The 52,612-nt window shown below is 60.1% G+C and carries 43 protein-coding genes and 1 other RNA gene; 24 read left to right on the plus strand and 20 right to left on the minus strand.

Features of this window, described 5'->3' with window-relative positions; genetic code table 11:
* Positions 1–448 precede the first annotated feature (448 nt).
* Positions 449–898 carry a NanQ anomerase/TabA/YiaL family protein gene (locus tag HMPREF3039_RS00610; protein WP_067570407.1) on the plus strand — a complete coding sequence of 150 codons (450 nt, stop codon included), beginning with the start codon at positions 449–451 and terminating at the stop codon, positions 896–898.
* A gap of 83 nt (positions 899–981) precedes the next feature.
* On the opposite strand, the gene HMPREF3039_RS00615 is transcribed toward HMPREF3039_RS00610, so the two are convergent.
* Complete coding sequence (locus tag HMPREF3039_RS00615) at positions 982–2,481, minus strand: alpha-amylase (RefSeq protein ID WP_067570405.1); 1,500 nt, start codon at positions 2,479–2,481, stop codon at positions 982–984.
* A gap of 215 nt (positions 2,482–2,696) precedes the next feature.
* Entirely contained in the window at positions 2,697–4,082 is a 1,386-nt protein-coding gene (locus tag HMPREF3039_RS00620; RefSeq protein WP_067570415.1) for an MATE family efflux transporter, read from the minus strand.
* Positions 4,083–4,316: 234 nt separating this feature from the next.
* Here HMPREF3039_RS00620 and HMPREF3039_RS00625 point away from each other — a divergent pair, with 234 nt between their 5' ends.
* Positions 4,317–4,754: a hypothetical protein gene (locus HMPREF3039_RS00625; protein WP_147549506.1), complete on the plus strand. Its 438-nt coding sequence runs from the start codon at positions 4,317–4,319 to the stop codon at positions 4,752–4,754.
* 85 nt (positions 4,755–4,839) lie between these two features.
* Positions 4,840–7,026 (plus strand): family 20 glycosylhydrolase, encoded by a 2,187-nt coding sequence (locus tag HMPREF3039_RS00630; protein ID WP_067570401.1) that lies wholly within the window; start codon positions 4,840–4,842, stop codon positions 7,024–7,026.
* Positions 7,027–7,170: 144 nt separating this feature from the next.
* Here HMPREF3039_RS00630 and HMPREF3039_RS00635 read toward each other — a convergent pair whose 3' ends face one another.
* Positions 7,171–8,130 carry an enolase C-terminal domain-like protein gene (locus HMPREF3039_RS00635; RefSeq protein ID WP_067570399.1) on the minus strand — a complete coding sequence of 320 codons (960 nt, stop codon included), beginning with the start codon at positions 8,128–8,130 and terminating at the stop codon, positions 7,171–7,173.
* A gap of 79 nt (positions 8,131–8,209) precedes the next feature.
* Between HMPREF3039_RS00635 and HMPREF3039_RS00640 the strand changes: the two genes are divergently transcribed.
* From HMPREF3039_RS00640 to HMPREF3039_RS00650, 3 genes are all read left to right on the plus strand, one after another.
* A complete protein-coding gene (locus HMPREF3039_RS00640) occupies positions 8,210–9,115 on the plus strand; it encodes an SDR family oxidoreductase (protein WP_067570397.1) in 906 nt (301 codons plus the stop codon).
* Complete coding sequence (locus HMPREF3039_RS00645; RefSeq protein ID WP_082770062.1) at positions 9,112–10,431, plus strand: class I SAM-dependent rRNA methyltransferase; 1,320 nt, start codon at positions 9,112–9,114, stop codon at positions 10,429–10,431. The genes HMPREF3039_RS00640 and HMPREF3039_RS00645 overlap by 4 nt, the downstream gene beginning before the upstream one ends.
* A 75-nt stretch (positions 10,432–10,506) precedes the next feature.
* Positions 10,507–12,975, plus strand: a complete 2,469-nt coding sequence (locus HMPREF3039_RS00650) for a phage tail protein (protein ID WP_067570396.1) — start codon at positions 10,507–10,509, stop codon at positions 12,973–12,975.
* A gap of 87 nt (positions 12,976–13,062) precedes the next feature.
* Here HMPREF3039_RS00650 and HMPREF3039_RS00655 read toward each other — a convergent pair whose 3' ends face one another.
* Both HMPREF3039_RS00655 and HMPREF3039_RS00660 read right to left on the minus strand, forming a co-directional pair.
* Entirely contained in the window at positions 13,063–13,344 is a 282-nt protein-coding gene (locus HMPREF3039_RS00655) for a KH domain-containing protein (protein ID WP_067570394.1), read from the minus strand.
* Between the two features lie 320 nt (positions 13,345–13,664).
* Positions 13,665–14,849 (minus strand): class I SAM-dependent rRNA methyltransferase, encoded by a 1,185-nt coding sequence (locus HMPREF3039_RS00660; RefSeq protein WP_067570392.1) that lies wholly within the window; start codon positions 14,847–14,849, stop codon positions 13,665–13,667.
* A gap of 349 nt (positions 14,850–15,198) precedes the next feature.
* On the opposite strand from HMPREF3039_RS00660, the gene nagB reads away from it, so the two are divergent.
* The 3 genes from nagB (at position 15,199) to HMPREF3039_RS00680 (ending at position 17,986) form a co-directional block, all read left to right on the plus strand.
* A complete protein-coding gene (nagB, locus tag HMPREF3039_RS00670) occupies positions 15,199–15,942 on the plus strand; it encodes a glucosamine-6-phosphate deaminase (RefSeq protein ID WP_130082742.1) in 744 nt (247 codons plus the stop codon).
* Positions 15,943–16,546: 604 nt separating this feature from the next.
* Positions 16,547–17,239, plus strand: a complete 693-nt coding sequence (locus tag HMPREF3039_RS00675) for a type 1 glutamine amidotransferase domain-containing protein (protein ID WP_067570386.1) — start codon at positions 16,547–16,549, stop codon at positions 17,237–17,239.
* 18 nt (positions 17,240–17,257) lie between these two features.
* A complete protein-coding gene (locus HMPREF3039_RS00680; protein ID WP_067570384.1) occupies positions 17,258–17,986 on the plus strand; it encodes a nitroreductase family protein in 729 nt (242 codons plus the stop codon).
* A gap of 124 nt (positions 17,987–18,110) precedes the next feature.
* Here HMPREF3039_RS00680 and HMPREF3039_RS00685 read toward each other — a convergent pair whose 3' ends face one another.
* Positions 18,111–18,839, minus strand: coding sequence for a TlyA family RNA methyltransferase (locus tag HMPREF3039_RS00685; RefSeq protein WP_067570382.1), 729 nt, complete (start codon positions 18,837–18,839; stop codon positions 18,111–18,113).
* Positions 18,840–18,984: 145 nt separating this feature from the next.
* Here HMPREF3039_RS00685 and HMPREF3039_RS00690 point away from each other — a divergent pair, with 145 nt between their 5' ends.
* Positions 18,985–19,605, plus strand: coding sequence for a DUF2062 domain-containing protein (locus HMPREF3039_RS00690; RefSeq protein ID WP_067570381.1), 621 nt, complete (start codon positions 18,985–18,987; stop codon positions 19,603–19,605).
* Between the two features lie 40 nt (positions 19,606–19,645).
* Here HMPREF3039_RS00690 and HMPREF3039_RS00695 read toward each other — a convergent pair whose 3' ends face one another.
* Positions 19,646–20,344, minus strand: coding sequence for a pirin family protein (locus HMPREF3039_RS00695; protein ID WP_067570379.1), 699 nt, complete (start codon positions 20,342–20,344; stop codon positions 19,646–19,648).
* Between the two features lie 242 nt (positions 20,345–20,586).
* Between HMPREF3039_RS00695 and HMPREF3039_RS00700 the strand changes: the two genes are divergently transcribed.
* Positions 20,587–23,781 carry an AsmA-like C-terminal region-containing protein gene (locus HMPREF3039_RS00700; RefSeq protein WP_082770061.1) on the plus strand — a complete coding sequence of 1,065 codons (3,195 nt, stop codon included), beginning with the start codon at positions 20,587–20,589 and terminating at the stop codon, positions 23,779–23,781.
* 322 nt (positions 23,782–24,103) lie between these two features.
* Here the strand turns inward: HMPREF3039_RS00700 and HMPREF3039_RS00705 are convergent, their stop codons facing one another.
* The 3 genes from HMPREF3039_RS00705 to HMPREF3039_RS00715 form a co-directional block, all read right to left on the minus strand.
* Positions 24,104–24,856 carry a GNAT family N-acetyltransferase gene (locus HMPREF3039_RS00705; protein WP_067570375.1) on the minus strand — a complete coding sequence of 251 codons (753 nt, stop codon included), beginning with the start codon at positions 24,854–24,856 and terminating at the stop codon, positions 24,104–24,106.
* 389 nt (positions 24,857–25,245) lie between these two features.
* Positions 25,246–26,469 (minus strand): aspartate kinase, encoded by a 1,224-nt coding sequence (locus HMPREF3039_RS00710; RefSeq protein ID WP_067570373.1) that lies wholly within the window; start codon positions 26,467–26,469, stop codon positions 25,246–25,248.
* An 18-nt stretch (positions 26,470–26,487) separates the two neighbouring features.
* Positions 26,488–27,816 carry a homoserine dehydrogenase gene (locus tag HMPREF3039_RS00715; protein ID WP_067570371.1) on the minus strand — a complete coding sequence of 443 codons (1,329 nt, stop codon included), beginning with the start codon at positions 27,814–27,816 and terminating at the stop codon, positions 26,488–26,490.
* A gap of 294 nt (positions 27,817–28,110) precedes the next feature.
* On the opposite strand from HMPREF3039_RS00715, the gene HMPREF3039_RS00720 reads away from it, so the two are divergent.
* From HMPREF3039_RS00720 to HMPREF3039_RS00735, 4 genes are all read left to right on the plus strand, one after another.
* Complete coding sequence (locus HMPREF3039_RS00720; RefSeq protein ID WP_067570369.1) at positions 28,111–28,632, plus strand: phosphoribosyltransferase; 522 nt, start codon at positions 28,111–28,113, stop codon at positions 28,630–28,632.
* 115 nt (positions 28,633–28,747) lie between these two features.
* Positions 28,748–29,179 carry a hypothetical protein gene (locus HMPREF3039_RS00725; RefSeq protein ID WP_067570367.1) on the plus strand — a complete coding sequence of 144 codons (432 nt, stop codon included), beginning with the start codon at positions 28,748–28,750 and terminating at the stop codon, positions 29,177–29,179.
* A gap of 365 nt (positions 29,180–29,544) precedes the next feature.
* Positions 29,545–29,991: a GNAT family N-acetyltransferase gene (locus HMPREF3039_RS00730; protein ID WP_197457867.1), complete on the plus strand. Its 447-nt coding sequence runs from the start codon at positions 29,545–29,547 to the stop codon at positions 29,989–29,991.
* 178 nt (positions 29,992–30,169) lie between these two features.
* Positions 30,170–31,126, plus strand: coding sequence for an acyltransferase family protein (locus HMPREF3039_RS00735; protein ID WP_067570363.1), 957 nt, complete (start codon positions 30,170–30,172; stop codon positions 31,124–31,126).
* Positions 31,127–31,169: 43 nt separating this feature from the next.
* Here the strand turns inward: HMPREF3039_RS00735 and HMPREF3039_RS00740 are convergent, their stop codons facing one another.
* On the minus strand, positions 31,170–33,212 hold the full coding sequence (locus tag HMPREF3039_RS00740; protein WP_067570361.1) for a sulfatase-like hydrolase/transferase: 2,043 nt from the start codon (positions 33,210–33,212) through the stop codon (positions 31,170–31,172).
* Positions 33,213–33,237: 25 nt separating this feature from the next.
* Positions 33,238–35,208 carry a family 20 glycosylhydrolase gene (locus tag HMPREF3039_RS00745; protein WP_067570359.1) on the minus strand — a complete coding sequence of 657 codons (1,971 nt, stop codon included), beginning with the start codon at positions 35,206–35,208 and terminating at the stop codon, positions 33,238–33,240.
* A 521-nt stretch (positions 35,209–35,729) separates the two neighbouring features.
* Here HMPREF3039_RS00745 and HMPREF3039_RS00750 point away from each other — a divergent pair.
* A complete protein-coding gene (locus tag HMPREF3039_RS00750; RefSeq protein ID WP_067570357.1) occupies positions 35,730–36,077 on the plus strand; it encodes a hypothetical protein in 348 nt (115 codons plus the stop codon).
* Between the two features lie 80 nt (positions 36,078–36,157).
* Here the strand turns inward: HMPREF3039_RS00750 and HMPREF3039_RS00755 are convergent, their stop codons facing one another.
* Complete coding sequence (locus HMPREF3039_RS00755) at positions 36,158–36,601, minus strand: DciA family protein (protein WP_231863809.1); 444 nt, start codon at positions 36,599–36,601, stop codon at positions 36,158–36,160.
* Between the two features lie 100 nt (positions 36,602–36,701).
* A complete protein-coding gene (locus HMPREF3039_RS00760; protein ID WP_067570353.1) occupies positions 36,702–36,935 on the minus strand; it encodes a ferredoxin in 234 nt (77 codons plus the stop codon).
* A gap of 151 nt (positions 36,936–37,086) precedes the next feature.
* Between HMPREF3039_RS00760 and lnt the strand changes: the two genes are divergently transcribed.
* Positions 37,087–38,982 (plus strand): apolipoprotein N-acyltransferase, encoded by a 1,896-nt coding sequence (gene lnt / locus HMPREF3039_RS00765; RefSeq protein ID WP_067570351.1) that lies wholly within the window; start codon positions 37,087–37,089, stop codon positions 38,980–38,982.
* Here the strand turns inward: lnt and HMPREF3039_RS00770 are convergent.
* Entirely contained in the window at positions 38,949–39,701 is a 753-nt protein-coding gene (locus tag HMPREF3039_RS00770) for a phosphodiester glycosidase family protein (RefSeq protein WP_067570349.1), read from the minus strand. The genes lnt and HMPREF3039_RS00770 overlap by 34 nt on opposite strands.
* 8 nt (positions 39,702–39,709) lie before the next feature.
* Positions 39,710–40,621 (minus strand): nucleotidyltransferase family protein, encoded by a 912-nt coding sequence (locus HMPREF3039_RS00775; protein ID WP_067570347.1) that lies wholly within the window; start codon positions 40,619–40,621, stop codon positions 39,710–39,712.
* Positions 40,622–40,765: 144 nt separating this feature from the next.
* Between HMPREF3039_RS00775 and HMPREF3039_RS00780 the strand changes: the two genes are divergently transcribed.
* Positions 40,766–42,082 carry a bifunctional UDP-3-O-[3-hydroxymyristoyl] N-acetylglucosamine deacetylase/3-hydroxyacyl-ACP dehydratase gene (locus HMPREF3039_RS00780; protein ID WP_067570345.1) on the plus strand — a complete coding sequence of 439 codons (1,317 nt, stop codon included), beginning with the start codon at positions 40,766–40,768 and terminating at the stop codon, positions 42,080–42,082.
* An 81-nt stretch (positions 42,083–42,163) separates the two neighbouring features.
* On the opposite strand, the gene HMPREF3039_RS00785 is transcribed toward HMPREF3039_RS00780, so the two are convergent.
* The 4 genes from HMPREF3039_RS00785 to aroA all read right to left on the minus strand — a co-directional run bounded on the left by HMPREF3039_RS00785 (position 42,164) and on the right by aroA (position 47,379).
* Positions 42,164–43,117 (minus strand): PfkB family carbohydrate kinase, encoded by a 954-nt coding sequence (locus HMPREF3039_RS00785; RefSeq protein WP_067570343.1) that lies wholly within the window; start codon positions 43,115–43,117, stop codon positions 42,164–42,166.
* A gap of 124 nt (positions 43,118–43,241) precedes the next feature.
* Entirely contained in the window at positions 43,242–44,402 is a 1,161-nt protein-coding gene (locus HMPREF3039_RS00790) for an iron-containing alcohol dehydrogenase (protein ID WP_067570411.1), read from the minus strand.
* Positions 44,403–44,503: 101 nt separating this feature from the next.
* Positions 44,504–45,787, minus strand: a complete 1,284-nt coding sequence (locus HMPREF3039_RS00795) for a hypothetical protein (RefSeq protein ID WP_067570341.1) — start codon at positions 45,785–45,787, stop codon at positions 44,504–44,506.
* Positions 45,788–46,068: 281 nt separating this feature from the next.
* Positions 46,069–47,379 (minus strand): 3-phosphoshikimate 1-carboxyvinyltransferase, encoded by a 1,311-nt coding sequence (gene aroA, locus HMPREF3039_RS00800; RefSeq protein ID WP_067570339.1) that lies wholly within the window; start codon positions 47,377–47,379, stop codon positions 46,069–46,071.
* Positions 47,380–48,044: 665 nt separating this feature from the next.
* Here aroA and rnpB point away from each other — a divergent pair.
* The 6 genes from rnpB to HMPREF3039_RS14555 form a co-directional block, all read left to right on the plus strand.
* Positions 48,045–48,458: RNase P RNA component class A (gene rnpB, locus HMPREF3039_RS00805), an RNA gene on the plus strand.
* A gap of 140 nt (positions 48,459–48,598) precedes the next feature.
* Positions 48,599–49,876, plus strand: a complete 1,278-nt coding sequence (gene murA, locus HMPREF3039_RS00810; RefSeq protein ID WP_067570337.1) for a UDP-N-acetylglucosamine 1-carboxyvinyltransferase — start codon at positions 48,599–48,601, stop codon at positions 49,874–49,876.
* An 82-nt stretch (positions 49,877–49,958) separates the two neighbouring features.
* Entirely contained in the window at positions 49,959–50,228 is a 270-nt protein-coding gene (locus HMPREF3039_RS00815; protein WP_067570335.1) for an HU family DNA-binding protein, read from the plus strand.
* 131 nt (positions 50,229–50,359) lie between these two features.
* The gene (aroC, locus tag HMPREF3039_RS00820) at positions 50,360–51,445 is read left to right on the plus strand and encodes a chorismate synthase (protein ID WP_067570333.1); all 1,086 of its coding nucleotides are present in this window, start codon (positions 50,360–50,362) and stop codon (positions 51,443–51,445) included.
* A gap of 31 nt (positions 51,446–51,476) precedes the next feature.
* Positions 51,477–52,373 (plus strand): hypothetical protein, encoded by an 897-nt coding sequence (locus tag HMPREF3039_RS00825; protein ID WP_067570331.1) that lies wholly within the window; start codon positions 51,477–51,479, stop codon positions 52,371–52,373.
* 98 nt (positions 52,374–52,471) lie between these two features.
* A partial coding sequence (locus HMPREF3039_RS14555) for a tetratricopeptide repeat protein (protein ID WP_156473583.1) occupies positions 52,472–52,612 on the plus strand: 141 nt, incomplete at its 3' end.

Here is a 52,612-nt window from a genome sequence, read left to right on the forward strand (position 1 = left end):
CCGGCATCAGCTCAATGGTAGCCGCGGAAACGGAAGCTGCCAGGGAGGCTATGCCCAGGCAAATGGTACAGAGGAGCTTTTTCATGCGAATGTTGGATAGAAGAATTATTCGCATCCTGTCGGATTACGAATCCGGCGTCAAGAAAATATTTTTAGACTTTGTCCCTTACTACCAGCGCTGTTTCCGGGAAAAATTAAGGAGACGTGACTTAACGATACCCAGGTCTTTTACAATCGTGCCTCTCCCTGCGCGAGTTATCCTTTCATTCCCTTTTTGCGATATTGGCACGGATTCGTAATCCGATGTGCATTCTTTTATCTTTCCAAGTTATTGACTGTTTGTTTCAAATGATCTTTGAAATCCGTAAATTAAATGAATTAACCAAAGGATTTGACGGAGCTTGCAGTTACATTAGAATGGCGTTTCCTTTATATAGAATTCCCTGCCATGATTATTGCCTCCGTTGCCGATGCCGCCCGTTATGAAAAACTGAATCCCCTGTTCACGCAGGCTTTCGACTTCGTTCGCGCGGCAGATCCGGCCGTGCTGGAGCCGGGGCCCCATGTCCTTGTGGAAGACGCCCTGGTCGTGATGGTGAACGAGACGGCGATGAAAGCTCCGGAAAAGGCCAGAATGGAGGTCCACAACAAATTCATCGACATCCACGTCCCCCTTTCACGGGACGAACGCTTTACCTGGAAGGAACGCGCCGCGCTGGAAAAACCGTCCGAACCCTTCCAGGAGGAGAAGGATGCGCAGCATTACGACGACGCGGAAGAAACCTCCTTCACCGTCAGGCCCGGCCAGTTCGCCGTGTTTTTCCCGGAAGACGCCCATGCCGGGTGCATTGGGGAAGGCGTCATCCGCAAGCTGGTGATTAAAGTAAAAACGGCCTGACCGCGTTCCGGAAAATTCCGGAAGGGCCAGACCGCCGATAAAAAGTCCCGTCAGGCGGTGCTCATCCGCCTGCGGCAAATGGATCAGCTTTCTTCCTCGGCATCGTCCTTCCGGGCGTCCTGCTTGGGGTCCTGGGGGGCGTTCTCCGGAATCCAGACAGCCACGTTGCCGCCGTGGACGATGAACTGGCCGTTGCCTTCGTCGTCGATGGTGACGATTTCCTCCACGTTTCCGGTGGCTTCCTTCCAGGTTTCTCCCGCGTGCTGCTTGCCCACGTTCATGACCTTGTCCCCGTTTTCCCCGTTGGAGATGAGCACGGCCACGCCGGACTTCGGGTGCTGTTCGTCCCCCACGCGGGTGAAGCCGATGGTGTTCGGATGGTCGAAGTAGTAATTCTGCTCACCGTAGGCGTGGTTTTTGCGGATTTCCAGCAGGTTGTCGATGATACCGCGGTGCACGGGCGGATTGCCGCTGACACCGTAGTAATCCCCGTAAAAGATGCAGGGGTAGCCGTCCTTCATGAGCAGGATCAGCGCGTAGGCGGAAGGCTTGAACCAGTCCTTGACGGCTGATTGCAGGGAACTGCCCCACTGGGAGTCGTGGTTGTCCACAAAGGTGACGGCCAGGGTGGGGTGGTTCTGGACCAGCGTTCCGTCCAGAATCTTGGTCAGGTCGTAATCCCGGCCGTGTTCGGAAGCCTGGTACATATTGTAATGCAGGGGCACGTCGAAAAGGTCCACCTTGTAGCGTTCCTCCTTCAGGTATTCGTCCAGGGAATCCAGGTCCTGCTTCCAGTATTCCCCCACGGCGTAGAAATCCTCGCCGCGCTCCTTGCGGACGGCGGCCAGGAACTTCTTGATAAACTCGTCGTTGATGTGCTTGATGGCGTCCAGCCTCATGCCGTCCAGGTCAAGTTCGCGGGAGACCCATACGCCCCATTTTTCCATCTCCTTCACCACTTCCGGGTGGTCGAAGTCCAGATTGGCGAACATGAGGTAGTCGTAATTGCCGTTTTCACCGTCCACGCCGCTGCTCCAGTCCTTGCCGTCCCCCATGATCTTGAACACGGTGGTTTTGCCCGTCTTGTTGTCGTAATCCGTGCCGGTAAAGTGGTACCAGTGCCATTTGAAGTCGGAATACTTGTCTCCGCGGCCGGGGAAGTTGAATCCGGTCCAGCCTTCGATTTCGTAGGCGTCCGTGGTTTCCTCCTCGCGGTTGTTCTCGTCCACTTCCTTGGCCATGAATTTTTCCGTGTAATCGGCCCCGGCCTTGTGGTTCATCACGGCGTCCAGGTAAACGTCCACATGGTGGTCGTGGAGGGCCTTGATGGCGTCCTGGAGCTCCTGCTTGGTGCCGTACTTGGTGCGCACGGTGTTTTTCTGGTCGAATTCCCCCAGATCAAACAGGTCGTAGGTGCCGTACCCCACGTCGTTCTGTTCCTTGCCCTTGTAGGCCGGCGGAATCCAGACGGCCGTCACCCCTATTTCCTCCAGGTGGGGGGCGTCTTCCTTCAGTTTGTTCCAGAACTGTCCGTCATTGGGCAGGTTCCACTCAAAGTATTGCATCATGATTCCGTTTTTCATCGTGTCTGTGGGTTTGGTCAGAATAATTTTTCCGCATTTGTTTTTTCCGCCGCGGCGGAACGGGGACGGTTGCGCGGACGCCGTGAAAAGCTCCGGGCTTTCCGCCTCATTCCATAGGGGGCTGTCATCAGCATAGAGTCCGTAAAACGCGGCGCGTTAGGCATACTGCCAGTATCATGTCCTTGAAAAAGGACGCAACAAGGCCGCCGGAAATGTTAGACCTGTCCGGCCGGCTGCGCCAGGTATTCCCGGTTTTTCCCGCAGTAATACTTCAGGAACCTGCGGATGAACCACAGGGTGACGATGGAGGAAAGAACGTCCGCCAGCGGCATGGACGCCCACACGCCCGTCTGCCCCCAGAACTCCGGTAAAATCAGCAGGAACGGCAGCAGGAACAGCAGCTGGCGGGTGAGGGAGAGGAAGATGGCCAGCCTCGCCTTGCCGATGGCCTGGAAAAAGTTCCCGATGACGATCTGGCTGCCGATGAGCGGAAAGGCCAGAATGACGATCTTCAGACCGCCCGCGGCCAGGCTGATCAATTGTGCGTCATCCGTAAACAGGGCCGCAATGCCGTGGGAAAAGAACATGCAGGCCAGGAAGCCCGCCGTGGTGAACGCCGTGCCCGTAATCACCCCGTACTTCAGGGTAAGCAGCACCCGGTCCGGCTTCATGGCTCCGTGATTGTAGCCGATGATGGGCTGCATGCCCTGCGTAAGGCCGATGACGAGCATCGCGAACAGGATGAGAATCCGGTTGATAATGCCGAAGGCGCCTATGGCCAGGTCCCCGCCGTGGTCCGCAAGCTGCCTGTTGATGGCAATGGCCACCGCGCTGCCGCACACGTTCACCAGGCACGGAGCCAGTCCGATGGACAGGATGCCGGTGACGATGGCTTTTTTCAGGTTCCAGATGCCGCTGCGGAAATGGACGGCGCTGGATCTGTCTGAAAAATGGATGAGCACGCGCGCCATGCCGGCAATCTGGGCGATCAGCGTGGCGAGCGCCGCCCCGGTGATGCCCCACTTGAGCCAGAAAATGAAGATGGGCGCCAGAACGATGTTGATGCCTACGGAAAGCAGGGTGGAGCCCATGGCCTTCTTCGGGTAGCCCGTGGCCCGCATCACGTGGTTGAGGTTGAAAAAGACGTACGTGACGGGCAGCCCCAGCAGGGTGACCAGCATGAAATCATACCCGTAGGCCAGAGTCTGCCCGCTGGCTCCGAAGGCGGCCAGAATCTCCTTGAGGAAAATCAGTGTGGGAACGGCGAGCACCACGGAGGCGATCAGGCTCATGACCAGGACGTTCCCCAGCGTGTGCTCCGTCCCCTCCGGGTCCTTCTTGCCCAGCCTGATGGAGCTGATGGCCGCCCCGCCTATGCCCACCAGCGTTCCCAGGGCGAAGGTCAGGTTCATGATGGGGAAGGTGACCGCCAGGCCGGAAAGGGCGAGCGGCCCCACGCCGTGGCCGATGAACACGCTGTCAATGATGTTGTACAGGGAGTACACCACCATGCCTGCAATGGAGGGCAGGGAATACTGGACCAGAAGACGCCAGACGGATGCGTTTTCCAATTCCGAGATGTTGCGTGACTGGGTTGTCATGAATCCGGCTCTTTTTTCAACGGAGTGCAAACTATAGGAGTGCGGAAAAGGGATGTCAAGCGGCCCCCCTGTCCGGCAGGGAAAGGCACGGTTTCCTTTCCGGACGCCGCAGGAAAGGCCCGCTTTCCGCGCCGCGCGGCCATTCTCCCTTTTTTCCCGGAAATTGGCGCCTTTTTGATTGACTGGGGAAGCGTTTGGGAGTTGATTCCTTTCCGCAATTTCCCGAAGCACGCCATGTCTTTTCCCCTTCATATTTTCCTGCGCGCCGCCGCCGGCTGTTCCCTTTCCCTCTGTGCGTCCTGCCTCCCCATGTTCGGAGCGCACCAGATGCTGGCGGGCAGCCATCTGGCGGAGGGGCTGCTGTCGTCCTCGCCTCTGGAACTGGTCTGGAGGGGGGAAATCCGGTCCTTCCCGTCCGCCGGCCTGGAGACCCCGCGCGGGTTCGCGGTGTCTCCTGCGGACTCCTATTCCCTCCTGATGGAGGCCCGGCCCGGCGTTGGCGGGGAATGGGCCTGCTACCATGACCGGAAGTCCTATTACTGGGCGTTCGCGTCCGGAAAAAGCGGGGATGAAGCCGCGCTTTATGCCGTGCGCCGCGGCGTGGCCGTTGACGGAGTAACCGGGGAAGTGGAGGACACCCTGCCTGCGGCGGCCGCGCCCGGCGCGGAATAAAAGCTCTGGTCTTTTTGCAAAACCGGGCCGGAATGACGCCGGTGTTTGACAGAAAGGTTTTTCCCGGATATGTATCATGCGTCGTATGAAATCCTTTATATTGCCAATTATCTGCCTGTGTCTGGCGGCCGGCGGCGTCCGGGGGCAGGACACGGCTCCCGCCTTCCCCGCCAACGGCCCCAATTACCGGATGTTCCCAGTGGACCGTCCGCCGCTGGTCCCCATGCCCCAGCAGGTAAAGTGGAGTGGCAGGGCGGTTCCCGTCCAGTCCGTGCGCATCCAGGCCCCGGCGCCGTCCCGCACGTCCTATCCGGAACAGATGAAGTTCATCCTTTCCGAGCTGAAATCCTTCCTGGCCGGGCACGGGGTGCAGGTTTCCCAGGACGGGGCGTTTGCCGTCAAATTCGCGCAGGGAGACGTGAAGGCGGATACGGAAAATCCCAAATTGAAAGAGGAAGCCTATTCCCTGCGGGTGACCCCCGGCGGGGCGCTGATCACGGCCAGGGACACCAAGGGGTTTTATTACGGCCTGAAAACCCTGGAACAGCTTCTCCTCCGCCGGGAGGGCAAAACGACGGTCGCCGCCTGCGACATTGTGGACTGGCCGGATTTTGAAGTCCGCGGGTTCATGAACGACGTGGGCCGCAATTACATGCCGCTGCCCCTGATTGCCCAGGAACTGGACTCCATGGGCCAGCTCAAGCTGAACGTGTACCACTTCCATTTCACGGAGAATCCCGGCTGGCGCCTGGAGTCCAAAATTCATCCGGAACTGAACGACCCCAAAAATTTCACGCGCATGCCGGGCAAGTTCTACACGCAGAAGGAATTCAAGCAGCTGGTGGAATACTGCCGCCTGCGCAACATCCTGCTGATCCCGGAAATGGATATGCCGGGGCACAGCGCGGCCTTCCGCAAGGCTCTTGGCGTCAAGATGAGCGATGAAAAGGCCACCAAGGCCCTGGTGGCCCTGATCAAGGAGCTGTGTTCCCTGGTCCCCAGGGAAAAGATGCCGATTATCCACATAGGGACGGACGAGGTGCGTGGCGGGGACGAGAAGGTGGACAACGAGATTCTGAAAACCTACTTCGATACCGTGGAAGCCTGCGGCCGCACGCCCATGAGGTGGCAGCCGGGATTGTCCCCCAAAGGGTACAACGGGGCCATCCAGCAATTGTGGTCCGGACGGCAGAACAGGCATGCGTGGCCCTCGGACGGCGCCAAATATGTGGATTCCCTGGAAACCTACCTGAACCATCTGGACCCCTTTGAAACGGCCATGACCATGTACTTCCGCCGGGCGTGCCCCTTCCGGAACGGGGAGGGCCTGGGCATGATCCTGTGCTCCTTCCCGGACCTGGAAATCACGGACCCGCGCAACCAGGTGCTCCAGACCCCGGTGTACTCCGGAATGGCCTTCGTTTCCGAACCCCTGTGGAACAACCCGCATGAAAAGGTGGAGGGGAACCCCAACCAGGACGAGTACATGAAGTACTTCTCCAACCTTCCCGTGCAGGGGGACCCCCTCCTGAAAGGCTTTGCGGACTATGAAAACCGCGTGCTCGCCATCCGGGACCGCTTCTTCGTGAACAAGGAGTTCAACTATGTGCGCCAGGCGAACATTCCCTGGAAGCTGCTGGGCCCCATCCCCCACGGCGGAAAGACGGAAACGGAATTCGGCCCGGAGGAGGACGCCAGGACCGGAAAAATGAAGGATTCCTATGAAATTGACGGCGCCGCCTACACATGGTCCAAGGACGACTACACCGGGGCCACCGTCATTTTCAAGCATTACTGCGACTTCCCGACGCTGTTCAACGGGGCGAAGATGGGGGCCTTCCCGCACAAGAACCATACCTATTACGCGCAGACCTACATTTATTCTCCCAAGGCCCAGACGGTCCCCTTCTGGGTGAGCGGCCATACCTGGGCCACGTCCGACTGGCGCAACGGCCCCGCCAGCGTGCCGGGCAAGTGGTTCCACGCGAATCCCCAATTCTTCGTCAACGGGAAGGAAATTGAGCCTCCCAAGTGGGCCAAACCGCGCAACGGCGGCACGATGGTGGATGAAAACTACCATTTCCGTGAGCCGTCCATGATTCCCCTCAAGAAAGGCTGGAACCACGTCCTGGTGAAGAGCCCGAACAACAACAGCACGCGCCGCTGGATGTTCACCTTCGTCCCGGTGCAGGTGAATCCCAAAACGCCCGGCTGCAACGTGAAGGAATTCCCCGGCCTGAAATTTTCCACGGACCCCGGCCGGAAACCGTGAAATTCTGAGACAAAAGCGGAAAAAAAGGCATGGAACCGTTGCGGCTCCATGCCTTTTTGCATGCGGCGTCCGCCGGGAGAAGGCGGAAGGAAAAGAAGAATAAAGGAAAAATGGAGGAAGGGTAAAAGACGGAGCTAACGTCGTTCAGAGCTTCTTCCAGGGCAGCGCTTCCAGCATGCCGTCAAAGCCCAGCCCCGTTCCGGCGGGAACGGTCACCTGCGGGTTCATGCCTCCCATCTGGTCGATGAAGGGGTCCGGTTCAAACAGGAGATGGGTGCACAGGCCGCAGAGCGGAATCTCCGTGGGAAGCGCGTCGCGGTAATACTCCGCCGCCTGATAGACGGCCCACAACTGCCCCACGGGGTGGTCCATGACGGTGGTGAAGACGGGGGGATCATGCAGGTCCCCGGGCGTGGCCTCCCGCGCCGGCTTGACGATGCGCGTGACGGGAAGGTCCGCCGTGACGGCGGGCTGGTGCTCCGTGTCTGTCCCCATGTCCAGGGCCAGCGGCATGCCCGCATCCACCAGGCGTTCCCAGCCGGGAACGGAAAAGGGGCAGGGGTCTTCAATGAAATCTATCCGGCTCTTGAGGTGGTGCGGCAGGGACTTCCAGAACTGGAGCGCCTCGTTCCCGTCCAGGGAGCCGTTGAAATCCAGGCGCCAGCGCCAGGAAGGAGCCATGGAGGCCAGCATGGTCAGCCGTTCCAGGGCCGCCGCCGGATTGGAGCTTGCCTTGATTTTTCCCGCCTTGAAGCCCTTCGTTTCCATGATTCTGATGGTGGCCGGACTGACGCAGCTGGGAAGGGTGGCATGGCTGGCCGGAATGTGGAGGCCGGAGAACAGGCTGACGCCGGCGGCGCGCGCCTCCCCGTCCACCCGCGCGCATTCCAGGGCCCGCTTGCCCAGGGGCAGCGGACTGCCTTTCCTGAGCGCGTCCAGTTCCTCCTGCAGGGAATGGTCCCCCAGCTCCGGCCAGGGCTGGATGCAGCCGTAGCCGCCTTCCTCCGTCCTGATGAGAGCCCCTTTCCTGCATACTTCTGCGGCCCTGGCATTGAGAGGGCCGCAAGCCGTTAAAGAATATTCATAGTAAAACACAATATTCATTGAATCAGCTTTTGGTTTTTTGTCACGATGAAAAGAGGTTTTCACTGGATTTTACAGGGACAGCAGGTAGGCTGTGCGCATGTCCAGAACATTGGTATTCGGGGCCGGAGGCCGCGTGGGCAGCCGCCTGGCGGAACACCTGCGGGATGCAGGAGCGGAAGTGGTTGCCTGCGGGCGCAATACCTGCGATTTGGAGGACTTGCCCGCGCTGAAAAAATTTCTTCTTTCTTCCGGAGCCACGCACGTCATCAACTGCGCGGCGGTAAGCGGGCTGGAAGCCTGCCTGGACGACCCGGTAACCGCGCACCGGGTGAATGCCATGGCGCCGGAGCTGATGGCGCGCCTGTGCCGCCTGGAGGGCATGCGCTTCATCCACCTGAGCACGGACTACGTTCTGGACGGCCGCCGCCCCGGCCTGAAGACGGAGGCGGACAAATGCCGCCCCGTGAACGTGTACGGGGAATCCAAGCTGGAGGCGGAGCTCCGCGTGCGGGAGGAAATGCCGGAAGCCCTGGTGGCCCGCGTTTCCTGGGTGTTCGGCAATCCCGCCCGCCCCTCCTTCCCGGAGATGATGCTCCGGCGCGCGCTGAACGGGCAGGCGCTGGCCGCCGTGGCGGACAAGTGGTCTCTCCCCGCGTGGATTGAGGATTTGTGCGAATGGCTCCGCTTCCTGGCCTATGAGAGCGACGCGGCGGGAATCCTGCACCTGTGCCAGTCCGGGGAGCCGGTTTCCTGGCACGGGTACGCGCAGGCGGCCCTGGAAAGCGCGGTGAAGCACGGGCTTCTGCATGAGCTGCCGCCCGTGGCGGAACAAAAGCTCGACGAACAGGCGGGTTTCAGGGATGCTCGGCCCAGGCATACCGCCATGTCCTCCGGAAGGCTGGCTTCCCTGCTGGGCCGCCCCGTAAGGCCGTACCGGGAAGCCGTTGAGCTGGCCGTGGCCCGCTATGCCGCAGATCCAACATTACTTTCCCGCATCTCATGAACGATTCCCATTCTCCCCGCAGTTCCTACCATCCGCGCGACTCCCGTTCCAAACCTTCCTGGAGGGACCGCCGCCCCCCGGCGGGCCGCCCGCGCTCCGCGCCCAAAAAGAACCTGTTTGTCAACAAGTCCCCGGAGGGCAGCGAAAACTGGCTTTCCCCGTGGGTGGAGCTGAAATACTTCACGTACAATCCCGCCGTGTTCCCCCGCATGCTCGGCTCCGTCAGCGGAGAAATAGCGCCGGGGAGCCTGGTGCACGTGTACGACAAAAACGGGGAATTGTTCGGCTCCGGCTTCTGGAACGAGACGAGCCGCACCCCCCTGCGCATGGTGTACCACGGCCGCGACGCCTTCGGGGAACGGGAACTGGACGCCGCTCTGGAACGGGCTGTGAAACTGCGCCGCGATATCCTGCGCCTGGATGAAACGACGAACGCCTACCGCGTGCTGCACGGTGATTCCGACGGCGTGGGCGGCCTGGTCGTGGACCGCTACGCGGACGTCCTGAGCCTGGAAGTGAGCACGCTGGCCGTCTGGCAGCGGCTGGAGCGCTGGCTCCCCCTGCTGCACCGCCTGTGCGGCACCAGAAGGCACGTGATCCAGGTGGACGAGGGAATCGCCCGCATGGAGGGCATCCGCCCGGAAGACGCGCCGGAATCCTCCGCTCCCGTCAAGCTGGTGAAGATTGTGGAAAACGGCATCACGTATGAAGTGGACTTCGCCCAGGGGCACAAGACGGGCTTCTTCTGCGACCAGCGGGACAACCGCCTCAAATTCGCCTCCCTCGTGAAGGGGGGGACGGTGCTGGACCTGTGCTGCTACAGCGGCGGCTTCTCCATTGCCGCCAAAATGCTTGGCGGCGCCGCGGAGGTAACGGCCGTGGACCTGGATGAAAAAGCCGTGGCCATGGCCAGACGGAACGCGAACATCAACCAGCAGCGCATCGAATTCGTGCATGCGGACGCCTTCGTGTACGCGCGCCAGATGGTGCGCAACGGCCGCCTGTTTGACGCCGTTCTTCTGGACCCGCCCAAATTCATCATTGGCCGAGACGGCTTTGAGGAAGGAATCAAGAAATACCATGACCTGAACATGCTGGGGCTCCAGTGCGTCAGGCCGGGCGGCCTCTTCGTCACCTGCTCCTGCTCCGGGCTGCTTTCCCCTTACGAATTTGAGCAGACCGTCATCAAGGCGGCCCAGCGGCAGGGGCGCAAGCTCCAGATCATGGGCATGACCGGCCCCGGCTGGGACCATCCCTACCTGAGCACCTACCCGGAAGGGCGCTACCTGAAAGTCCTCTGGGCCGTCGCCCTGTAGCGGCCGGGCCGGGAAGGGCAGCACCTTTCCGGCGTCTTGACTGCGCCTCTTTCTCCCTGTTTCCGTGGGGGGAATATGGCAAAGCAAGTATTACAACGGCTCAGTTTCACGGCGGGAGAATTAAGCCCGTGGCTTTCCGGCCGCGCGGACCTGGACCCCGTGGCGCGCGGGGCCTCCCGCCTGATGAATTTCCTGGTCACTCCCTTCGGCGGCCTCAGGCGCAGGCCCGGAACGCAGCTGGTCGCCCGTGCCGGGGGCGCGGAAGGCATGGTGAGGCTGGTCTCCTTTAAATACTCCACGGGCGTCCAGTTCATGCTGGAGCTGGGCCGCGGCTACGTCCGCTACTTCAAGGACGGCGCGCCGCTGCTGGATGCGGAGGGGAAGGTGCTGGAAACCGCCTCCCCCTGGAAGAGCGACGCGCAGGTCAGAAACCTCAGGATGCAGCAGTTGAACGACGTGATTTACTGCGTGGAGCCGGAAACTCCCCCCATGACGCTCTCCCGCCATGCCGACGACGACTGGCGGCTGAAGCCGCTGGAGTTTTCCGGCATTCCCTACGAAAGCTCCCTGCTCAACTCCGTGAGGATCGAATACCGGGTGGTCTTTTCCGATGAGGGGAACAAGCTGATAGTGACCGCGGATGAAGACGTGTTCACTCCGGAGATGGAGGGCACGGAACATATCCGCATCACCAGAAGGCACGACGAGGGCTTTGCCCGCGCCGAACAGATGCCCATGTTCCATACCACGACGCTGAACCAGAATTTTTACAAGGGAGCCACCTTTTCCATGGAAGGAAAGAACGGATGGCGGAATGCCTACACCTGCATCCGCCCGTTCAGCAAGGATACGGACTATGTGGCCGGAAAGAATTCTCCGGAACAGTACACGTCCTTCTTTGAAAAAGGCGCGGATGCCTGCCCGTACACGTTCGTCAGCGGGGCGTGGACGGTGGAAACCACCGGAACGTGGGATGCGGAATGGGAAGTGCGCCGGGCGTACCTGGACGGCTCCAACTACCTGCCCAATGAGCCCTCCCTGGTCTGGCACTCCGTCAAGAGCTTCTACCAGAAGGAGGGGTTCAGGAACAACTTCGCCCTGAGCGGGAATGAAGAAGAATTCTCCTTTTACACCCTCCGGCTGATGTCCTATAAAAACGGCTCTTCCACGGGAACTCCGGAACTGCGGGCGGCGTCCTGTTCCTACGACCACGAATTCGTGGTGGACAAGTACATTTCCCCGCGGTGCGTGCATGTGCGCGACGCCGTGCACATGTCGGGCCGCATGCTGTACGACTATGACACCAGCGACTGGTCCTTCAGCGCCTTCGGGGTGAGGAACGGCTACCCGTGCACCATTGAATTTTCCCAGGGACGCCTCTGGTTCGGCAGCACTCCGGGCCAGCCGCAGACCCTCTGGGCCAGCAGGGTGGACGACTTTTCCTCATTCACTCCCGGAATACCGGCGGACTCCCCCATGATTCTGACCATGGCGGCCTCCCAGCAGAACAGGATCGCGTGGATATCCTCCCTCCGGGGCCTGATGATCGGCACCAGCGAAGGGGAATGGCGGCTCCGGGCGTCCGACTCCGCGGGAATCAATGCGAACAATGCGGAATTTGAGCGCCACTCCGGCGTGGGTTCCTCCCTGCTGGATGCGCTGACCGTGGAAAACAGCCTGCTCTTCGTCCAGCAGGGGGGCAGGAAAGTACGGGAATTCTTTTATTCCCTGGAGGCGGATGGCTTTCTCACGCGGGACGTGAGCCTCCTTTCCGACCATCTTCTGACGGAGGGCATCGTGGACTGGACCGTCCAGCGCAGCACGGCGTTTCACGTCTGGTGCGTACTGAAGGACGGCAGTGCGGTCTGCATGACTCTGAACAGGGAACAGAACATCGTGGCGTGGCATGCCCACCGCCTGGAGCATGGCCGCATCCTGTCCGTGGCCTCCCTGCGGAGTTCGCAGGATACGCAGGATGAGGAAGTCTGGTTCACCGTGGAACGGGGGGAGGGGGAACATGCCTGCATCACGGTGGAACGCATGGCGGAGGGCAACGAATACCTGGACGCGTGCACGGAAGCGGTCGTCCGGGACGGCCGCCTTTCCGGGCTGCGGCATCTGGCCGGATGCGAGGCGGTCCTGATGGACGGAAACGGCTCCTGCTCCACAATTCTGGTGGACGGGGAAGGAAATGCGCCGTGCCCGGAAAGGCGGGAAGGGGAAACCGTCAGGGCAGGGATGGCCGCCCCGGCCGAGGTGAGAACCATGCCCCTTGAAAGCCTGGAAACGCTCGGCAGGTTGAAGAAACAGCTGGGCGCCAGGGCGCTCCTGCATGAAAGCTCCCTGCAATTCCTGTACGGCACGGGGGCTCCCGGAGCGTGGCGCCGTTTCCAGCCCGGCCGGTATGGCGCGGAAGCCCCGTACTCCGGCTATGTCCGGCTCACCCACAACTACGGCACGGATGAACAGGCCGCGTTCGCCCTCCGCGTGGAGGAGCCCGGCCCCTTCAATCTGCTGGCCCTGGTGCTGGATGTGGAATTGTAGGCGCGGCGCGGGAAGCACGGTACGTTAAAAAGCCGGGGGGAACGGGATTCCCTCCGGCTTTGTCAATTTTAACGCTGTGCGGGGCGCTCAGGCCTGTTCGGCGGCTTCCTCATGGGAAAGCATGTGCACGATGACCTTGATGCCGTTCTTCTCCCCCGCCGCCTTGGCCAGGGAGCGGATGGCGGAAGCGGTCATGCCGTTGCGCCCGATGATGCGGGCCACGTCCGTCTTTTCCAGAATCAGCCGGAAGCGCACGGCGTCGCCCTGGGGGGATTCGGCCACGCGCAACTCCGCCTGTTCCGGATGTTGGACAAATTGAAGGGCAATCAGTTGCAGGTATTGGCGGATTTGTTCTACGGCAGGGTGCATGGAAGGGAAAAAGTTGTTATGGTGATGACCTTACTATAAAACCGCCAGCTTGAAAAGATGCAAATCCAGGCATTCCCCGAAAAAGAAAGTCGCCCCGGCCGTAAAACGGCCGGGGCGCCCCAACTACCCTATGAAACTGGGTCCTTGCGAACTCAGAGAGCTTTTTTAACGAGCGCTCACCTGCTCGAAACGCAATATAGGTGAGGACCGCCGGAGTTACAAGCTTTTTTTCATTCAAACGATTGTTTTTTTTGAGAAAAAAACCAGCGCGGGCATTACACTCAAGGGGAAGCGGGAAAGTTATCGTAATTCTAACGATATTATCTCCCCGGAAGCAGCTCATACGTGAAGCCCTTAAGGTATTCCGTTTCAGGAATGTTCAGCAGAACAGGGTGGTCCGGCCTCTGTCCGTGTTGCTGTATCAGCCGCAGGGTGGCGGGAGCGTCTATGGCCGCTTCCAGAATGCTCTCCCGGAACAGGCCCGTGCCGGCGTGGTGGGAGCAGCAGAAGGTGGAAAGGATGCCGCCGGGGGCCAGAAGCTTCATGGCGCGCAGGTGGATTTCCTTGTACCCGCGCATGGCGTCATGCACGGATTTCTTGTTTCTGGTGAAGGAAGGCGGGTCCAGAATGATCAGGTCCCACTTGTGTTCTCCCCCGTCCCGGACCAAGGCCGCTTCCTTCTTCAAAAAATCGAACGCGTTGTCCGTGACGCCCCGCACGGAAACCCCGTTCAGGCGCGCGTTGCGCTCCACGGCGTCCATCGCCTCCTGGGAAACGTCCACGGCGGTGACTTCCGCCGCTCCGGCCCGTGCGCAAGCCAGGGCAAAGCCGCCCTGGTTGCAGAAACAGTCCAGCACGCGGCGTCCGCGCGCCAGGCGCGCCACGGCCGCGTAATTGTCCAGCTGGTCCAGGTACAGTCCGGTTTTCTGGCCCGTCTGCAGGTTGATCATGAACTGGATGTCCCCGCTCCGGGCGGTGAACGGCTCCGGCTCCGCACCGCGGGCTATGCTGACGGAAGGTTCAATGCCTTCCGCCGCCAGCATGGGGGAATCGTTCCTGACGATGATTCCCCTGGGGGAGAGCAGGTCCTCCAGCACGTTCAGGATGATGTGGAGGCGGCGTTCCATGGCCAGCGTCAGCGTCTGAACCACCAGGTAATCCGCGTAGCGGTCCACGATCAGGCCGGGCAGGCCGTCCGACTCGCTCCAGACGAGGCGCGCGAGCGTTTCCCCCGGCAGGAAGCGGCTGCGCAGTTCCAGCGCCTGGCTGATGCGCCTGCTGAAAAAATCCCCGTCCAGCTCCTGCTTGCGGCGGGAAAAGCGCCTGGCCACAATCTGGGAATGGGGGTTGAACATGGCGGACCCCAGGAAGCGGTCCTTGAAATCCTTCAGCGCCACCACGTCTCCGGGCTGGGGATTGCCGAAAACCTTGCGGACCTCCGTTCCGTAAACCCAGTCGTGTCCCTGAAAAATGCGCGCCCTTGGTGAAATAATTAAACCTGCCATGTCAGGCACAGGCAATACATGATCGGAGGGGAAAGTGCAAGGGGAATGCGGCGTGCCGCACGGGACGGAGGAAAGGACGGATTCCTCCGCCTTGCGGCGAGTTCCCTTCTCCCGGTACTCCGTCCGTCCGGAGGATTTTCCGTTCTCGACTGGCAATGCGGCGGCGGGAAGTGCGGAGGAGAAAGGAACGGGACGGAATCCGGCGTCCCGGAACGCGGGGAAGGGTGGGAATCCTTTCCCGCCCGGTTCGCCGCGGGGGGACCCTGGCGGTCTTTTCCATTTTAGCGCATCTTTCCGGGACTATTTCTGATTGAATGATGCCGGGGAGCGGAGTAGGATGTGGCGCGTTATGAAAGTAGAAACTTTTGAAACTCCCCAGGATGCTGCCAAATCCCTGGCAAAAGAAGTTGCGGAACTGATCCGTTCCCGCGCCGCCGAAGGCCGGAACGTGGTGCTGGGCCTTGCCACCGGAGCCACCCCCCTGCCTTTTTATGCGGAACTGGTGCGCATGCACAAGGAGGAAGGACTCTCCTTTGCCAACGTCATCTCCTTCAATCTGGACGAATACAGCGGCCTGGACCGGGACCATCCGGAATCCTACTGGTACTTCATGCATACCAACCTGTTCAACCACATCGACATGAAGCCGGAAAACATCAATCTTCCCTCCGGCACGGTGAAGGGCGACGAAATTGCCGCGCACTGCGCCGCCTACGAACAGAAGATCAAGGATTGCGGCGGCATTGACCTCCAGATTCTGGGCATCGGCCGCACCGGGCACATCGGTTTCAACGAACCCGGCTCCGACGATACCACGATCACCCGCCAGGTGCACCTGGACGATCTCACCCGTTCCGACGCGGCCCCCGCCTTCGGCGGCATTGAAAACGTTCCGACCACGGCCATCACCATGGGCGTGGCCACCATCATGGGCGCCCGTGAAGTGGCCCTGATGGCCTGGGGAGAAAAGAAGGCTTCCATCGTGAAAAAGGCTGTTCAGGGCCCGGTGACGGTGGACGTGGCCGCCTCCTACCTGCAGAAGCACCCGAACGCCAAGTTCCTTCTGGACAAGGGCGCCGCTTCCCAGCTTTAATTCTCCGTTTCAGCAACGGACACGCCGTCTTTCCCGGTTCCGCGGAAGGGCGGCGTTTTTGATGGAATGAAGGAAGGCGGAATCTTCTTTTTCCAGCGGATTGATGCCGGAGAGGAGCGCTGCATGTTCAGATGCCCCGGTTCCGTCAATGAAGATTCTGTGTCATTGGAGAAGGTGCGGAACCGCCGTGGCCGTTCCGGTGTTGGCGGAGCGGCAGGGAATGAAGGAGGCCCGTTTCCCTCTCCATGGCCGGACCGGAGGAATGAGAGTGGGGTAGTGTTTTTGTATTGTATTGGAAATGAATTGATTTTAAATATTTATGCAACATGTTTTCCTGTTTCCGGATGCCGCCCTGAAGCCCGGAAGGCCACCCCGGAGTTCCTGTTAGGGATATCCTTTAAAAGGGGAGCGGCAGGCCGCCATTTAACCGGCGGAGCCTTTTTATTAGAATAAAGTGGCGCATTGACAAGGGTTTCATTTTCCGTGCATGGTTGAAACTGCCAATAGATGAAAAATAAAATATGCCCGGCAGTGTGTAATGAATAATTCATTCAGAAATTACAGATGATGGCCGGCAGTTATATAGAACAGGAAAAACAGAGATATGAAACAAATGAAAATATTAATGATAGTAACCGGAACCGGAATGTTTCCGGACGGAAAACAGGAAACGGGATTATGGCTCAGCGAGCTTGCCCACATGTATGACAGCGCGAAAAAGCGGGGATATGATATTGTCATTGCAAGTCCCAAGGGAGGCGATACCCCGGTTGATCCCACGAGCCTGAAAACAATGTACATGGACAAACTCTCCAAGGAATACTGGGACGATTCGGAATTCCGGAACGTGCTGCGGCACACGAAAAGCCTGGATGAAGTTTCCGGTGAATTGTTCGACTGCATTTATCTGGCCGGCGGTCACGGCGCGATGTTCGATTTCCCGGATAACACCGTTCTGCAAACGCTCATCAAAGACCACTATGAAAACAACAAGGTAGTTGCGGCCATTTGCCATGGCGTATGCGGATTATTGAACGTGAAACTCTCGGACGGCCAATATCTGGTAAAAGATAAAAAGGTCACGGGATTCAGCTGGTTTGAGGAAGGCCTGGCCGGAAAGAAAAAGGAGGTGCCTTTCGATCTGGAATCCGCGCTGAAGGAACGCCGTGCGGATTACAAAAAGGCATTGATCCCGATGATGCCGGAAGTAGTTACTGACGGAAACCTGATCACGGGCCAGGACCCGTTCAGCTCTGAAAAAATGGCTGAAACGGTCATGAATCGATTTAATCAATAGCAGTTGGCGGGAAGCGGGATGAACTTGGAAGAGGCCCTGAATTACCGGCGCGCCGTGCGGGTATTCGATAAAAATAAACCGCTGGACCCCGAAAAGGTAAAGCGCTGCCTGGAACTGGCCGCCCTGGCTCCCAGCAGTTCCAACATGCAGCTGTGGGACTTCTTCCAAATCACCCGGCCTGAATTGATAGCCCGTATTGCCGGAGCGTGCCTCGGCCAGTCGGCTGCCGCCACGGCTTCGGAAATAGTCGTTTTCGTGACGCGGCAGGACTTGTACCGGCAGCGGGCTCAATTTGTCCTCGAATTCGAGCGTGGAAACATCCGGAGGAACAGCCCGGAGGCACGCCAGGCCAAACGCATCAGGGACAGGGAATTATACTATGGAAGGCTGATGCCGTTCCTTTACGCGCGCTGCGGCGGGATCCTGGGAGCGTTCCGAGTTCTGCTGGCTAAAGGCATCGGCCTTTTCCGCCCCATGATGCGCGAAGTTTCGGAATGCGATATGCGCGTCACAGTCAACAAATCCTGCGCTCTTGCCGCCCAGACGTTCATGATTGCCATGGCCGCTGAAGGATATGATACCTGCCCGCTGGAGGGATTTGACAGCAAGCGGATGAAAAAGCTGCTGAAACTGCCTCACGGCGCCGGGATCAATATGGTTGTTCCCTGCGGCATGCGGGACGGAGAGAAAGGCATCTGGGGCGAACGGTGCAGAGTCCCGTTTGACGAGGTGTACCACAGGCTCTGACCCGCCGGGTGAAAGAAAGTTCCGCTTCTCCGTCAGCGTGCTATGTCAACGGAAAGCTGGCGTGGACAGCCTGCGGCGGCGTTCCCGGGACGCGGCATGCCTCACAGGAAAGGGGGCTCCGGCCCTACTTGAGCCACGCCAGGAATTCGTGATTGCCGTCCGTTCCGGTGATGGGGGAGGGCTCGCTCCCCATCCAGGAACGGCCCAGTTCCTCCGTGACGAAAGTGCGTATGGAATCCACCGCGCGCCGGTGCAGGGCGGGGTCCCGGACGATGCCCCCGGCTCCGATGTCCTCCGGCTGGAGCTCGAACTGGGGCTTGATCAGCACGAGGGCGTCCCCTCCTTCTTTCAGCAGGGGGAAGGCGGCGGGCAGGATCTTTTTCAGGGAAATGAAGGAAACGTCTGAAACGATCAGGTCCACCTGCTCGCCGATGTCCTCCGGCGTCATGTAGCGGGCGTTGAACTTCTCCTTCACGACCACGCGGGGGTCCTGGCGCAGTTTCCAGACAAGCTGGTTGGTCCCTACGTCGATCGCGTGGACCCGGCAGGCGCCGTGCTGGAGCAGGCAGTCCGTGAACCCTCCCGTGGAGGCCCCGATGTCCAGGCAGACCTTGCCTTCCGCGGAAACGGGGAAGGCCTTCAGCGCGCCCTCCATCTTCAGGCCGCCGCGGCTGACGTAGCGGGGGCGGTTCCGGATGGAAATGTCCGCGTCTTCGCTGACCTTGAGCCCCGGCTTGGTGGAAGGATGCCCCCCCACGCTCACCTCTCCGGCGATGATGAGCCGCTGGGCCAGCTCCCGGGATTCTACGAGATTGCGGGAAACCAGAAGAACGTCGAGTCGTTGTTTGCTCATAAAATAACCGGGAAAAAGTGCGTACGCAGGTATTTCATGAAACCGCATGGGGAATCAAGCAAAACCGAGCGGCGGGGGCATTTGGGATAAAAATGCGGCATGGAAGGCGCTGGAGCATTTTGCGATTGATCAGGCGCGGGATTGTATGAGACTGTGCCGCGGAATGGAACACCGCTACAGGCAATTGATGCGCAAGGTCAGGCTTTACCTGCTGACGGAAGTGCGCAAAAAATCGTGGACCAGCCGTTTTCTCTCCGCAAAAATCTTCGACCCGGTCTATTGGTCGTGGACGCGTGAATCCGTGGCTGTGGGGGCCGGCTGGGGAGCCGCCGCCGCCATCGCCCCGCTGCCCATGCAGAGCCTGTGGGGCGTATTCGCCTGCCTGTGGCGCAAGGGGAACATTCCGGTGGCCATCCTGATGGCCTGGCTCTCCCCGCCCGGCTTTACCTTCTTTGCCATTCCCGCCCAGTGGTGGCTGGGCTGGTTCCTCTTCTCCCGGCTTGGCCTGCCGACTTCCGGCGCCACCTGGCACATGCTGAAAACGGGGGTGGAACAATGGTCCTGGGCTCCGTTCAACGGCCTGGGCATAGGCATGGTTTCCCTGGAATTCCTGACGGGCTGGGCCGTCTCCAGCGTCGTGCTGGGGGGACTGTGCTACGGGCTCGTGCAGCTGGGGTGGTGGCTGGGCCTGCTCATCAAGGGCCGGAGGAAGCACGGGGAGGACGGCAAAAAGGCCCGCCCTCCGCGTGAGGGCAGGCCCAAGTAAATCATATCCGGGTGAAAATTCCGGAGGAATCCCGGCTGTGCTACTGCGCCACTTCCATCAGAAGAACGGTGGAATTCTGGAGGGCCTCAAGGGTGATGGCCTCCGTATCCGTGATGCCGGCTCCGTCGCGGCGGTTCAGCACCGTGTCCCCGATCTTCACCTCTCCTTCCACCACGAAGACGTACACGCCCGTATTCTGGCCCTTGAACTTGTATTCCCGCGATGTGCCGCGATCCAGTTCCGCCCAGGAAAACCACGCCTGCTGCATGATGGAGATGTCCGTTTCCGGAGCCAGGAAGGTGGAAATCTCATTGTGCTTCAGCAGGGGCTTGATGTCGTAATCCTTGTACTTGGGCTCCGTGTTGATCCTGTCCGGAATGACCCATATTTGCAGGAATTCCAGATTATCCGTGGAACTGTCGTTGTACTCGCTGTGCAGGATGCCCGTTCCCGCGCTCATGAGCTGGATTTCCCCGCGCGTGATGGTGTGGCTGTTGTTCAGGCTGTCGCCGTGGCGGAGCTTCCCTTTCAAGGGAATGGAAATCACTTCCATATTCTTGTGGGGGTGGGTGCCGAACCCTTCGTCCGGAAGCACCGTGTCGTCATTAAGTACACGAAGGGCTCCGAACTGCATGCGGTCCGGATTGAAATAATTGGCAAAGCTGAATGTGTGGTAGGTATTCAACCACCCGTGGTTGGCATGTCCCCTGGACGATGCCCTGTCGATAATAATATTCATGATCTATAAAATTAAGATTCTTCCGGCTTTTGACCGGACCTGGCAAAGGTTTGACTGGATGGCGTTTCATCCTGTTCAAGCCGGATGACAGGAGCGGGAGCCCTCCGCCGGGCGCCGTTTTAATGGAAAACCCCCGTGCATGTCCGGAATACGAAATAAATTGCCAACGTAAAATGATGGTGCAATGTCTCTCCTTTTAAGGTAGCATGGGTAGGTACCTGTGCAAGTAAGGCAAGTGGCGTATGGCTCGTTCGACATTCATGAGATGGCTCAGGGGATTGGTCCCCACCGTGATTATTCTGCTGTGCGCCCTGGTGTTTGGCTTCATTTGCTATATTTCCATCTGGGGCGTACCCTCTTTCGTAGTGGTGCGCGTGGAACAGGCCCTGCTGGAAAAAGGGGTGCCCGTGAACATCGGCACGCTGAAAGTCAGCATCTGGCCCCGGGCCGTCGTTACGCTGAAGGACGTGGAAATGCTGGACCCGGAAGCGCCGCCGGAAAACCGCCGTTCCATCGCCCGGCTTCATGAGGCGGACATCTCCCTGAACTGGAAAAAACTGCTGGACGGCCAGGTGGACCCGGAGCGGGTGAACGTGGAGGGCCTGAGCGTCAGCATGCCGGTGGATAAGGAAAGGCCGGAACGGGTCTTTTCCGTCACCGGGCTGAATGCGGAGATAGACCTGAACCGCCCCGGCATGGTGGACCTCACGAAGGCGGAAGCCGTGGTGCAGGGAATACGGGTCACCGCCCAGGGAAGCTTTCCCGCAGGGCAGGGGGAGGGCGGAGATTTTGTGCTGACGCCCGAAGACGTGGCGGCCGTCCGCAAGCAGCTTGACCGCGTGCTGGAATACCTGGACAGGGTGAAGTGGCCGGAATCCGCCCCGCCGCAGCTTGCGGTCAACCTGAGCGACGACATGAAGGGCGGCGGAATCCGCGTAGGGCTGGACTTTCAGGCCCCCTCACTGCAATACGGCAGAATTCGTGTCAAGGACCTGATGTTCAGCGGCGACTATTCGGACTCCGTCATCATGGCCAGGCGCTTCACCATGAGGGATGCGGAAACGGCGGGATTCGTGAGGCTGTCCCTTCAGGCGGATTTGAAAAAGCGCTCCCTGATCTGGGACGTCACCAGCACGGCCCCCCTCGTGTCCTGGACGGTATCCTTCCTCAACGAATCCCTCGTTCCGCGGGAAATGAAATTCCTGAGCGAGCCGCACGTTCAAATGTCCGGCAGGCTGGTGTTCAAGGAAGGGTGGGAAGGCGTGGACCAGGTAAAGTTGCTGGGGTCCGGCTCCATGGGGGCCTTCTCCGTGTTCGGGGAAAAATTTTCAAAGGCGTCCGGGGATTTCAGCTATGAAAACGGCAACTTCTACGTAACGGACCTGGACATACGGCACCAGGGCGGAAGCTTCTCCGGCAAGGTGATGGGCGTGGATGGAGAAATCAAGGTGGACATCCATAGCACGCTGCCCGTGAACGCCATGCTGAACATGGCCCGGTCCATCGCCCCGGAAGACGTGGAACTGCCGCCCACCCTGGTCATCAACGGAGACCCGGAACTGAACGCCGCGGGCACGCTCCGCATGGGGGTGGACTGGTCAGGCCCGGTCCGCGTGGACCGCCTGAAACTGGACGCCGCCGTCAGGGACGTGGCGTACCAGGGAGTGGAATTCGATTCCGCCACGGCCAAGGTGGAAGTGATCGGCAAATCCATCAACGTGACGCTTTTGGAACTGGTGCGTGAAGACGGACGGATGAAACTGGACGGCAGCTATCTGGGAACGGACCTTGTCTTTACGGTGGAATCGGACCTGAAGCCGGAAATTCTCGTGGCCCTGGGCGGCAAATCCGTTCCCGTGCTGCCGGAGGAACTGAAGATTCCGGAAAAAGCGACCCTCCGCGTACACGGCAGGCTGGACATTCCGGAAGGAAAACCCGTGGAACCCACCCTGGTGCGCGCGCGCATCAAGGCGGAAAACCTGGCCTGGAACAAGGTGCCCGTGAAAACGGCGGACCTGGAGGTGGAATACAGGCCCAACCAGCTCTTCGTCCAGAACTGCCGCATAGAACTGGAAAAAGGGAAATTTGAACTCTTTGCCAACGGCTTCCTGGACGGGCAGATGTTCGTGATGGGACAGTCCACGGTTCCCCTGGACACGATCGACAAACTGCTGGCGATGGAGGATGACGACTTCTTCATGGAGCGCTTCGCCTTCCGCAGCAACTCCGGGATCAACCTCTCCTTCCAGGGAACGCTGGGACTTTACAATCTGGAAAAGGCCTACGACATTGAGGCCGCCGTATCCGTCGCCAACACCAAATACAAGGGGGTGGAAATCAAATCCGCCCGCGCGGACGCCCACCTGGTGACGGACCAGCTGGTCCTGACCAACGTGGCGCTGACGGTCTCCAACTCAGACTATCTTTCCTCCGCCGGATTGTCCGGCGGTCCGGCGGACAGTTCCCTGAAGGCCAAAAGCATCGACTTCCGTTTTGTCCCGGACACCGTGGAGGTGCTGGGACTGGAAGGGCAGGCCTATCCGGCCCATACGCTGCGCATGTTCTCGGACGACGCCGCGAAGGTGCTCCGGGAATTCGTCTTCACGCGCCCCGTAACGCTTTCCGGCGGCGGCATGTTCCCGATGGGGGACGACCTGAAGCTGATGAAGGGGCGCATCCGCTTTGACGCCTCCGCGGGCCGCGTCCGCTATAAAATCCTGGGAACCACGCTGGACCTGGGCAGGACGAAGGGGGAAGTGCTCATCTCCCCGCAGTGGGTAGTGGTGGACAAATTGCAGGGAACCATCTGGGAAGGCTCCTTCACCGGCCGCGTGCTGGCGCAGATTGACGGCGGGGACGCTTTGAACGGCTCCTTCGTGCTCCAGGACATGAACCTGACGGCTATCGGCAAATCCTACGGGGAAAAGATGGAGAAGGCCACCGTGCACGGAGCCATTGAATTCTCGTCCAAGGGCGGCAACATGAACAGCATCCAGGCCAAGGGGGAAGCGGCGCTGGTCCACGGAAACCTGGTGGAAATCCCCATCTTCGGCTTTTTGGGGGAAGCCCTGGCCAATTACATCCCCGGCCTGGGCCACCTGATCAACTACAAGCTCACCCGCGCCGACTGCGACTTTTCCATAGAAAAAGGCTACATCCGCACGAACAACTTCGTGGCTACGGGCAGCAACCTGTCCCTGAAGGGCGGCGGATGGATACGCCTGGCCGACCTCCAGGTCAACTCCGACTTCCAGATGGGGTTCCGCGGCATTCCGCAGCTCCTCACCTCGCCCGTCTTCCTGCTGGCGCGCGGCCTGTTCCAGGTGCGCGGCAGAGGGCCCCTGAATAACGTGAACTGGAGCTTTGCCCCCTTCTCCGGCGGGAAGGCCCCGGCTCCTCCCGCTCCCCCGGCGGCCCGGCCTGCAAGAAGAAGATAGTCCGGTACGGCCCTCCCGGAGCGCCGCGGTTTCATTTTCCGTATTCTGCCGCCTTTCCCGCCCGTCCCGTTCATCCTCTTCCTCTGCTTTCCCGGATGAAAAAACCTTGTCCGAGGGCGTCAATGGAGGGGAAAGGGAAGGAAACGGCCGCTTGCGGCAGAACTTCGGGAAAATCCGTATTCCGGCATGGCGGATGTTTGCCGCATTCCCCTTCCGGGCTCGTTATTCCGGGAGAGCAGGGGCCGGGGCCGATGTTTCCGGCAAGCCCGCATCATCCCTCAATCGCCGGAAAAACACGGAACCGCACGTTCATTTTCCAGGACTACTTTTTCAGTATTCTCTTTAAGGCAGCCACATCCGGCAGCAAATTCACCGTCTCAAACTTCCCCTTGTAAAACACGGCCCAGTTATTGAAAACACAGGGCAATTCCTTGGCTTTTTGCAGGGAATCCACGTGAATGAAAGACACGGGAACCCCGTTCGTTTCACAATACTGCCTGATGATCCCGATATTTTGATAAACATACGGGCATTGCATATCGTAATAAATGGTCAGCTCCCTGCTTTCAATTTCCAGTTTTTTAGCTCGTTGGGAAAAGCTCGGCAGGGTTCCGTCCAGGGAAAGCGCCAGCAGTTCATACCCGTTGCCGGCGGTATCGGCAACTTCAAAACCGAACTTCTTCGCAAACGACTGGTCGGAAAGCCAGGCTTTCTGTTTTGTTGCTCCAAGCATGCAAATGCCGGATTTGCCGTTTTTTCCGGCATCCGCCAGACAATACTCCATCAGCGCCTTCCCGTACCCTTTCCCTTTGCAGCTGCCGGAAACCCACAGGCAGTACAGATAATAATAATTGTCGCCGATGATGGGAACCCAGGCGGTTTCCAGGGGAGCATATTCAATAAAAACCGTAGCCTTCTCATTCAACTTTCTAAAGACATGGCCCTCCTTCAGCCGGCCGGAAAGCCATTGCCGCTTGGCGTCAATGCCCGGATGGAACTTCTTGCTGCGGATAATGCAGCATAAATGCTCGTGGGGAAGATTTTCCGCCGTCAGGTTCACAAATTCGGTATTCATCTCTTTCCTGTGCCGATGATCGCATAAACCGGGGAGGAAGTCATCCGCTTTCCCGCCTCCCCTCCTTCTGCGCGTTTCCGGCAGGCCTGTCTAAAACGCATCATCATGGCGCGGCGGTGCTTGTGCAAGGTCCGTCAGCCGCCCGAGGCCGCCGGAAATCAGGCTGGAAACTCCTCCTTCTTTCTCTGCTGATTCTCTTCCACTGCCGCAACATGAGACGCAAGCCGTGTTGCAGTTGGCGGCGGATTTCGCCCTTGACTGCCATTCTTTTCTTCATCAGGTATGCGGGAATCCGCAGGGAACGGGATGAAAAGGGATGAAACGGCACGAAAGAAAAGGCCGGTTCGCCGCGCAAGCGAACCGGGCCTGGAACAGGGAAGGAGGGCTGGTTAATTCTGGCCGCCCAGGTTGAATGCCTTGTGGACGACGCGCGCCGCCTCGTCGATGTCGGACTCGTCCACCATCACGGCGATCTTGATTTCCGACGTGGAGATCATGCCGGTCTTGATATTGGCGTCCGCCAGGGCCTTGAACGCGGTGGCGCCCACGCCGGAATGGGAACGCATGCCGATGCCCACCAGGGAAAGCTTGGCGAGTCCGGCTTCCGTCTCCACCTTCACATCGGGGCCCAGCGCGGCCGTCACGGGCTTGAGCGCGGCCTGGGCGCGGCCCAGTTCGTTGGCGGGCATGGTGAAGGACTGGCGGACGTAGCCGTCATGGGCGGTGTTGGCCAGGATCATGTCCAGATTGATTTCCGCCTCTGCCAGGGCGCCCAGAATCCTGGCCGTATAGCCGATTTTGTCCGGAATGCCGGTGATGGTGAGGCGGGCCTGGTTGCGGTCAATGGAGATGCCGCGGATGACGACGGCTTCCATGGAGGGAGTTTCTTCTTGCACGATGGTACCGGGGTTATTGTTCATGGAGTTGCGAACTTCAAAGACGACGCCGAATTTTTTGGCGAATTCCACGGAGCGCGACTGCATCACCTTGGAACCGCTGGATGCCATTTCCAGCATTTCGTCGTAGGAAAGGGTCTGGATCTTCACGGCGTCCTTCACCACGCGGGGGTCGCAGGTGTACACGCCGTCCACATCCGTAAAAATCTGGCACACGTCCGCCTTCAAAGCGGCGGCGATGGCGATGGCGGAAAGGTCCGAGCCGCCGCGGCCCAGCGTCTGGACCATGCCTTCCTCCGTCACGCCCTGGAAGCCGGCGCAGATGAGGATGTTGCCTTCCATCAGGCATTTGTTCATCCGTTCCGGGTCAATCTTGTGGATGCGGCCGCGGGTGTGGGAGCCGAAGGTGGTGATGCCCGCCTGGGCTCCGGTGAAGGACACGGCCTTGTCTCCCAGTTCATGCAGGGCCATGCAGAGCAGGGCGATGGACTGCTGTTCTCCGGTAGCCATCAGGACGTCCAGCTCGCGTTCGGAGGGGGAGGCGGACAGTTCCCTGGCCAGGCCGATCAGCTTGTCCGTCACGCCGCTCATGGCGGAGACGACGGCCACTACCTGGTTGCCGCCTCCGGCGGTCTCATGGATGCGGCGCGCCACATTGCGGATGCGGTCAATGGTGCCCACGGAGGAGCCTCCGAATTTTTGAACGATAAGTGCCATGTAACAGGATGATGTAGGTTAGGATTGAGGAAGAAGGTGTTCGATGCGCAGCACGCGGGCTTCCGGCGCCACGAAGGAAATCTGGGCAATTTCCTCCAGCGCCATCTGGAGCTGGCCCCACGGGCAGGTATGGAGGATGAATACCAGGTCGTTCCACGCCACGCCGTCTTCGTCGATGTGGCTGGGGGCGGAGGACGTGGCGGAGATGCCGATGCCGAAGGTGGCCAGGATGCGGGCTATTTCCGCAATCACGCCGGGCTGGTCCGCCACCTGGAAGCGCACGTAGTACGGCGTCGTGGTGTCGTTGATGTGCATCACGCCGCAGGATTTGGCGTAAGGGGTGAACCCCGTGTGGAATTCCGGGTAGCGGCTTTCGCGCATGGCCGTAATCACGTCGCTGATCACGGCGGAGGCCGTGGGATTCTTGCCCGCTCCGCGGCCGTAGAACAAGGTTTCCCCCACAATGTCCCCGTTCACGGAAATGGCGTTGAACACGCCGTTGACGGAAGCCAGGATGTGCCAGTCATGGACGAAGCAGGGCTGTACGCGCAGTTCCAGCGCATCCTCCTGGTTTTCATGGTAGCGGATGACCACGAGCAGCTTGATGGTGTACCCCAGCTTTTTAGCGAACTCGAAGTCCCGGCTGGTGATGTTTTCAATGCCGCTGACGTAAATTTTGTCCGGGGAGATGGTGGTGCCGTAGGCCAGGGTGGCCAGAATGAGGGCCTTGTGGGCGGCGTCCCAGCCGTTGACGTCCAGGGAAGGGTCTTCCTCCGCAAATCCCAGTTTCTGGGCCTGCACCAGGGCGTCTTCGTAGTCGGCCCCGTGTTCTCCCATCGCGGAAAGAATGTAGTTGGAAGTCCCGTTGATGATCCCCACGATGGAATTGATGTGGTTGCAGATCAGGGAATTCTGGAGGCTCTGGATGATGGGGATGCCCCCCCCGGCGGAAGCCTCAAAGTAGATGGGCGTGCCCATCTCCGCGGAAAGCTTGAAAATCTCCGCGCCGTATTCGGCCAGCAGGGCCTTGTTGCCGGTCACCACGGGCTTGCCCGCGCGGAGGGCCGTCGTCACCAGGTCATAGGCCTGCCGGGTGCCCCCGATCAGTTCGATGATGATGTCTATTTCCGGGTCCCCCACCAGCTCATGCCAGTCGTCGGTCAGCAATTCTTCCGGAACGGCGGTTTCCCTGTGCTTGTTCAGGTTGCGCACGGCAATGCGCTTGATCCTGAACGGGATCTTGCTCCGCGCTTCCAGCAGGGAGTGGTTGCGGCACAGCGTCTCATAAACGCCGGAACCGACCGTACCCAGCCCGGCCAGGCCAAGTTGTATGGGTTTTTCCGTCATTCTTGCCGGGCGATTATGCAGAAAAATCCCTGTGACGCAAGAGCTTTTACCGTGCGGGGAAGGCCGTTTTTCCGGGAGCTTCCGGGGAAGGGGCAGCCTCCCGCATCCCGGCGGCCCGCCTGTCCGGTCCGGAGGCCGGAAAGCGGCGCAATAACGCAGCCGGATGGAATGACCGGACCCCCTGCCTCCGGCTACGGAAAAATCATGGAAGAATGCCCCGGCGTCCCCGCATCCGTCTCCGTTCCCTTCCGGGATTGATTTTCCGCGCGGGGCAGGCTATCCTGCTTCCGTTTCATGACTTATACCATTACGCCGCTGATTGGGGAACAGGCCATTGCCGCACGCGTGCGGGAACTGGCCGCCTCCATTGACGCCGACATGGGGGACCGCCCCTATGTCCTGCTCCGGCTTCTGGACGGGGCCGTGCCCTTTGCGTCCATGCTGGCGGAGCATTTGAAATCCCGCCCGGAAGTGAGGTCCGTCAAGGTATCCAGCTATTCCGGCATGGAAAGTTCCGGCTCCGTGGAGTGGCGCGGGGACTGCGGCGCGTTCCGGCCCGGCGTCCCCGTGCTGGTGGTGGATGACGTGCTGGACACGGGCAGGACGCTGGCGGGCGTTTGCGGAGAATTGAAAAAGAGGGGCGTGCAGCGCGTATTGACGGCTGTGGCCGTGGACAAGCACTGCTGCCGGAAGGTTCCCTTTGAAGCGGATTACGTAGCCTTTACCTGGGGCGACGACTTTCTGGTAGGGTTCGGCATGGACTTGGACAACCGGTACCGCGACCTCCCCTACATCGGCAAGGCTGCCGCGGACTGAATAAGTTTTTTCCAGATTGAACAAACTATTGAAAAAAAGTGTCTAAATCCCTCGGAGCGGTAGAGCCGTCCGCCGCCCCGCCAAATAAGGAAACACCGGAAAGGAGATTCAAGACATGAAGATCGACAGGGTAAGACAACTGGAAAGCGTGACCGGCTTCGGCCAGGAAACGTCCCTCATACGGGACGTTCTGGACAACCTGGAGCTGGAACAATCGCTCACGTGGCTTCTGGAAGCCATCAACACGCATCTGGAAAACGGTGCGGAAAAGGAACCGTGGCATCTGTACCAGACCACGCTGTTCGCCATGTACGTGGACTATGACAATGGGCAGGTCCGCCTGTCCGCCATGCTGGCCTGCCACGATGCGGACATGGAACTGCCGCTGAAGGATTTTCTGGAAATCCTGCGCAGAGAGGCCCGGGAAGAGGCTAATCCGCGCCATTTTTCAGAAGCCGATGCGGATACGCAGATTCACCGCTGCCGCCATCCGCGCTTCAGGCGGAAAAAGCCGGAACGGGAGCCGGACAACGGATTTTATTCATGAACAAGACCCTTGCCGGATCCCTTTCCCATGGCTGATTCCGAAAGGAACCAGCCATTTTTTGGGGAAGACGGACGGACGCCCGGATTCCCATGGCCGTGGCCGTTTTAATGGAGGCTGGACGGGAAGCCTGGCGACGGCAGGCGTGTTGGGTGGAACCGCGGTTCCCGCGCGACAAACGCCATGCCCGCTGAAGGCCGGTTTCCGGTGCGCGGCAGCTGCTTCCCGTTTGCTTCACAGGGACCGGATGACAAAGGACGCGCTGTTCCGGATGGTTGCGCCTGTTTAATCTCATATTTCCACAGGAAAGATTTTTCAGCATGCAGGTAAGATACGAGAAACTTGGAAGGGAGAATGCCAGGCCCGTCATGGAAATTTTCAATGATTACATTGAACATGGTACGGCGGCCTTTGCGGATGCGCCCTTGCCGGAAGCCTCTTTTTCCATGCTGCTGGAAAAGACGGCCGGATATCCCGCTTACGCGGTGGTGGACGCATCGGCAGGGAACGTCATCGGGTTTTGCTGGCTGAGCGCCTATGCCCCTGTGGCAAGTTTCCGGAAAACGGCCAAAATCACCTCTTTCATTGCCCGCGACCATGTGGGGAAGGGCATCGGGAAGCTGTGCCTCGACCGATTGGAAGCGGACGCCAGGCAAATGGGCATTGAAAACATCATTGCCGAAATTTCGTCCGAAAACCGGGGAAGCCTGAAATTCCACGCCAGTAACGGATTTGCCTTTTGCGGAGAACTCAGGAACATCGGTTACAAATTAAACCGCTCCTTCGGCGTGGTTTATATGCAGAAAACCTTGTAAAGCCCGTTTCCCCGGAAAGTCCCGCAGTGCCGAGCCGGGAGAGGGATGGTTCCACGTTTCAGGCGGGACTGAAAGAACATGCGTCAACGTCCATGACGGACCTGCGGGCGGCCTTTTCATCACGGTTCTGAGGAAAAATAGTGCTTTTGCGGCATGATTCCGCCAGAATGGTGCCGCCATGACGCCATCCCCCACGCCCAGCGCCGCTTCCCCGGTCCGTTTGCCCTGGGTGGAGATGGCGCGCCTGCTGGCTACATTGAGCGTCATCATGCAGCACGTTCCGGGGGGAGGGTTTCCCCCCAACCAATGGCTGATCGGTCCGGCACTGGCCACGTTTTTCCTGCTGGCCGGGTATTTTTCCGCAGCGCGCCTCCGGGGGCAGGAGGCCGGAACCTGGACGGCGGGGCGCCTGATGTCCCTGCTGCGTCCCTATGTGTTCTGGTGCGCGGCCTACTGGCTGCTGGCGGGCATGCCCGTTTCCCCCGCCTCCCTGGCTTCCGTGTTCGGTCTGGGCGCGTGCCCCATGCTGACGCCCATGTGGTTCCTGCGGGATTTGATGATTTTCACCCTGGCGGCGTTCCTGCTGGTCAAATGCCGCCCGGCGCTTTACACACTCGGCCTGTTCTGCCTGTTCCTGAACAGGTGGGATGATTCCCTGGCGTGGCCCAGTCCCTATATGTTCGGGGATTTTGTGCTCGGCATCATGCTGGCCTCCGCCGCCCCCGGCTGCCTGAACCGCTGGGAGAAGATTCCCCTGGCCGTGCATGCCGCCATTCTGCTGTCCTGCACGGCTCTCATCTGGGCAGGCTGCACGGATACGTTCCTTCTTCCGGACGGCTCCTTTTCCGGGTTGACCGTCCTGGCCTTCCTGAGTTCCGGAATCGTGCTGAGGGCCGCCAGTCCGGGGATGTCAAGGCTCCTGGCCGGGTGGGCTTCCGGCAGTTTCTTCGTGTACTGCTCCCATATTTTCGTGCTGATCGCCCTGACGGGGGTGGAGGCGTGTTTTCCGGCTCCATGGCCTTCCTGGGCATGGTGGTGCCTGGTCCCCGTCGTTTACATGCTGGCGCGGGGCGTTTACCTGCTGGTCAGGAGGCACGCTCCGCGCGCGCTTGTGCTGATGACGGGCGGAAAATGAGCCAGGGGGGCCAACGCCCGGCTCCCGGCACATATTCCCCGCTTTATCCCGCCACGCGGAAGGACTGGGCGGGGATTTCCCGCTTTTCCCCGCCTTCCTTCTGCCAGAAGAAGAGGGGAAGCCCGGAGAAGCCTTCCGTCTCAATGATGAAGGGATGCCAGCCTTTTTCCAGCGGTACGGGTTTCAGCCCCGTGCGTGTGGGATCGTTTTCCGTGGTCTGTTCCCCCATGGAGGAGGAAACTTCCGTTCCGGGCCGGTAATGGTAATCCGCGTCCAGCAGGTGCATGTCGTGCAGCCGGACAAATGCCCTGGCATTCTTTTCCGCCGGGGTTTTCATGAAGAAGACGTATTTTCCGGTTTCCGGAACGTTCAGATAGAACACCCTCCTGATGGTGCCGTTCTTTTGGCGCACGCCCCTGGCGGTGCCGTCGTCCAGGGGAAGCAGCCTGGCGGGGAGCTCCCCTTTCCTGAGCGCCGGAACGGGCTCTTCATCATAGGGCCTTTGGGCGAACGTGCCGCGCTCCGGATGCGTGTAATCGTAGATGCGCCGCATCCTCAGCACCATGTCGTGCATCACGGGCTGCATTTTTTTGCCTTCCGGCGTGTCTTTCAGGTCGCGGCGTTCCGCCGGGTCCTTGACCGTGTCGTAAATTTCAAACGGGTCCGCATGGCTCTGGATGTTGGTGCGCACCCCCTTGTACTTGCCCAGGTAAACCATTTGTTCGTCCCCGCGGACCGCACCTCTCCGGGACGCGAGGAAGTCCTTGTAGCCGGGGGTTTTCTTCTTGCTCTGGGATTCCTTGGCGCTGTATTCCATGTACAGGCGGCTTTCCGGCTGCCGTCCCTTGTTCAGCAGGGTGGGCACCAGGGAAACGCCGTCGCAGCGGAAGGGAGCCCGGACACCGCCGATTTCCGCCAGCGTGGCCATCCAGTCCTGGAACTGGGAAGGATGGCTGTTCACCACTCCTGCCGGAACGTGTCCCGGCCAGCGGACGATGGTGGGAACGCGGAACCCGCCTTCCCACGCGTCCTGCTTGATGCCGTCGAAGGGGCCGTAATTGCGGAAGAACTGGGGATTCTGGCCGCCCTCGTCATGGGGGCCGTTGTCCGAGGTGAGGATGATGACGGTGTTTTTGTCAATGTCCAGGTCCTTGAGGGTCTGGACGAGGTCCTCGAAGGAGTCGCTCAGGCGCGCGATCATGGTGGCGTACCTTTTTTCCTCCACAGGCCATTTTTTGGCGGCATAGCGCGGGTAGATGTAGGAGTTGATTTTCCCTTCGGCCGTATTGACCAGCTTGTGGGGAGTCCCCAGCCATTGCACGCCTCCCTTGACTCCGCGGCCTTCCGGATAGGGGCCCGTGGGGATTTGAAGCTGGGAGTGGGGAGCGATGTGGGTCAGCGCCAGGAAGAAGGGTGTCTGCGGGTTTTCCCGGTGCGTGTCGATGATCCATTTTTTGGCGCGCGCCGTCAGCAGGTCCACGGAATAGGCCTTGTCGCAATCCGCCGTGATGAGTTTCTCGCCGTCCCAGATGCCGCTTTTTTTGGTGGGGGAAATGGGGTTGGGGTCTTCCTTGGGGTAATGGTGGTGGCCGCTCACGTGGTCCAGATAGCCGAAGTAGTAGTCAAAACCCCTTTTGGTGGGATAGGCGGTGGAATCCTGCGGTGTGCCTGCGTGCTGCCGCCCTCCCGCTATCCCCCATTTGCCGATCAGGGCCGTCCTGTAACCGGCAGATTTCATGACGGTGCCGAGCGTGGGGGCATCCTCGATGGGCAGGTCGAAGGACCTGTCCCGGACTACCTTGGCGTGGCCCTGGTGCACCCCCGTAAACAGGGAGGAGCGTGCGGGGGCGCACAGCGGAGCGGCGGAGTAGTGGCGCGCCAGCGTCATGCCTTCCCTGGCGAGGGAGCGCAGGCCGGGATTGTCCATGGCGGGGAGGCCCTGTTTCATGCGCTGGTCCTGATAGGCCGGGAGGTCCCCCCAGCCCATGTCGTCCATCAGAATCAGAATAACGTTGGGACGCTGGTCCGCCAGCGTCCAGGGCGCGACGACGGCTGCCAGCAGAAGAAGCAGGGAATGCCTGAACATGGGAGTGTCTGGAATGGGGTGATTGTTATTTGGAGCTGTTTTTCACGGAATAGGAGGGGTCGGCAATCCACCGGTCGCCCGATTTTTTCACCGGGATGAAGCTGATGCCCCATGACTGGAAGCTTCCCGTGTACGGCTGTTCAATCAGGATTTTGTTTTCCCCGGCCTTCACCTGGAAGGGAACGGGGGGACGCGCCCACCAGAATTCCTCATTGTCAAAGGGAATTTCATTGGCGGGGGAAGTCCATGTGTGCTTTTCATAGCGCCGCTGGCCGGCCAGCTTGTACGTCTGCGGATTTTTCACTTCCTGGCCGTTCAGCCAGATTTTCGTTTCGCACTGGGACCATTCCCCGGCGGCGGGCACACCGGAACAGCGCCGCGTGGAACGGGCCGGAGCGTCAAAGCCGACCATGGCGTACATGGTTCCCGCCCTGGGTGCGTAAAGGGTCGTTTCCGCCCAGACGGTGTTGCCCGGCTTGGTTTTGGTGAACATGCCCTCCCTGCCTGCGCGGGTATGGAAGTAAAGATTGCCGCCGCGGGCGCGGACCTGCGCCACTCCTTCGGGCTTGCTGCCGGACAGCAGGGCTTTTCTCACTTCCTCCTGCCTGTTTTTCGGAACGGGTCCGGAAACATTCCATTCCATGAAGGAGTCCCTCCAGTAGGGGAAGGGCAGGTCCCTGCCTTCGGACAGGGCTTCCATGCGTTTTTCAAACAGGGAGAATGCCTTGTAGGCTTCCGTGTCCTTTTCGGGAAGATTTCCGGCAAGATCGGAGCCGTCTTCCGGCACCCCCTTCCAGCTGCGTTCCGCCATGGCGAACATGGCGGGCCACTGGGGGCTTTGAATGGGAATGTTCTTTTTGTCCGCCACGCGCGCATCGGGCCACAGGCATTGAATGACGCCCAGAGAATGGTCATCCCCCTTCACGGCGCCGCAGGGCTGGCGGAAGAAGACCCTGCGCACCAGGATGCCGGGATCAAAGGAGTTGACATAGCCGGACGTGGAATCGAAGTAGGGGTTCTTCTGCCGGGCCGGATCAGGCACGCTTCTGGTATTTTCGTCAGTCCACAGCTGGGCATAGCTGTCCCCGGACACGGGGAGGTCATTGACCCCGGCCCACTGGATGGGCTGGCGGCCCAGGGACTTGACCTTGGCGGCCATCCTGTCCGCGAACTGCTTGGCGTTGGGGATGTGGATTTCATCCGCGCCGATGTGAAGGTAGGGGGACATTTCCGCCGGAATTTCCTTGCAGAATTCTTCCAGCAGTTCCTCCAGAATCTTGATGCCCCTGGGGTCGTGCATCGGGAAGCCGAAGCAGTTTTTGAAGTAAGTGCTGTGCCCCGGCATGTCTATTTCCGGGATGATCTGGATGTGGCGCTTCTTGGCGTAGCGGAACAGGTCCCGTATCTGGTCGTAGGAGTAGGTGTCGTTGACGTCCCTGTCCTTGATCCGTTTGGAGGGATCGTTCAGCACGGGATATTTTTTGCACTGGATGCGCCAGGCGGGATGGTCCGTCAGGTGCCAGTGGAAGGCATTCATTTTCAGACGGGCCATTTCGTCGAGGTCCGCCTTGAGCGTTTCGATGGTCCGGAAATTGCGTCCGGTGTCATGCATGAAGCAGCGGATGGCGAAGGCCGGACTGTCCTTGATGTCGCAGCACGGATAGTCCCCTCCGACTCCCAGCTGGTCCAGCGTCCTGCGGGCATAGAAAACGCCGGTGTCCGTGGCGGCCTTGATCAGGATGCCGTTGGGGCGCACCTGGAGTTCATAGCCCTCCCTGCCCAGGGTCTTGGCCAGGGAGGCATTCTTTTTGATGGAGACGGGAGCCTTTTTGGGGCATTTCCCCGTTTTCCATTCCACCTGGGACGGGAAGGGGATGAGGGCTGCCGGAGCGGCTTCCTCCTGCTGGAGAGGGTGGGGGGAGGTCCACTCTCCGTGGGAATGGGAGCCAAGCATCAGAGCCGATGCCAGCAAGGAAAGAGAAAAGGTGAGCTTCATATTTGGTATGTTACGTTTCAACAGTAAAAGTTATTTCATCAAATCCGGCCAAGGCGGGCAACAGTTTTTTTGCCCGTGGGTCCGGCCGGCTTTTGGGATGGAGACCGCTCCGTTTCCGTATCGGGGAAAGCTGGGCGGTGAACTTCATGCAGCCGTTCCCGGTTCCTTGACAAGCCGCAAAAGACCGTTTGCATGGAAAGACGGGCCGCAGCCCGGCTCCGGAACGCGGACGGTTTCCGCATGAAAAGGAATAAATGCGGCCATCAGGAAGAGAGCGTTTTCATGGGTTCTATTGGAATAAGGATTTTTTTACCAGGGATACTTCAATATCACATATGTTTTTCTTCATGGTTGTGGATGGGTTGAAGTCATCAGATCACGCGATTATTAACGAAACGGCCTGTTCCCGCGTCTAATCGTTAATCGCAATGATCATCTTATGCGAGTTATTAACATAATAAATGCGAATTGCACAAGCTCTTTCTTTCTATGAACTTGGTTCTATTTGATAATTCCGACGCATGTTTACGAGCAATTCCCAGCCTGGACCGGACTATGTGGATACCAAAAAGTTAGGCCAGTGGCTCCATGAGCATTCCATCAGCCGGGCTGAAATTGCCAAGGCTCTCGGAATCCAGACCACCGTGGTTCACAACTGGTTTGCCCGTCAAAGAATTCCCAGGAATGTGCAGGCTTCATTGCGTCATTTGATGGGCAAGGACAGTCCTTCGGAACTGGAATCTCAAATTGCCGTGCGCATGAAAAATTCAACCCTGAATGAAATAGCCAGACAGGCCGTCAAGGAAGGGTTGTCCGTCGAGGAATGGATTTTGAGAGCGGTAGGAGAGAAATTGGAGAAGAACGCGTAAAAGACAACCGCCAGCCAGGGACATGGTTCTCCCGAAAAGCTGATCTCAACCTTTGCGGGCAAGCGGCGGGAAGGCGCAATTCAGCCTATCCGTATGTTGATGGAATGGACGGCGTCCTGCCCGAATTGTTCCTTCAATTTCCCCAGAAGGGCTCCCTGCCACTGCTGGAGATGGTAGCGCATGGCGGGCTGAATGACCTGGACGGTCGCCACGCCCTTGACCAGGGATATCAGGCAGGCCTGCTTCCCCAGGAACGGTCCCGCCGCGGCCATCCACCCCTTCCGGAGAAGTTCGGGGTCCATGCCTTCTTCATCCAGGGGCAGTTTGGAGAGGATGGCCCCCAGCAGGGATTCCGCCGTGTGGACATTGCGCGTTTCACTGAACACCGGAACGGCCTGGAACCAGTCCGCAAGGGCCTGCCGCACCTCCTGTTCGTCCCGGGAAAGGTATTCGTACCGGGTGGGGGAGGCATGGGGGTCGGGACGGTCCCTGTCGGGAACGTAGGCTGACCAGGGCGGAATCATCACGGGGAAGGGCGGAAGGAAAAAAGAGGGCCGGTTAAAGAAAAACGCCCGGAGCATGTCTGTTCACAAGCCCGGGCGCTGTAAGGTGGCAAGAAGATGGTTATTCGCCGTCGTCGCCGATGGCTTCCACAGGGCAGCCTTCCAGGGCTTCCACGCAGGCTTCCAGTTCGGTTTCATTGTCCGGCTGCTTCTTGACGTAGGATACGCCTTCGTCTTCGTCGCGGCCAAAGTTTTCCGGAGCGGTTTCGCGGCAAAGGTCGCAGTCGATGCAGGAACTGTCCACGTAAAACTTGCCGGGGACGTTTAATGGTGTCTTTTCGTCTATATCTGCCATATGTATGGATGGGTTGTATGAACTGGGCTAACTATTTCCGCATTTGACTGAATTTTGCAATCTTTTTTGTTGCAGGAATGAGTCAGCATGAGGAAGAATGCCGGAGCGCCTTTTCCGCTGAAAAGGCTTTGTTTTTTTTCCTTATTCCACGATGCACGCCGTTCCACAATCCACCCCGCGCGCCCTCCCCCTGTGGGCCGCCTTCCTGCTGTCCGCCCTTTCCGGGGCGCTTATGGCCTGTTCCTTTATTCCGGTGGACTGGAGCGGCTGCGTCTGGATAGCGCTTCTGCCCCTGCTGACGGCCCTGTGGTACGGCCCCCGGCGCGAAGGGAAGCGCGGCGCCCTGGCGTATTTCCTGTATGGGTGGACGTGCGGAGTCGTGTTTTTCGGCATTTCCCTGTGGTGGATCAATGAGGTGAGCACGCTCGGCTACATTCCGCTGATTCTTTTTTACGGGGGCCTGTTTCCCGGCATCTGGGGCCTGGTGATGGGAACCCGGTTCCGTCCGGCACGGCTCCCGCTGCCTGACGCGCAGCTTCCGCCCGCGGAACGCAGGCGCGCCTGGAAGGAGTGGGCCATGCGCGACATGGCGCCCAGCGCCGCGGCAGCGCTGGCGGGGGCCTCCCTGTGGGTGTGCCTGGAATGGCTGCGGGGCTGGCTGATCCCGGGCTTCAACTGGAACAACCTGGGGGTGGCCCTGTACGGGAATCCCCTGGCCCAATGGGCGGAATACTTCGGCGTGACGGCCCTGGCCTTCATCCCCTCCGTGTTTTCCATCTGGCTGTGGCGCGTCTGCCGCCGTGCGGGAACCATGGTGATGCATGAAGGCAGAAGGTCCGTGCCGTGGGATTTCTTCATGCTGGTGGCGGTTCTGCTGGGCATGTTCGTCATCGGCGTGCAGTGGACGGCGCGCTACGCTCCTCTTTCCGACGTTTCCACCGGAAACGGGGCTTTCACGGTTCCCGTCATGACCGTCCAGCTGAACCTGAGCCAGAAGGAAAAATGGGACGCGGGCAACAGGGAAAACATTTACCGGGAACTGCTGGCGACGACGGAGCAGGGGATGCTGGAGCTTCAGGAAAAAGCGCTGGAACGGTCCGCCCGGGAAGGGACGGAGACCTCCCTGGAAATGCCCGCCTGGGTGATCTGGCCGGAGAGTTCCTTCCCCATCTCCACGTTTTACCGGGATTCCACGGGAGAAAGGTTTCCGGGGCAGGACAACGTCAATTTCCTGAGCGCGGAGGAAGAGTACGTCCAGGCCATTCGCGACAGGGTCTGCGATTTCATCCTGCTGACGGGCACGGACGATATCTACCTTTCCGACGAAGGCCGCGTGGCGCGCGCCTACAACTGCCTGACCGTGTTTGAAGGGGACTATTCCACGGCTGTTCCTTTCGCCAAGGCCGTCCTGGTTCCCTTCGGGGAATACATTCCCATGCGGGAGACGTTCCCGTTCCTGGAAAAAGCTTTTGAGGCTTCCGCCGGAACGGCCATGGGGATGAATTACACGCCGGGCACTTCCTCCGATCCCGTCCCGGTGCCCATCCGCCCCGGAAGTTCCGTGAAGGTGGGGGTGATTCCGCTGGTCTGCTTTGAAGACGTGGTGGGAAGCTGGGTGCGCCGCTTTGTGCGGCCGGAGCCCCAGGTACTGGTGAACGTGACCAATGACGGATGGTTCAACCGCTCCTGGGCGAACGAACAGCATTGGCGCAACGCGGCCTTCCGGTGCATGGAGCTGCGCCGTTCCATGGTCCGGGCGGCCAATACGGGAGTCAGCGTGGCCCTGGCCCCCAACGGGGCCGTAATCGCGGATTTGCGGGATGCCTCCGGCTCCCCCTTCACCAGGGGCGTGATGACCGCCACGCTTCCCGCCGGCTGCACGGAGGTGACCCTGTACGCCATGCTGGGGGACTGGGCCGTTCCGGCCTGTTTCCTGCTTTTCCTGGCCCTGCTGGTGCGCAGGATTCTGGCGGCCGGGCGCGGAGCGGGAAAGGAAGGCGTGCGCGACGGCGTTTACCGTCCGGACAGGGGAGCCACCCCCAGATAATTCCTGACCTGCTTGAAGGAGGGGTAGGAGATGCCGGACTCATGGCACCAGAAGGCGGAGGAGGAGCCTCCGTCCAGGTTCAGCGCCGTCTTTACCTTGAAGTCGCCCAGAGCGCCCGGAATGGACAGCCATGCCGCCAGTTCCTCCAGCGTCAGTGAGGAAGAAACGCCGATGCACCACCGTTTGCCGCCGTCCGTGGCAATGAAGGTGCGGTAGGTGGATTTTTCCGCGTTCAGGCCTTTGACGGCCGTTCCGTTTTCCACCAGAAAGGGGCCGCCCTGGATGGCGGCCTGCATGGTGGGGAGGCTTTTCATCCGTTTAAGAACGGAGCTGCGCACCAGTTCCAGGCCGTTTTTGCCTCCGGAGTAAACGACTCCGGACACGGCAAAGGAGCCGGAGGCCAGCGGGAAAAGGCGTTTGCCGTCCTGGACGACCAGCCCCAGGGGAGTTCCCGCCGCATCCGCGCCGAAGAAGCCGCCGTTCACCCCGGCTACGCACGGGCTTCTGCGCATGGCCTTGTCCAGAGAGCCGTAGCGGGGAGTTTTCACGCTGCCTTCGTCGCGCACCAGCAAGCGGTGCGTGTCCGACCGGAAAAAGTACACGTTCAGCTTGTCCTTCATGGAGAGGAAGCCGTCCTTCTTCGTAAAGACGCGGTGTTCCGCGTGGACAAGGCCGGAAACGCACAGGAGCAGGGCAAGGAGACGGAAAATGTTCATCATGGGAGCAATCAGCGGGAAAGATAAAAAATGCGGCGTTCCGCGCGGGTTCCCGCGGGAACCCGGGCACCGGGCCAGACGATGCAGCCGTTCAGACGGCAGTTTTCCTCCACAACGGCGCCGGGGCCGACCACGCAGGCGGCGTCCACGGAAGACCCGGAGGAGATTTCCGCTTCCGGATGGATGCGCGGAACGGGGGAGGGAAAGTCCAGGTGGGCCTGAAGGTAGGATTCCGGCGTTCCCATATCCATCCACAGGCCGTCGTCCGCCAGAATTCCGTGCAGGCGGCCTTCCCGGATGTAGTCCAGGAAGACGGGAATGATGGAAACGGCCTCGTCCGCGGGAATGCGTCCGAACACTTCCGGCTCCATGCAGTACGCTCCGGTGAACTGGCAGGTTCCCGGATCCCGTCCCAGCGCGTGCCTCATATCTGTCACCAGGCCGGAAGAGGCGTCAAACCCCACGTTCCGCTTGTCTCCGTCCGTCCGGAGCGCCAGGGTAACGGCAGGGCGGCGTTCCATGTGGGCGGCTATCACGCGGCGCAGGTCGAAGGTGGCGGCGGTGTCCCCGTTCATCACCAGAAGCGGTTCGTCCGCAGCGGCCCAGGGTTCTATTTTCTTGACGCCGCCGCCGGAATCCAGCAGCACGGCCTCATGGCTGAAATGCACGGGACAGCCGTTCCAGGAGCGTTCCGGAAAAACCCTGTCCCACGCGTCCGCCAGATGGTGGGTGTTGATGATGAATTCACGGATGCCGCATTCGTGGCAGCGGCGCATCGCGTGCAGGACGAGCGGTTCATGAAAGAAGGGAATCAGCGGCTTGGGCAGTATGCCGGTCAGGGGCCGCAGGCGGGTGCCCAGCCCGGCGCCGAGGATGAACGCGCGGGATATGCCGCAAGTGCCGGAACCGTCCGTAATGTGCATGTGTCATGACTAATGGGAGAGAGGGGCTTTTTCAAGCGTCCTTTTTCCGCCCTTTTTCCGATGACACGCTGGAAAGCTTGAATTTGCAGGAAAATCGGTGATTTCGTGCTTTTCAAACAGGGTCTCATTCACTAGCATTCCCGCATGGCATGTGGAAACCAAAGAACTGTCGGCTCTCCGGCCTCCCTGGCCGGAACCTCTCTGCATACGGGACAGCCCGTCACCCTGACCCTGAAGCCGGCCGCCGCCGACTTCGGCATCAAGTTCCGCCGCGTGGATTTGCCTGACCAGCCCTTCATCAATGCGGACGTGGAAAAAGTGCAGACCGTCGAACGGGCCACCAGCCTGGCGGAAGGTTCCGTAAAGGTGCATACCGTGGAGCATATCCTTTCCGCCCTGACGGGCATGGGCATTGACAATGCCGTCATTGAGATGGATGCCAACGAACCTCCCATCGGCGACGGCTCCTCCGCTCCCTACGTGGAGTTGATCAAAAGCGCCGGTATTGTGGAACTGGACGCTCCGCGCCGCTATCTGGAAGTGCGGGAGGCCGTGACCATTGAAACCCGGGGCGGCTCCATCCTGACCATTCTTCCCTCCAAGCAGTTCCGCGTTTCCGTCACCTGCGTGGGGCCGGAAAACCGCATTACGCAGTATTTTGACGCCGTCATCACGCCGGAGACTTATGAAAAGGAACTGGCCCCCGCACGCACCTTCACGTTTTACGAGGACATCAAGCCCCTGCTGGAAAAAGGGCTGATCAAGGGCGGCAGCCTGGAAAACGCCGTGGTCATCCGCGGGGAGGAGCTCATGAGCAAGGAGCCCATGCGCTTTATCAACGAATTCGCCCGGCACAAGGCCATGGACCTCATCGGGGACCTGTCCCTGTGCGGCAAGCCCATCCTGGGCCACGTGATCGCCATCAAGCCGGGGCACGGCCCGAATACGGAACTCACCGCCAAACTCAAGAAGGAGCACAAGCGCAATCTTCAGCTTATGCCCAACCCCGTCAACGTGCCGTACGGAGACGCCGTGCTGGACATCAATGAAGTGATGAGCCTGCTGCCCCACCGCTATCCCTTCCTGATGGTGGACCGCATTGTGGGCTTTGAGGGGGAAACCAAGTGCCGCGGCCTGAAAAACCTCACCATGAACGAGCTCTTCTTCCAGGGCCACTTCCCGGGCCATCCGGTCATGCCGGGCGTGCTCCAGGTGGAAGCCATGGCGCAGGTGGCCTCCATCGTCATGCTGCGCCAGCCCGGAAACGCCAGCAAGATCGGCTACTTCATGAGTGCGGACAAGGTGAAGTTCCGCCATCCCGTCGTTCCCGGAGATTGCCTGATCATTGAGGCGGAACTTGTCAAGATGCGCGGCAACATCGGGCAGGCCATCGGCCGCTGCCTGGTCAACGGCCAGGTGGTTTCCGAAGCCGAGCTCAAATTCGGCCTTCAGGACATGTAACCGGTCTTTTCCTGCGAATTGATTTCATTTCAACAGCCCCGGCGCGCCTGCCCACGCCGGGGTTTTTCATGGCCGGAAACATTAAACCCATGAATTGCATGCGGCAGGCATGCTGCACATTTCCGTGTATTCCGCCAGGCGTCTGCGGAACGTTTCTGGAGTCATGGAAAGCAGGGCGTCCGCGGAAAAGGATTCGCACGTGAAGGAGGCGGCTACCGTGCCGTACACAATGCCGCGCTTCACGTCCTCGAAGGAGGGCAGGCCCTCCGGCAGGGTGGACAGGTAGCCCGCCAGCGCGCCCAGGAACGTGTCCCCGGCCCCGGTGGGGTCCACCAGCGTTTTCAGGGGGTAGGCCGGGCAGCGGAAAATCCTGGTCCGGCCGTCCTCCCCGCGGCCGATGAGGGTGGCGCCGTATTCGCCCTGCTTCACGACGGCGTAGGAGGCTCCCCTGGAAAGCAGGAATTCCCCGGCTTCCAGAACGGTGGAGGCTCCGGCGTATTCCTTGGCCTCGTCCTCGTTCATCATCGTGATATGGGAGCGGGAGATGACGGCGTCCAGCAGTTCCGGCTGGCGCCGCAGCCATTTGTCCATGGAGTCGGAAAGCACGAGGGAGGCGTCCGGGCACTGTTCCATGCACTTGAGCTGCTGGGCGGGAACCATGCAGCAGCACACCAGCACGGGGTGGCCGCGCAAGGCGTCCGGCACGTTCACCTGCCAGTCCAGCATCACGGAATCGTTGGCGCAGACCGTCCTGCGCTTGTTCATGTTGTCGAAGTACTCCCCGGTCCAGGCAAAGGAAGGTCCCTTTTTGCGCTCCACCCCGTCCATGCACAGCCCTTTGGCGGCCAAGGCATCCTCGTAATGAACGGGAAAATCCTCCCCGACGATGCTGACGGCATCCACCCGGTCCGCAAAGAGCAGGGCCGCTACGGCGGCGAAGGAGACGGAACCGCCCAGCACCCCTTCCGCCCGTCCACGGGGGGTGATGATGGTGTCAATGCCGATGGTTCCGGTGACGAGGAGGGGAAGGGACATGGAGGAAAAAAGAGGGTTTGACGGAAATAAAAGAGCCGTCCGCAGGGGAAGCGGACGGCCCGGATACTTGCATATTATCCTGAAGCAAGTCAATCACAAGGAAGCGGCGGCGGAATTTCCGCGCTTACGAATAGGACTTTTCCAGGATGCTCACGACGTCCGCCGTGGTGAACTTGCAGCGGTCCAGCTCAAACAGCCCTCCCATGGTGGAAAAGGCGGTTCCGGCGTATTCCTCGAACAAGTCCGGAGTGATGCCGAAGTCGGACATTTTCAGCTTGTCCACGCCGCAGGCTTCCTTGAGCTTGTTGAGGCCGTTCAGGAAACCGTCCACGGAGGGTTCCATGCCCATGGCCGCGGCGACTCTGGCGTACCGTTCCGGACAGCTGGGGGCGTAGGCTTCATGGTAGGCCCAGGAGATCATGATCAGGCCCGCTCCGTGGGGCAGGGAAGGATGGTAGGCGCTCAGGGCGTGCTCGATGGAATGTTCCGAGGTGCAGCAGGAGATGGTTTCCACAAAGCCGGAATAGGTATTGGCCAGCGCGACATAGGCCCGCGCTTCCAGGTCCTGCCCGTCGTCCACGGCGCGGGGAAGGTATTTGGCGATGTATTCGATGGCCTGGAGGGCGAACATGTCGCTCATGGGGGAGGCCACCTTCGCCATGTATCCCTCCACGGCGTGGAACAGGGCGTCAAAGCCCTGGTAGGCGGTCAATTTGGGAGGAACGGACAGCATGAGTTCCGGGTCCACGATGGACATGGTGGGGAAGGTTCCCCGGTAGCCGAAGCCGATTTTTTCCTGCGTGTCCTCCTTGGTGATGACGGTCCAGGGGTCCGCTTCCGTCCCCGTGCCCGCCGTGGTGGTGATGCAGACGATGGGCAGGGGCTGGTTGGGAATTTCAAGCCCCAGGCCGGAGCCTCCCTGGATGTAGTCCCAGTACGTTCCCGGATTGGCGGCCATCACGGCGATGCTCTTGGCGGAGTCCATGCTGCTGCCCCCGCCAAGGCCGACTACGAAGTCGCAGCCCGTTTCCTTCGCCAGGGCGGCGGCCTCCATCACGTGTTCCACCACGGGATTCGGCTGCACTTTGTCGAAGACGACGCTTTCCACGCCCTGCCGTTTCAGCAGGGACTGCACGCGGTCCAGATAGCCGAGACGCCTGACGGACGTTCCGCCGATGACGACCAGGGCCTTGGAGCCGGGAAGGGGAGCCGTGCCAAGCTGGTCCAGACATCCCGCGCCAAAGAAGATCTGGGCGGGCATGAAAAATTGAAATGGCTGATACATGGCTCCCATAGTAAAACGGCGGCGCCGGACGTCAAGAATGCTCTGCGCATTCCGTGTACGCCGGTGCCGCCGCAGGACGGTATTTCCGGGATGAAGACGGTTCAGGCGTCTTCAAAAAAGTCGTCGCTCTTGGCGGGGTCCGGTTTGGGAGGCTTGGGAACGTCCGTGCCGATGGCGCCCGGATCGTCCATCTCCCGGCTCGTCGTTATCGTGGTGGAAGGAGTCCGCCGAACGGGAGGACGGGGGGCGGCGGGGCGCGGTGCCGCGGAGGGAGAGTCCGATGCGGCCATTTCATCCTCGACGCCGGGCATCATTTTCCGCATGCTCTGGATGAGCTTGTCCCGGAGGGTTCTGATGCCCTGTTCCCGGCGGACGGGGTCCGCCGTGTTCTTGATCAGCACCATCATGTTCCGGGTGGCGTTCGCCTGGTCGCCGAGTTCAAAGCAGTCCAGTTCGCAGCGCCAGCGCAGGCGGTCGAGCTGGGATAAATCCCGTTCGTCGAATTCTTCTTCCGAGGCGGAGGCGATGCGGCCCTGCATCCCGGATTTTTTACCGGAGGAAATGGCGTGGCTCACCTTGCCGAGGAGCGTTTCCATGGCGATCCGTCTGTTCCACGCCGTTCTCAATGCAGCCAGATTCCGGGTTTTCCGGTAGCCGGCGAAGAAGAGCTTTTCAAAAATTTCATCCCGGTTTTTCATGGAGTCCGGAAATGCCCGGGACGACATGCTGGCGATGCCGAGAGCTTCGCCCACTTCCGTGCCCAGCACGGACTGTTCCGCAATGCGCGCGCCGGCCCGGCCCCCGCCTCCGCCATTGTTATTCTTGGATGAAGAGGAAGGGTCCACGAAGTCGGGATCGGAACAGGCGGAAATGTAGGCGTTCAGCAAATCCATGGCCGGCTTCTGGAATTCCGTAACGTCCAGAATTTCTTCTTCCACGCTGCCTGTGGAAGTGGCCTTCATCATGTTCTCCTTCAGGCGGGCCTTGAGGACGAGAACGCCCCACTGATATTGAAGCATCAGCCCCTTGCGGGAGTTTTTGTCCTGGTATTTCTTGGCTTCGCGGTCCATCCAGTCCTTCAGGGCGTTGGATGCGTTCTTGGCGCTTTTGCCCTGCTGGCGGTCCTTTTCCTTTTCCGCCTCCATCAGAAGCTTCTTGGACTGGATCAGCAAATCGTAGGCGGCATTGGGGTCCCGGCCTGCGGAGGAGAGCCTGCTGATAGCCGCATTGATTACTTTGGTTTCTGCGGATCTGTTCAGCGCCAGAAGGTTATCCAAATCCTTGATGACCTTCTTCTTGGCATCGTTGTCCATAACCTGCTGGGCAGAACAGAGGGAGCCGATGCCGAGGCCGCCAATGAGACAAAGAGAGACAAAAGTGTTCATATGCTTTTTTTATTATGGCGAATGAAAAGTGATCTGGCAAGAGAGAACTCGGCTTGAAACCCGGTGAAGAAGGGAAACGCCGTTCCTTTTCATGGAGGAATAAGGAAAGTTCTTAACAACAGATTTACAAGCTCACTTTCCAGGGAAAGGGCGTTGGAGAGCGGAATGGGAAAGCAGGAAGGAGGGCCGGAGTTCCTTGATCCGGCTATCCTCCCACGGTGAGATGGATGGTCAGAGGCGGCAAACGGTGAAGGGAAACTCCCATGAACGTTTTCCGCCGTTTATGGGAGGAATTGGCTCAAATCCCGGTCAAATCCGGGGTAGGACGTATTAATGCATCCGGCATCCGTCAGGACGGTTTCTCCGCTGGCGCTGAATCCCGCCACCAGGAAGCTCATGGCGATCCGGTGGTCTCCGTAGCTGGGCAGTTCCGCGCCTTTCAAAGCCGTGCCGCCGCGGACGATCATTCCGTCGTCAAATTCTTCAACGGTCGCGCCCATGGCCCGGAGGTTGGCCGCCGTGGTGGCGATCCGGTCCGTCTCCTTCACCCGCAATTCACGGGCGTTGCGGACGACAAGGTCGCCGTCCGACAAGGCTCCCGCTACGGCGAGAATGGGAATTTCATCGATCAGGTTGGGGATTTCCTCCGGCAGAAGTGCGGTACCGTGGAGGGAATCGGCGCCGTAGATGGTGATGTCTCCGTAGGGTTCCCCGGCATCTTCCGGAGAGGTTTTCACAATGTCCATGTGTGCGCCCATGCGCTGCAGGGCGCTGATGACGGCGCAGCGGGTTTCGTTGAGGCCCACCTGGCGGAGCGTCAGCCGGGAGCCGGGGCGGGTGGCGGCGGCAACCATCCAGAAGGCGGCGGAAGAAATGTCCGCCGGAACCGTCAGGTCGTGGGCGCGGGGAAGGGCGGGGCCTTCCGTGCTGACAGCCAGGCCGTCCACGGAGCAGGGAACGCCGAAATGGCGGAACAGGCGTTCCGTGTGGTCGCGCGTAACGGCGGGCTGGATGACGGTGGTGGTTCCCCCGGCAAACATGCCGGCCAGCAGGATGGCGCTTTTCACCTGGGCGCTGGCCATGGGAAGGATGTAGGAGATGGGACGGACGTGTCCCGCGTGGATGAACAGCGGAGCGCACCCGGGTTTGCTTCCGCGGGCCTCAATCCGTGCCCCCATCTGTTCCAGGGGGCTCATGATGCGGCCCATGGGGCGGGAACTCAGGGAGGCGTCCCCGAACATCTCGGAATCAAAGGGGCAGGCGGCCAGCATGCCGGCCAGCAGTCTCATGCCCGTGCCGGAATTCCCGCAGTCAATGGGACGGGAGGGAGAATGGGGCCGCATGGCCACGCCCGTGATGCGGAAGCGCACGGGGCCGCAGCCTTCCCGGTTTTCCAGCACTTCCACCCGCGCTCCCAGTTGTTCCATGGCGCGCAGGGTGTTCAAACAGTCCTCGCTGCACAGGAAGTTGTCCACTTCCGTCACTCCGTCCGCCAGGCCGCCCAGAATGGCGGCGCGGTGGGAGATGCTCTTGTCTCCGGGTACGGTCAGTACCCCTTGCAGGGAAGGAATGGAACGGGAGTGAAGATTCATGAGCTTTTGTGTCCCGGAAGAACTACCCTGTATCGGCCTCCGAATCAAGCCAATTAGAAGGGCCGGAAGAGCGGAGCGGAATGGTGGGAGAGGAAGAAAAGCCCTCCCTGTGGCGGAAACCGTGCCGGAAGCCCGGCTGGGCCGCGATTCTTCCGGAGGAAAGGGGATGCGGACCAGAATGGGGATTGATTTTCCGCGGCGGGGAAGTATATTGCCGGCGTTATCGGCAGAGTCTGCCTGAAAGGAAGGAGAGAGCTTTTCAGGAGCAACAGACGAAGCTGGTTTTCATAGGTAGTAAGTTGGAGCGGTCACGGGAGGCATCCTGTGGCCGCTTTTTCCGTCCGTTTCACAGGGATTCCGGCCATTCCGCCCCAGCAGGAGAGGAAGGTGAGTCTGAAAGGGGCTGGTGAAGAACGCTCTCCCTCCATGTTCTGCCGGGAGATGGGGACGTCCGCACACTTTCCGGACATGCGGGAATACGGGAGTTCCGGCCTTTCCGATGGAAGAGGGAAACGATTTACGGGAGGGCCGTCCGGATGGAATTTCCCGGAAACGGGATGGAGCGGAGAAAGGGCGCCAGGCCCGGAAAGGCCGGCGCCGAAAAATGCCCCGGTTTTTTCTTTGGGCTTTACCGGGCCTTCCCGAAAGCGTATGTAGTCCGTGCCGATCAGGTCCGGGTGGTCGCTGTTCCGGTTTTCGGACCGGGATAGAGGAAAGTCCGGACATCACAAGGCAGCGTGTCCCGTGAAAGCGGGAGACGGGAACCTCCCAAGGGTTCCCGGACGGAAAGTGCCACAGAAAACAAACCGCCCGGACGGGGTTTCCCCGTTCAGGCAAGGGTGAAAAGGGGAGGTAAGAGCTCACCGCTCCAAGGGCGACCAAGGAGGCATGGTAAACCCCGCGCGATGCAAGACAAACAGGGGAAGGGTAGCCTGCCCGCCGGATCCCCGGGTATTAGTCGCATCCGTTCCGTAAAACGAATGGGCGCGCGGGATGCCCAAGCATTCCGCGTGAGAAAAATGACCACACAGCCGGCATCCGCCGGCGGACAAAATCTGGCTTACAGGACCTGATCGGCCCTGATGTTTTTTTCATCGTCCGTTCCGGCGCGGTTTTCCCCGGAACAAAAACATCCGGGGAATTTGTCCGCTTCCGTGGCCTGTTTGGGATTGCAAGGACGCCTCAAATGTGTAGAATCCGTCACCTAATTGCCACCACTATGGAGAAGCTTGTTGTACACGGAGGATTTACGCTCAGGGGAGCCGTCAATATCAGCGGTTCCAAAAACGCTTCCCTGCCCATTCTGGCTGCCTCCCTGCTGACGGATGAACCCGTGGTGGTGCGCCGCGTGCCGGACGTTTCTGACACCAATTTCATGGTGCAGATCATGGGCCAGTTGGGAGCGTCCGTGGAGCGTTCCAGCGGCAACGTGCGCGTGGAGGCCAAGAACCTGCACTCGGAAGCCGCCTACGAGCAGGTGCGCAAAATGCGCGCTTCCATCTGTCTTCTGGGGCCGCTGATGGCTCGCATGCAGCGGTGCGTGATTCCCCTGCCGGGCGGCTGCGTGATCGGCGACCGTCCCGTGGACCTTCACATCCGGGCCATTCAGGCCCTGGGCGCGACTGTCCAGATAGAACGCGGGAACCTGATTATTGAAGCGCCCCGCGGCCTGAAAGGGGCCACGGTGGATTTGAACGGCGACCACGGCCCCACCGTCCTGGGGACGGACAACCTGATGATGGCCGCCGTGCTGGCGGAAGGCACCACCGTCATTGAATCCGCCGCGGCGGAACCGGAAGTGGTTGACCTGGCCAATTTTCTGATCAAGATGGGAGCCAATATCCAGGGCGCCGGAACGCGCCGGATCGTCATTGAGGGGGTGGAAAAGCTCCGGGGCTGCAACCACACCGTCATTCCGGACCGGATCGAGGCCGGAACTTTCATGGTGGCGGCCGCCATGATGGGAGACGGCGTGACGCTGAGGCGCGTGTGCGAGGAGCACATGTCCGTCATTACCGGCCTGCTCCGCCAATGCGGGCACCATGTGGAGTTTAACGAACGCGGGGACACCGTCACCATCATTGCCGGAAAGATGCCGAAAAGCGGCGAAATCAAGACGGCCCCCTATCCCGGCTACCCCACGGACATGCAGGCGCAGATGACGGCCCTGTTTGCCACCACACCCGGCATTTCCGTCGTGAAAGATACTATTTTTCCGCAGCGCTTCATGCACTGCTCCGAACTGAAGCGCATGGGCGCCAACATCAAGGTGGACAACGGCACGGCAGTCATCTCCGGCGTGGACTCCCTGAGCGGCGCGCCCGTGATGGCGTCCGACCTGCGGGCGTCCGCCGCTCTGGTACTGGCGGCCCTGAAGGCGGAGGGCACCACGGAGATCCACCGCCTGTACCACATTGACCGCGGCTACGAGATGATTGACGAAAAGCTACTGGCCATCGGGGCCGCCGTGGAAAGACTGCCTGATGACGGTGATTAAAGGGCCGATTTGGCCCCGTTTTGTCCGTATTACGCATTTTTTCTTTACTGTCAGATATCCATGTGCTATTCACCGAAGTCCTATGAACAAGGCTCAACTGATCGAATTGATTCAAAAGAAGCTGGGTGCCGATACGACCAAGAAGCACGCTGAAGAAGCTCTGGCCGCTGTGCTGGAATCCATCAAGGAAGGCGTGCAGTCCGCCGGCAAGGTGCAGATCATCGGTTTCGGTACGTTTGCTACCAAGACCCGCGAAGCCCGCACCGGCCGCAACCCGAAGACCGGCAAGGCCATCGCCATCCCCGCTTCCAAGACGGTCGCTTTCAAGGCCTCTTCCAACATGAAGGGCTAAGACGGCTGCTGCCCGTAACAGGGAGCTTTCTTCTTTCAGCACTCCGGCCAGCGCTGGCCGGGGTGTTTTTTATGTCCCGCGGCGGCGGACGGCGGCTTGACCGGACGGACGGCGGCGTCTAGAATGCCGCCATGTCCAGCAATTTTGGCCAGGTGTTCCGTATATCCACGTGGGGAGAGTCCCATGGAGCCGGGGTGGGTGTGGTGATAGACGGCTGTCCGTCGCTCGTTCCGGTGACAGAGGAGGATATCCAGCGGGAACTGGACCGGCGCAGGCCGGGCCAGAGCGACATCGTGACCCCGCGCAAGGAGGAGGACCGCGCGGAAATCCTTTCCGGCGTGCTGGATGGCAGGACGCTGGGCACGCCCATTGCCATCAGCGTGCGCAACAAGGACCACCGTTCTTCCGCCTACGACGAGATGGCGCATACCTACCGCCCGTCCCATGCGGACTACACGTACGATGCCAAATACGGCATCCGCGCCTGGGCCGGAGGGGGGCGCGCCTCCGCCCGGGAAACCATCGGCCGCGTAGCCGCCGGAGCCGTGGCGAAGGCCGTGCTGAAGCAGGCGTTTCCCGATATGGAAATCATCGCCTGGGTGGACCAGGTGCACCGGGTGAAGGCCTCCGTGGACTGGGCGGCCGTAACCGCCGCCGCGGTAGAGGGCAACATCGTCCGCACGGCTGATCCCGCCGTGGCGGAAGCCATGATCTCCGCGATCAAGGAAGCGCGGGACGCGGGCAACTCCCTGGGCGGAGTGGTCAAGTGCACGGTGCGCGGCTGCCCTCCCGGACTGGGGGACCCCGTTTTCGACAAGCTGGACGCCACGCTGGCCCACGCCATGATGAGCATTCCCGCCACCAAGGCGTTCTCCGTGGGCTCCGGATTCGACGCCGCGGAAATGACCGGGCTGGAGCACAACGACCCCTTCTGCATGCAGGACGGCCGCGTCCGGACAACAACCAACCATTCCGGCGGCATCCAGGGCGGCATCTCCAACGGGGAGGACATTCTGATGTGCATCGGCTTCAAGCCGACCGCCACGCTGATGATCGACCAGCAGACGGTGAACCGGGCCGGCGAGGACACGCGCCTCAAGGGCAGGGGACGCCATGACGCCTGCGTGCTGCCGCGCGCCGTCCCCATTGTGGAGGCCATGGCATGGCTCTGCCTGTGCGACCACTACCTGCGCCAGCGCTGCCAGCGGGCACTGTAAAGGCGCGGCCGATTTTTTTTCCGGATATCTCATGGATTCCTCCCTCACATTCTATCTGGTTCTGGGCGCTCTGCTGGCCGGCTTCATCGTGCTCGGCATGCTGAAGGGGATGATCAAGATGCTCCTGTTCGGCGCGGCGGTGCTCTCCGCCGTGGCGGCGTATTTCTGGCTGTCCAAATACGGGTTCACGTACCTTTCCTTCATCACCAGCGATCCGCGGGAGTGGATGGTTTCCGTGCTGTCCATCGGAGGGGCGCTGGCCGTCTTCTTTGTCTTCATGCATGGCCTCTTCTGGTTCAGCGACGTATTCTCCTGGGGCCGCCGGATGGGGTTCGGCGGGGCCAAGGGAGTGGTCACCACCCTGCTGATGGCCGCCGTGGTTTGCTGGGTGGGCGTCATGTGCATCTTTTATTACGGTTCCATGGCGGAAATGACCCGCGCCCGGGAACTGGCCCTGTACCACATGGACCCAACCCGCGCCATCTCGCTGCCCACCATTTACACCGTCAAGAAGGCCGTCACGGACAATCCCCATCTGGCGTGGCTGGTGAAGGTCTCTCCGGAACACGACCCGGAACGGCTCTCCCTGGCCAAGATGATCGCCTACCTGGTGACGCTCAGCCCGGAGCTCTCCGACCAGCGCCGCACCCAGCTTGACTGCTACATGCCCCGTTCCCGAATCACCAGCCGCGTGCTGAGCCTCAAAAGCCTGAGCGAAGACCCGGCGATCCGCCTGCTGGTGGAAAAAGGAGACATGCAGGGGCTTTACAACGACGTGAAGCTTACCCGCTTTCTGGAAGACCAGGACGTGCGCACCGTCCTGTCCCAATTGGACGTGGACCGGGTGCTGGGCTTCGTCACCGATACCCGCCAGCCTGCGCCCGCAGGGAATGAATACATTCCCGAAGCCACGCCGATTGAGGAGTAAGCAGTTCTTTTCCACGCTAAATTGTTTTCATCCCCATTATCGGCTTTTCAAAGGTTTTCTCGTTGGTTAGAATTGGATATATTCAAGATTGATTTGGCATGGACGAAGAAAAGCTGAAGAAGGAATTGGAAAAATGGGAGCGCAAGATTGCTCTTGATCCTGAAAATGCCATGGCTTATTTCCAAAGAGGAAATGTTTTGGACGATCTTGGAAGGAAGGAGGAAGCGCTGGAGAGTTAC

It is taken from the genome of Akkermansia sp. KLE1798, assembly GCF_001580195.1.
GTDB lineage: Bacteria > Verrucomicrobiota > Verrucomicrobiia > Verrucomicrobiales > Akkermansiaceae > Akkermansia > Akkermansia biwaensis.

What these genes read in the sequence shown, in the direction of transcription:
- HMPREF3039_RS00725 (WP_067570367.1), top strand. Translation starts at nt 28,748, where the DNA reads ATGAAGATCGACAGGGTAAGACAACTGGAAAGCGTGACCGGCTTCGGC.
- lnt (WP_067570351.1), top strand. Translation starts at nt 37,087, where the DNA reads ATGCACGCCGTTCCACAATCCACCCCGCGCGCCCTCCCCCTGTGGGCC.
- HMPREF3039_RS00680 (WP_067570384.1), top strand. Translation starts at nt 17,258, where the DNA reads ATGAACTTGGAAGAGGCCCTGAATTACCGGCGCGCCGTGCGGGTATTC.
- HMPREF3039_RS00775 (WP_067570347.1), bottom strand. Translation starts at nt 40,621, where the DNA reads ATGCACATTACGGACGGTTCCGGCACTTGCGGCATATCCCGCGCGTTC.
- HMPREF3039_RS00695 (WP_067570379.1), bottom strand. Translation starts at nt 20,344, where the DNA reads ATGAATATTATTATCGACAGGGCATCGTCCAGGGGACATGCCAACCAC.
- aroA (WP_067570339.1), bottom strand. Translation starts at nt 47,379, where the DNA reads ATGAATCTTCACTCCCGTTCCATTCCTTCCCTGCAAGGGGTACTGACC.
- HMPREF3039_RS00770 (WP_067570349.1), bottom strand. Translation starts at nt 39,701, where the DNA reads ATGATGAACATTTTCCGTCTCCTTGCCCTGCTCCTGTGCGTTTCCGGC.
- nagB (WP_130082742.1), top strand. Translation starts at nt 15,199, where the DNA reads ATGAAAGTAGAAACTTTTGAAACTCCCCAGGATGCTGCCAAATCCCTG.
- HMPREF3039_RS00635 (WP_067570399.1), bottom strand. Translation starts at nt 8,130, where the DNA reads ATGAATATTGTGTTTTACTATGAATATTCTTTAACGGCTTGCGGCCCT.
- HMPREF3039_RS00780 (WP_067570345.1), top strand. Translation starts at nt 40,766, where the DNA reads ATGGCATGTGGAAACCAAAGAACTGTCGGCTCTCCGGCCTCCCTGGCC.
- HMPREF3039_RS00650 (WP_067570396.1), top strand. Translation starts at nt 10,507, where the DNA reads ATGGCAAAGCAAGTATTACAACGGCTCAGTTTCACGGCGGGAGAATTA.
- HMPREF3039_RS00625 (WP_147549506.1), top strand. Translation starts at nt 4,317, where the DNA reads ATGTCTTTTCCCCTTCATATTTTCCTGCGCGCCGCCGCCGGCTGTTCC.
- HMPREF3039_RS00675 (WP_067570386.1), top strand. Translation starts at nt 16,547, where the DNA reads ATGAAACAAATGAAAATATTAATGATAGTAACCGGAACCGGAATGTTT.
- HMPREF3039_RS00630 (WP_067570401.1), top strand. Translation starts at nt 4,840, where the DNA reads ATGAAATCCTTTATATTGCCAATTATCTGCCTGTGTCTGGCGGCCGGC.
- HMPREF3039_RS00815 (WP_067570335.1), top strand. Translation starts at nt 49,959, where the DNA reads ATGAACAAGGCTCAACTGATCGAATTGATTCAAAAGAAGCTGGGTGCC.
- HMPREF3039_RS00745 (WP_067570359.1), bottom strand. Translation starts at nt 35,208, where the DNA reads ATGAAGCTCACCTTTTCTCTTTCCTTGCTGGCATCGGCTCTGATGCTT.
- aroC (WP_067570333.1), top strand. Translation starts at nt 50,360, where the DNA reads ATGTCCAGCAATTTTGGCCAGGTGTTCCGTATATCCACGTGGGGAGAG.
- HMPREF3039_RS00730 (WP_197457867.1), top strand. Translation starts at nt 29,545, where the DNA reads ATGGAAATTTTCAATGATTACATTGAACATGGTACGGCGGCCTTTGCG.
- HMPREF3039_RS00785 (WP_067570343.1), bottom strand. Translation starts at nt 43,117, where the DNA reads ATGTCCCTTCCCCTCCTCGTCACCGGAACCATCGGCATTGACACCATC.
- HMPREF3039_RS00705 (WP_067570375.1), bottom strand. Translation starts at nt 24,856, where the DNA reads ATGAATACCGAATTTGTGAACCTGACGGCGGAAAATCTTCCCCACGAG.
- HMPREF3039_RS00645 (WP_082770062.1), top strand. Translation starts at nt 9,112, where the DNA reads ATGAACGATTCCCATTCTCCCCGCAGTTCCTACCATCCGCGCGACTCC.
- HMPREF3039_RS00685 (WP_067570382.1), bottom strand. Translation starts at nt 18,839, where the DNA reads ATGAGCAAACAACGACTCGACGTTCTTCTGGTTTCCCGCAATCTCGTA.
- HMPREF3039_RS00760 (WP_067570353.1), bottom strand. Translation starts at nt 36,935, where the DNA reads ATGGCAGATATAGACGAAAAGACACCATTAAACGTCCCCGGCAAGTTT.
- HMPREF3039_RS00700 (WP_082770061.1), top strand. Translation starts at nt 20,587, where the DNA reads ATGGCTCGTTCGACATTCATGAGATGGCTCAGGGGATTGGTCCCCACC.
- HMPREF3039_RS00750 (WP_067570357.1), top strand. Translation starts at nt 35,730, where the DNA reads ATGTTTACGAGCAATTCCCAGCCTGGACCGGACTATGTGGATACCAAA.
- HMPREF3039_RS00715 (WP_067570371.1), bottom strand. Translation starts at nt 27,816, where the DNA reads ATGACGGAAAAACCCATACAACTTGGCCTGGCCGGGCTGGGTACGGTC.
- HMPREF3039_RS00690 (WP_067570381.1), top strand. Translation starts at nt 18,985, where the DNA reads ATGAGACTGTGCCGCGGAATGGAACACCGCTACAGGCAATTGATGCGC.
- HMPREF3039_RS00640 (WP_067570397.1), top strand. Translation starts at nt 8,210, where the DNA reads ATGTCCAGAACATTGGTATTCGGGGCCGGAGGCCGCGTGGGCAGCCGC.
- HMPREF3039_RS00825 (WP_067570331.1), top strand. Translation starts at nt 51,477, where the DNA reads ATGGATTCCTCCCTCACATTCTATCTGGTTCTGGGCGCTCTGCTGGCC.
- murA (WP_067570337.1), top strand. Translation starts at nt 48,599, where the DNA reads ATGGAGAAGCTTGTTGTACACGGAGGATTTACGCTCAGGGGAGCCGTC.
- HMPREF3039_RS00720 (WP_067570369.1), top strand. Translation starts at nt 28,111, where the DNA reads ATGACTTATACCATTACGCCGCTGATTGGGGAACAGGCCATTGCCGCA.
- HMPREF3039_RS00660 (WP_067570392.1), bottom strand. Translation starts at nt 14,849, where the DNA reads ATGGCAGGTTTAATTATTTCACCAAGGGCGCGCATTTTTCAGGGACAC.
- HMPREF3039_RS00755 (WP_231863809.1), bottom strand. Translation starts at nt 36,601, where the DNA reads ATGATTCCGCCCTGGTCAGCCTACGTTCCCGACAGGGACCGTCCCGAC.
- HMPREF3039_RS00655 (WP_067570394.1), bottom strand. Translation starts at nt 13,344, where the DNA reads ATGCACCCTGCCGTAGAACAAATCCGCCAATACCTGCAACTGATTGCC.
- HMPREF3039_RS00610 (WP_067570407.1), top strand. Translation starts at nt 449, where the DNA reads ATGATTATTGCCTCCGTTGCCGATGCCGCCCGTTATGAAAAACTGAAT.
- HMPREF3039_RS00790 (WP_067570411.1), bottom strand. Translation starts at nt 44,402, where the DNA reads ATGTATCAGCCATTTCAATTTTTCATGCCCGCCCAGATCTTCTTTGGC.
- HMPREF3039_RS00735 (WP_067570363.1), top strand. Translation starts at nt 30,170, where the DNA reads ATGACGCCATCCCCCACGCCCAGCGCCGCTTCCCCGGTCCGTTTGCCC.
- HMPREF3039_RS00615 (WP_067570405.1), bottom strand. Translation starts at nt 2,481, where the DNA reads ATGAAAAACGGAATCATGATGCAATACTTTGAGTGGAACCTGCCCAAT.
- HMPREF3039_RS00710 (WP_067570373.1), bottom strand. Translation starts at nt 26,469, where the DNA reads ATGGCACTTATCGTTCAAAAATTCGGAGGCTCCTCCGTGGGCACCATT.
- HMPREF3039_RS00620 (WP_067570415.1), bottom strand. Translation starts at nt 4,082, where the DNA reads ATGACAACCCAGTCACGCAACATCTCGGAATTGGAAAACGCATCCGTC.
- HMPREF3039_RS00740 (WP_067570361.1), bottom strand. Translation starts at nt 33,212, where the DNA reads ATGTTCAGGCATTCCCTGCTTCTTCTGCTGGCAGCCGTCGTCGCGCCC.
- HMPREF3039_RS00795 (WP_067570341.1), bottom strand. Translation starts at nt 45,787, where the DNA reads ATGAACACTTTTGTCTCTCTTTGTCTCATTGGCGGCCTCGGCATCGGC.